Raw genomic sequence first — 55,690 nt, 5'->3', positions numbered from 1 at the left:
CGCGGCACCGCCTGCAGGGCTGACAGGAAGATGAGCATGTTGTAGCCCGTGTAGGTCCACGTGGTCATGTTCGCCATCGAGAAGAGGATCGTCCCGGGCGCCATGAGATCCGTGCCCTCCGGAAGGTAGGGGAGGAAGGGGGAGACGGCCGGTGTGTAGAGGTAGAGCCACATCATCGCCGCGATGATCCCCGGCACCGCGAACGGGAGGAAGAAGGAGAGCCGGAAGGCGGCCGGTCGGCGCACGATGAAGGAGTCCAGCAGCAGCGCCAGACCGAGAGCGACGAGGATCATCACCGGGATCTGCAGTGCGGCGTAGAGGACGACCCGTCCCATCCCGGTCCAGAACGCGCCGTCGGTCGCTGCGGTGACGAAGTTCTCGATGCCGACGAACGTGTCGACGAGCTCGCCGCCGCCGTAGAGTCCGTCGCCCGCCGGCACCTGCGCGAAGAAGGACGATCGGATCGACACGATGATCGGCACCAGGAAGACGAGCACGAACAGCACGGCGAACGGCGTCATGAACAGCCATCCCGTGAGGCCTTCGCGCCGGGTCCCGAACCGGCGTCGGCGGGCGGGATCCGCGGGGATGCGCGGTGTCGGCGTCGGCACCGCATCTCGCGTTTCGGTCACTGTGACCATGGTGTCGCCTCTCGATGTCAAGACGACGGCGGAGTGCACGATTGCGCGTGCACTCCGCCGTCGATCATCCGATGATGCCTTCTCGTGCGATCACTTCGCGACCGGAAGGCCGAGGTCCTCCAGCGAGGCGACGGCCGTCTCCTGGGCCGTGGTGAAGATGTCGGCGACCGATGCCGTGCCGGCGACGGCCGCCGCGGCGGTCTCGTTCATCTTCGACAGCGTCGAGAAGCCCGGTGCGTACGGGAAGTCCGGGTTCAGGTTCTCGGTCGCCGTGCCGAGCTCGGCGAGCACATCCTGACCGCCGAACTGGCGCAGCATCTTCTCGGGGGTCTCCACGTCGCCCTTGGCGGCGACGACGAGGCCCTGCGACGCGAGGTCGTCGACCTGAGTGTTGAACCAGTCGTTGAACTCCATGGCCTCGGCGGGGTGCTCGCAGCCCTTCATCACCGAGACTCCGGAGCCGCCGTCGGGACCGCTCAGGGCACCGGCGCCGAAGTCCGGGAGCTGGGCGACGCGCCACTGGCCCTCGGCCGGTGTGCCGTCGAGCGAGTCGAGGAGGAATCCGGCCTCCCACGCCGCTCCGACGTGGCCGATGAGGCTGCCGTCGTTGAGCGCAGCGGTGAAGCCTTCGCCCCAGCGCTCGGTGGCGAGAGTCTGCTTGCCGTCGAGCAGCCCCTGCCAGAACGCGGCCACGCGCTCGGAGCCGGCGCCCTCGGCGTCGACCTTCCACTCGTCGCCGGCGGTGCCGAACCAGGTGTCGCCGGCCGCTGCCGACTGGGCGGAGAGCCAGTTCTGCGCCTCATCGGGCGTGAAGGCGGTGACGTACTTGCCGGCGGCCGCTGCCGTGGCGGAGTCGGTCGTGAGGTCGTCGAGCGTCTTCGGCGCGTCGAGGCCCAGTGCCGTGAACTCGGTCTCGTTGTAGAAGTACACGAGGGGTCCGGTGTCCTGCGGGAGGCCGACGATGGCGTCGCCGACCTTCATGCCACTGAAGGCTCCGGCGGAGAAGTCGTCCTCGTACTTCTTGGCCTCGTCCGCGACGTCCTGCAGCAGTCCCTTGACGAACAGCTGCGGCACCTCCGAGTAGCCGGTCTGGGCGAGGCAGGGTCCGTTGCCGGCCTTCACGTCGGTCTCGAGCTTGAGGATCATGTCGCTGGACTTGCCGTCGAACTTCGTGGCCTTCACCTGGATGTCGGGGTGGTCGGCGTTCCATCGGTCGACGATCTCGGACGTGGGGGTCATGCCCTCGCCGTCGGGGAGACGGTGCAGGTACTCGATCGTGACGGGCTCGCCGCCGGCGCCGCTGTCGCCGGAATCGCCGGTCGAGCAGGCTGCGAGGCCGAAGGCCGACACCGCGCCGACCGCGACGATCGCGGCTGTGCGGGTGAAGCGAGGGGTGATTGCCATGCTGTTCTCCTCTTTGAGGTCATGTTCTGCGGATCGCCCTGGGCGGGGGCCTGACGCCGAGGCGTCATCGATCACATGCACATCAAATCAGAAAATGTTTGCGCTCACAAGCCTGGTCTGATCATGACTGAGCCGAAATGGAGTCGGTCTAAGGGAGCGCTGACATTCCTGTATGCGGATGTCCACGAGGGTCAGTGCGCGTGGACCTCGTCGTCGATGCGGATCACGCCGCCACCCTGCCCGACGCCGTCGTCCGAACGCTCCCACCCGGGCAGCAGGAGTCGTCCGAGGGTCGGTTCCTGTTGCGCGAGTGCTCCCGTGAGCGTGGTGAGCACCTTGGCGTCGCGCACGCCGGTGTCGGGGTTCGCGTGGGTCGCGAGACAGCGCACGATGGGGCCGGCCGTCTGGAAGCGCAGGTCTCCGATGCGCACCTCTCCGCTCCAGTCGAGTTCGCTCCAGGCGCCGACGTCGTCGATCACGACGTTGGAGCGGAATCGCCGGTCATCGATGCGCATCCCGAGGGCGTCGCCCAGTGCATGGACGCTGCTCCGGCCGTGCACCGACACGTAGCCGCGGGGGCGATCCTGGAACCGCGAGGTATCGCCGTCCCCGACGAGCACGAGCGGAAGGCGGCCCGGTCGTCGGAGGCGTCGACCTTCGGGGGTGCCGAGGACGAAGTCCGTGACGGCTTCCGCCAGCTCGCTGCGGCCGTCATCATCGAGCGCCGCCTCCACCAGAACGCCGTCGCCGTGCTCGATGCGGATTCGCCGCGTCTCGTCGTCGTAGCTCGTGCGCAACGCGGCGAGTGCGGGGAAGTCCTGCAGTGAGAGTCCCTGGGACTTGGGCCAGTAGTCGAGGCCGTCTCGATCCTCGGGCTCCGTGGCGTCCGCGAAGCGGAACGCCAGGACGCGGTCGCCGGCGACCCTGCCGTCCGGCTGCACGGTCAACGCATCGCGACGCTCGGGAGTGAGCCCTTTGATCGGGTAGCGGTACAGTGCGACGACGCGGGCCATGAGGAGATCCTCTCAGCTGCCGACGCCCGCTCATGACGGACGAGGATCCGGCGTCTCTACGGGGATCCTCATCCAGACACGACGAAACACCCGCACGTGGTGCGGGTGTTTCGGAGTAGATCGGGCGGTCAGGCCTTCTCTAGCTCGTCCTCGTCTTCGTCTTCATACTCATCGGCCCACTTGTCGACGTAGGCGTCTTCGTCGGTCGGGTGAGCCAGCTCGCGCTCGAGCGCGGAGTAGTTCACCGACGGACTGTACGCCTTGAGTTCGCGGGCGATCTTGGTGTGTTTCGCCTTCTGACGGCCACGGCCCATGCGCGAGACCCCCTCACGAGTTAAGCTGCGGGCGGTGAGGCCCGAGGCATTCACGACACCGGCGAGAAGCCGGTAAGAGTAGCATTCAGAATAGCACGCGGGAAAGACGCTCTGGCCGAGGCCAGACTGGTGAAGGGAACGATCTTCATGACCGACAACACCTCCACTCCGTCCGATGAGGCCGCACAGAACGCGGCGCTGCAGAAAGCCGTCATCGTCGGCATGCAGCTGGACCAGGATCCGCATGTGATCCGCGAAGCGGTTCGGTATGCGCGACTGTTCGGTGTGCCGCTGGTCGTGGCGCACGTGGACGTCACTCGATTCGTCACCTATGAGGACCCGGACGGCTACGTGCACTCGGCGCCGATCGACATCAACTTCGACGCGGGCGCCGCGGAGTTCGAAGCGGTCGAGGCCGCTGCCGCGAAGCTGCTGGCGGGGACGGATGTCACGTGGACGGCGCGTCAGCTCGTCGGTGACCCGGCGTTGGCGATCAAGCAGCTCGCCAACAAGCTCGATGCGCAGCTCATCGTCGTCGGCACCCGCAAGCGCGGTATCGGCGAGTCGATCCGCGAGTTCTTCACGGGGTCGGTCGCGGCGCGGCTCGCGCACCGGCAGCACCGCTCCATCCTGGTCGTCCCGCTCGGCGAGTCGGTGCCGGACGAGCAGAAGGAGATCTGGCCGGAGTCCTAGAGGACGCGGCACAGCAGAGGGCCCCGTCGGCTGTTCGCCGACGGGGCCCTCTGCATGTTCAGGATCCGGAGCTGCTCAGCGAGACCGTGACTCCGCGGGCCGCGTTGTCGAGGGCATCCTCCAGTTCGGTGACGACCGACGGAGACAGCGTGCCACCCTTCGCGAGGTGCGTGCGCAGGTCGGTGCGGACCCGTGCACGGAAGGCATTGATGACGGCATCCGCCCGGTGCATCTCTTCTCGGCTGACGAGCCGGGAGTCGTCGGTCGCCGTGCGGGGGCGGCTCTTGGCCGCCGTGCGCTCGCCCTTCTCGGCGGCGGCGAGATCGGCGCGGAGGCTCTTCATCGCGTCCTGGACGCTCTGGCGCACCTCGCTCGCGATCAGCCGCACCGAATCGGTGAGTCCTGCCTCGATGCCGGCGAGGTCGCCCTCGCGCGACGCGAGTTCGGCCCGCCCGGCCTCGGTGATCGCGTAGATCGTGGTGCGGCCGTCGACGGTCTTCGTGACCAGTCCCTCCTCCTCGAGCTTCGCGAGGCGGGGATAGATGGTGCCCGCGCTGGGCGTGTACGTGCCGCCGGTGCGGTCGGTCAGCGACTGGATGATGCCGTAGCCGTGCTGTGGCGCCTCGGCGAGGAGCGACAGCAGATACAGGCGCAGGTCGCCGTGGGAGAAGACGGCGGGGCTCATGCTTCCCACTCCTCGTCTTCCGTGATCGAGGCCGGCGTGCGGCGGAGGACGGTGACGCCGCCGGAGACGGAGTTCGCGCGCAGGTCGACGAATCGTCCCGAGAGCTCGCCCTTCGTGCCCGTGTAGTTGCTGGGGCCGGTCGAGCTGCGCTCGACGCCGTCGATCAGCAGCCGTCCGCTCAGTGTGCGGACGACGTAGTTCGCGGCCAGCGACTCGTCGAGGCGCACGGTGGTGCCGCCCGAGACGGAGTTGATGTTGATGGTGTTCACGTCTCCCGCGGCATCCACGAGCGTCGAACCCGAGACGATGTCGACGGTCGCCTTGCGGATCGCACCCGTGACGGCCACGTCGCCCGAGACGCTGTTCGCGCTGATCGAGCCGGTGAGGCCGCGCACCTGCACGTCGCCCGAGACCGAGTTGACGGTGAGGTCGCCGATCAGGGTGTCGACGATGATGTCGCCGGAGACGGTGTTGAGGCGGGCGTCGTTGCGGAGGCCCGAGACGAGGGCGCCGGCGCTGACGACGCCGAGGTTCAGGGCGATCGCGCGGGGGACCGCGACGCTCACCTCGGCACGGGGGCCGCCGGAGCCGAAGTTGCGGAACACCTCGAGGAAGTTGTCCCAGCCCAGCTGCGGGTGGTCGATCTCGACCTCGCCGTCGTGGGACTCGATGCGGAGGTCCTTGGTGGTGACGCCGTGCACCTCGATGCGGATGCCCGGTTCGTCGTGGGCGATGATGTCCACCTGTCCGCCGACGAGGCCCACCTTGAGGCGGGTGACGGACTCGATGTCGATGACGCGTTCCTCGCCCGGGGCGATGAGCCACTTCTCGGTCATGTGTGCTTCTCCTGTGTGTAGGGTCACGATATATCGTGTGCGGCCAGCGTAACACGATATATCTCGATTGTGTCAACCTCTCCGTGCGAAGTTCGGATGCAACCTCATGCGGGAGGGGGTCGGTCGCCGCGGCGGCCGCGCGTCCGTGCAGGCGCCGTGGAGTCGACCGGTAGTCTTCGACGGAAGGACTTCGAGGGGAGAAGATGTGGCCGGGCGATCGACGAAGCAGCCCATCGCCGACCGAATGTACGAGGTGCTGCTGCATCAGTTCATGTCGGGAGAGCGGGCGGCGGGGCAGAGCCTGAACATCGGCGCCCTGTCGCGCGAACTGGACGTCAGCCAGACCCCCCTGCGTGAGGCGCTCGCGCGCCTGGAGCACACCGGGCTCGTCCAGCGCGAGGCGTTGCGCGGCTACCAGGTGGCCCCGGTCATGACGCGCGAAGAGGTCGAGCAGTTGGGGGAGGCCCGCGTTCTGCTGGAGCCCCGTCTCGCGTACGAGGCCGCTCTGCGCACGACGCCCGAGTTCCTGGAGGGGCTGCGTGAGGCGGTCGAGGACTTCCGCCGCTCGGCCGAGGTCGCGGACACCGAGACCGAGGGCTTCGACCTCTACTGGCGCAGCGACGCCCGCTTCCACATGATGATCGCGGCACAGTCCGGCAACGCCTTCCTCGAGCTGTCGTACGCCGCACTCGGTGGACAGATCCAGCGGTTCCGACTGTTCTCGAAGTTCGGACGTACGGGGGCCGTCAGTGCGGCGCCGGAACACGATGCGGTCTACGAGGCGATCAAGGCCGGCGACGCGGACGGCGCGGCCGAGGCGATGCGCCACCACATCGTGGGAGCGACCGAGAGGCTTCTCGAGGGCTGATCGGCCTGTCAGTTCCCCCTTTCCTGCGCTATACTATTTTTTGTGATGGCGCAGAACGAGGGACCCATGTCGATGCCGACGACCGGATCAGCGGGATCGTCGGGCTACGTCGCGCGTCCACTCGTGGAGGGCTTCCCCGGGAAATCGAGCTCGCACGGGGCCTTCGGCTGGAGCAGTCTGTGGCTCCTCGACGACGGCGTGCGCCGGGTGCTCATCGACGCCGGCCAGCCCGCGTACATCCCCCTCATCCACGCGGGCCTCGAGCGCCTCGGATTGACGACGGACGATGTGACCGACGTGCTGCTGACCCACATGCACTGGGATCACGTCTCGAACTTCCCCATGTTCGCCCACGCGACCACCTGGGTCGGTGAGAAGGAGCTGCGCTGGGCGGCGGAACAGCCCGCCGGTACGCCGTTCATCCCCGACCTGCACGTGCAGGAGCTCCTCCGTCGCGCCGACCGTGTCGAGCGCATGGCCGCAGGGCAGGAGGTGCTTCCGGGCATCCACGCGATCGACAGCGCCGGGCACACCCCGCACCACCTCGCGTTCTACCTCGACCGTGCGGAGGAGAAGCGCGTGTTCGCGGGCGACGCGGTGAAGAACGTGTACGAGCTCGCCTCGGGGCGGGTCGATTCCACGCTGGACGCCGAGGCCAGTGCCGCGACGATCGACGCGATGCGCTCGCTGCTGACCGACACTGGGGCCGCGCTCGTTCCCGGACACGATGTGGAGCTGCACTGGGACGGACGCACCGCCCGTCGTCGGCGCCCGCAGCGGGCGGAGATCGGGTTCTTCTCCGACGCCTCGACGGGCGAAGAGGACCGCAGCATCGGCTGAGCGCCGGTGTCGAAGGAGAGGATGACGATGACGACAGTGCTGTACACCGGCGGGACCGGACGGATGGGCCGGGTGATCCGCGAAGGACTCGCCTCCCGCTACGACCGCGTCGTGCTGTTCGCGCGCTCCGACGCCGACGAGCCGCTGTTCCCCGGGGAGCAGGTCGTGATCGGCGACCTCGGCGACCTCGATGCCCTCACCGCGGCTGCGGAAGGCGTCGACGTCATCGTGCACCTCGGCGGCATCGCCGATGAGGCCCCGTATGACAGCATCCGCACGGTCAACATCGACGGGACCTACCACGTCTACGAAGCCGCGCGGCGAGCAGGTGTGCGTCGCGTCGTCTACGCCAGCTCGAACCACGTCGTCGGCTTCCACCCCGCGAGCGAGGTCCTGGACGAGAGCGCGCCGCTGCGCCCGGACACCTTCTACGGGGTGTCGAAGGCGTTCGGCGAAGCCCTCGCCAGCCTGTACCACGACAAGTGGGGCGTCGAGTCGGTGCTCGTGCGCATCGGCACCTTCCGCCCGGCGCCCGAGGACAGGCGCCAGCTCGGCCTCTGGCTCAGCTGGCGCGACGGCATCGAACTCTTCCGCTGCGCGATCGAGAGCGCTCCCGTGGGCTGCCAGGTCGTCTACGGCTGCTCGGCCAACACCGAACGCTGGTGGAACGGCGACGCGGGCTGGGCGGCCATCGGCTACGTGCCCCGCGACGACGCGGCCGACCACACCGACGCGGTGGACTTCAGCGCCCCCGCACCCACCTTGCATGGCGGCGCATTCGCCGCCCCCGACTACGAAGGAGGGATCTGGTGACGAAGACCGATTCCCACGACGTGCTGATCACCACCGCATTCCTCGAGCCCGGCGACGAGGTCGATCGGATGCTGCGCGAGGCCGGCCTCACGACGCGGCACGAACCCGAACTGGCCCTGCTGGATGCCGACGACCGGGCCGGCGCGCTTGCCGGAGCCCGCGCCATCATCGCCGGCACGCGGCCGCTGGGTGAGGAGGAGTTCGCGCTCGCCCCCGCACTGCAGATCGTCGTACGCACCGGCGTCGGGTACGACAGCGTCGACGTGAACGCCGCGACCGCACGTCAGGTGCCCGTCTGCGTCACGCCCGGCGCCAACCGGCAGGCCGTGGCCGAGCACGTCTTCGCGCTGGCGCTGGCCTGCGCTCGCCGCATCCCCGAGAACGTGAGCAACCTGGCCGCGGGCACGTGGCAGCAGCTCACCGGACGAGAGCTGCAGGGGTCGACCCTCGGGATCCTCGGGCTGGGCTCGATCGGCAAGGCTGTCGCGACGATCGCCGCGGGCTTCGGAATGCACATCGTCGCGTACGACCCCTACTTCGACGAGGATTTCGCCGCGGCCCACGGCATCCGTCGTCTCGATCTGGACGACCTGCTGCGCGAGGCCGACTTCGTGACGCTGCACCTCTTCCTCGACGAATCCACGCGGAACCTCATCGACGCCTCCCGGTTGGCGCTGATGAAGGGCGATGCGGTGCTCATCAACACCGCCCGCGGGGGGATCGTCGATGAGGACGCGCTGGTGGACGCCGTGCGAGGGGGGCGCCTCGGCGCCGCCGCGCTCGACGTCTTCGCGGACGAGCCCCTGAGCGCATCGAGCCCGCTCCTGCACACCCCCGGTATCCTCGCCACGACGCACGTCGCCGGCGCGACCCGCGAGGCACGCGGCGAATCCGGCCGGATGGCGGCCCGCAACGTGATCGCCGCGCTCCGCGGCGCTGCTCCGGAATTCGTGGTCAACCCCGACTACGACGCGGTGTCCGCATGATCGTCGAGACCACGTCGGGGCCGGTGCGCCTCGCGGCCAACCTGAAGTGGATGTTCACCGAGGTGCCGTTCGTCGAGCGGTTCGACGCGGCGGCCGAGGCCGGGTTCACGGCGGTGGAGTTCGCGTCGCCGTACGACCTCGCGCCGGCCGAGGTGCGGCGTCTGCTGGACGATGCGGGCCTGACGCAGATCCTCATCAACACCCCCGCCGGTGCAGCGGGCTCGCCCACCGCCTCGGGCGCGGCGTACGTGCCCGGAGCGGAGCAGGAGTTCCGCGAAGGCGTGCTGCGTGCGCTGGAGTACGCGGACGTCCTGGGCGCCGGCGTCGTGCACGCGATGGCCGGCATCAAGCCGGCGGATGCCGACGCGGACGCCGCGTTCGCGACGTACGTGTCGAACATCTCCTGGGCCGCCGAGCAGGCGCGCGGGACGGGTGTGCGCCTGGCGCTGGAGGCGATCAACAAGCGCGATCAGCCCGGCTACGGCCTGGCCTCGATGGAGACCGCGGCGGCGGTCGCGCAGGAGGTCGACCCCGAGGTCGTCGGCGTCCTGTTCGACGTCTATCACGCGCAGGTCGACCGCGGGAACCTCATCGAACGGTTCGAGCAGCTGCGTCCCGTGGTCGCGCACGTGCAGATCGCCGACAACCCCGGTCGCGGCGAACCCGGCACGGGCGAGATCGCCTACGAGCGCGTGCTCGCCCGGATCGCGCAGAGCGGCTACCCCGGGTGGATCGGCTGCGAGTACGCCCCCGTCGCGGGCACCCGTGACGGGCTCTCCTGGATCGAGAGGACCATCCGATGACCGACCCGAAGATCGCGCTCATCAGCGCCACCCCGCTGGCGATCGCCCCGGCCGCGACGGCCATCGCCGCTGCCCTTCCCACGGCGACCGTGTGGAACCTGCTCGACGACCGTCTGCTCGCCGACGCGCATGTCGAGGGCGGCATCACCGCGCCGCTGGCCGCGCGCATGGACAGCCTCATCGAGCTCGCTCTGGCGGGCGGAGCGGATGGCGTGCTGCTCACCTGCTCGCAGTTCGGGATCCGCGCCGACCGGCGTGATCGCGAGGCCGACGGCGTCACCGTGCTGTCGGCAGACGGCCCGCTGTTCGCCGAGGCCGTCGCGGCCGCCCCTGCGCGGGTGCTGCTGGTCGCGTCGCTCGCGTCGTCCGCGAGCGACAGCACGGCGCGGCTGACGGACGCCTTCGTCGCGAGCGGATCGTCGGCGCAGGTGCGCCCGCTCGTGGTCCCCGCGGCGGCTGTGCCGCTGGCTGCGCCGGACCTGATCGACGCTCTCGCCACCGCGATCGCCGATGTCGACGAGCCCTACGACCTGATCGTGCTCGCCCAGTACTCGCTCGCCGCCGCCGCTGTGTCTCTCGCGGACCGCTTCGGCGTCACGGTGCTGGACGGCCCCGCCGCTGCTGCTCGACGGCTGACCGCGGCACTCCAGGAGGGTCCTCGATGATCGGCGTGATCGCCGACGACGTGACCGGGGCCACGGATGTCGCCGCGGCGCTGCGGCGCGCGGGTCTGCGCACCCTTCTCGCGCTCGGCACGGACATCGACGACACCGCGGTCTCGGCCGACGCCATCGTCATCGGCCTGAAGACGCGCTCCCTTCCCGCCGCAGAGGCCGTCGCGCAGAGCCTCGCCGCGCTCGCGGTGCTGCGACAGCGCGGAGCCGACCGCATCTACGTCAAGTACTGCTCGACCTTCGACTCCACCGCCGAGGGGAACATCGGGCCGGTCACCGAGGCGGTCGCCCGCGAGCTCGGTGTCGACCTGGTCGTGACGACTCCTGCCGCGCCGCTGCACGGGCGCACCGTGTACCGCGGGCACCTCTTCGTCGGCGACACGCTGCTCGCAGAGACCCACATGCGCGATCACCCCGTGACGCCCATGCGCGACTCGTCGGTGCTGCGGCTGCTCGCGGCGCAGAGCGCGGAACCGGTCGCGGCGCTGTCTCTGGATGTGGTGCAGCAGGGCGCCGAGGCGGTGCGCGAGGCACTGCGCCGGACCCGCGCGGAGGGCGCCCTCCAGGTGGTGGCGGATGCCGTCACCGATGCCGACCTCGCGGCGCTCGCGGAGGCCGTCGATGGCGACGCGCTCGTCGCCGGATCCGCCGGACTCGTCGGAGCGATCGCGCTGCGCGAGACGGCGAGCGGCACCGCAGCCCCGGTGCCGCCTCCGGGGCGCACCGCGATCATCGCGGGCAGCTGCTCGCGGCGCACCCTCGAGCAGATCGACCGCTTCGTCTCCTCCGGAAGCCCCGCCTTCCGCATCACGGCCGAACCCGGCGACACCGCCGAGCAGCTCGCCGCACGCGCCGTGGAGTGGTGGGACCGCCAGCCCGACGATGCCGCCGCTCTCCTCTACTCCTCCAGTCCCGCCTCGGAGCGTCGCGACGACGTGCCGGGTGCCGGCGAACTGTATGAGCGGACGGCGGGTCTCATCGCCGCCCAGCTGTCGGATCGCGGGGTGAAGCGCATGCTCATCGCCGGTGGCGAGACCTCGGGCGAGGTCACCCGCGCGCTCGGTACCACCGTCGCCGTCGTGGGGGAGGAGGTCGCGCCCGGTGCGCCGTGGATCCACGACGAGCGGCGCGACGTGCACCTGATCCTCAAGTCCGGGAACTTCGGTGACGAGGAGCTGTTCGTGGATGTCGCTCGGCAGGGGGTCGCCGCATGAGCACCGCCGCCCGCCGCGCGATCGAACGCGTCGCGCACTCCATCCATCGCCGCGGTCTCACCCACGGCCGCACCGGCAACCTCGCGGTGCGGGACGGCGATCGCGTCCTGCTCACCCCGACGGGTGTCAGCCTCGCCGAGATCGAGGCGGACCAGCTGTCGGTGGTCGCTCTCGACGGCACGCACCTCGAGGGTCCGAAGCCGACGAAGGAGGCGTTCCTGCACGTCGCGATGCTGCGGGTGCGTCCCGACCTGAACGCGGTCGTGCATACCCACTCGGTCTACGCGGCCGCCGTGTCGTGCCTGGCCGACATCGACGCGGATGCTCCGATCCCGCCCCTCACCGCGTACTACGGCATGCGCGTGGGAGCGCTGCGGATGCTTCCCTACTTCGCCCCGGGCGACCCTGCCGCGACCAGCGCCGTGGAAGAGGCGGCGCGTGTCACTCACGCTCTGCTGCTGCGCAACCACGGACCCGTCGTCGCCGGCGCCGACCTGGATTCGGCGGTCGACGCCCTGGAAGAGCTCGAGCACACCGCGCAGCTGTTCTTCGTCACCCGCGGCCTGGCCACAGCCCCGCTCACCCCTGCGCAGCTGCACGCGTTCGCGGCGCCCTCCGAAAGGTCTCCCTCATGATCACCCTGTACAGCGGCCTCGTCGTGAAGAAGCCCCTTGTCGAGCAGATCATCCCGGCGTTCGAGAGCGCCACGGGTGCTCGAGTCGACGCGACGTTCGAGCCCACGACCGTGCTCCTCGAGCGGATCGCCGCGGGGGAGCGCCCCGACCTGGTGCTCGGGGTCTCGTCGTCGGTGACCGACCTCGCCGAACAGGGGCTGGTGGACCCGGCCCAGGTCGCCGAGATCGCGGTCTCGTCCGTGGGCTTCGCGCGGCTCGAGGGTGCGCCCGTGCCGGCCGATGACTCGGCGGCGGCCTTCCTCGACTATCTGCTCGCCGCCCGTGCGGTCGCGTACACGCTGAGCGGGGCGAGCGGAGTGCACTTCATGAAGGTGCTCCGGGAGCGCGGTCTTCTCGAGCGCATCGACGAGCGTGCCGTTCGCTGCGAGTCGGGTCTCACCGTGGAAGCGCTGCTCGACGGGCGGGCGGATGTCGCGGTCCAGCAGGTCAGCGAGCTGCGTTCCGTCGTCGGCCCGCAGATCGTCGAACCGATCCCGCACGAACTGCAGTCCTATGGACGGTTCGCGATCGGCGCGCGCCCCGGCGCCGGGGATGCCGCGGCGCGCTTCGTCACCGTCCTGACCGAGAAGTCGACGCAGGACGCGTTCGCCGCGTTCGGGCTGTCGCGTCCCTGACCCCCTACCTGGAGAGCACTCATGAGAAAAGTCATCGTCGACACCGACACCGGCGTGGATGACGCGCTGGCGCTGATGCTGCTGGCCGCCGATCCCGAGGTCGAGATCCTGGCGGTGGTCAGCGTCTTCGGCAACACCACCGGCGAGCGCGCGGCCGACAACGCCCGCTACGTGTTGGATACCTGCGGACGCACGGATGTGCCCGTGTACCGCGGCGCGGACGTGCCGCTCATCCAGGAGCTGCGGATGAACCCCGGCATCCACGGCGAGGACGGCTTCGGCAACACCGGGCTTCGTCCGGAGCAGTCCGTGGATCCCGAGCCGGTCGGCGTCGACATCGTGCTCGACCTGGTCGATCGGCATGAGGGCGAGATCGACTACCTCGCGCTCGGCCCGCAGACGAACCTCGCCGCCGCTCTCGAGACGCGGCCCGACCTGCTGCAGCGACTCCACTCGACCACCATCGTGGGGACGCTCGGGCCGGCGCTGTACCACGACACCGCGCCGTGGGAGGATCGCCGGTTCCGGGTCTCGCGCGACCCCAACGTCTCGTTCGACATCGACGCGGCGCGCATCGTGGCAGCCCACGAGGGCGACGTCACCTGGTGCGGGCCGTACGTCACCCGTCAGGCCCTCGTGCCCGAGGACTTCTTCCTCGACATCGCCTCGTCGACCGGCTTCGCCCCCGCACAGCTGATCACCGCGATCAGTCGGGACTACGCCGGCTTCTACTCGCGCTCGTACCCGCAGCCGGAAGGGCGCCGGGTCATGGGCATCAACGACAGCATGGCGGTCGCGAGCCTGCTGTTCCCCGACTTGGTGACCGGTGCGGTCATGCGTCCGCTCGAGACCTTCCTCGACCAGGAGACCGGCGACCGCTACCTCGCCGGGGTGCACCCGGTGAAGGACGAGACGCGGCCGATCCATCGTGTCGTCTTCGACATGGACTTCGACGGCGTGCTCGAGCGGATCGGCGAGGTGCTGCGGCGCCCGCTTCCGTGGCGCTGAGCCCCGCGGCGACTCAGTCGTAGGAGCGCGCGCGCACCCACGGCATCGGCAGCAGATCGGCGGCGGTCACCCACACCGGGTGGCCGCCGTCGTCGGCGAGTGTGCGGATGCCCGGGGCGATGGCGGGCACGAGCTCACGGCACACGCCGCAGGGGTTGAGGATGACCGTGGTTCCGTCTTCCCGCAGCCCCACCGCGACCATGGCCTCGATGTCCTGCTCGCCGCCGATCCTGGCGTTCGCGAGGGCCGTGCTCTCGGCGCAGACGCTCACTCGCGGGGAGCGGAGGCTGAGGCCGAGATAGATCTGTCCTGACGCTCCGCGGGCGGCAGCCGCGACGCGGTGCAGGTCGGCGTCGTGCGTGCGGACGAGGAGTTCGGAGGCGGCGTCGACGAGGCGGCGGTCGGTGTCGTTCAGCGGTGAAGTCACGATGCACTCTTTCTGTCGCGAAGGGCGATCCTGCTATGCTATAGTCGTCAACGGGTCGATCACCTCCCCCTCGAGGGCAGAGCAAAGGAGCTCCATGAGCACTGAAGAAGTAGTGGCAGCCACGGCGCCGCAGCAGCTGACGAGCAAGGCCAGCAAGACAGAGCGCCGCAACCTCCGGGCGCTGAGCTGGGGCCACGCGCTCGAGTGGTACGACTGGGCGATCTTCGGGCTCCTGTCGGTCTACCTCGGTGCGGCGTTCTTCCCCTCCGACAGCCCGCTCGCCTCGACCCTGAACGCGCTCGCGGTCTTCGCGGTCGGCTTCGTCGCCCGCCCCCTCGGTGGCGTCGTCTTCGGTTTCGTCGCCGACCGGTACGGGCGCCGGAAGATCATGATCTTCGCCGTCGGAGCCGTCGCCCTGGGCAGCTTCATCATCGGCATCCTCCCCGACTTCCAGACCATCGGCGTTCTCGCGCCGATCATCGTCGTCGCCGCACGCCTCCTCCAGGGCCTCTCCGCCGGTGTCGAGGCGCCGCTCGGAACGGCATACGCCCTCGAGCTGGTGCCCAACCGTCCCGGTTATGTCGCCGGGTTCTTCGCCTTCTTCAACAACCTGGGCAACCTGCTCGCACCGCTGTCGATCTTCTTCATCAGCCTGCTGCTGGGACCGGAAGCCCTGGCGGCCTACGGCTGGCGCATCCCGTTCCTCGTGGGCGGAGCGTTCGGTCTCATCGTCCTGTGGCTGCGCCGCACGCTGCCGGAGACGCTCGACACCGCAGCCATCCGCACTGTCGGCGCGATCCCCACGAAGAACAACTCCGTGTGGCGCGATGTGCGCAAGTACTGGCTGAGCGTGCTCGCCACGGTGTTCATCGTGGGCGCCATCCAGGCGTACAACTACACCTGGATCGCCGGTCTGCCGAACCTCGCGAACGGCACGTTCGGAGAGGACCCCACCGCGGTGTTCGCCATCACGACCGGCATGGGCATCTTCCTGACGCTCGGCGCCTACGGTCTGAGCCGCATCCTCGACCGGTTCCCGATGTCTCGGTGGTTCGTCGTCGCCCGCCTGCTGGCGATCCCGACCATTTTCCTGGCGCTGCTGTACTCGCAGCCCGGCGTCGGAACGCTCGCCGGCGTGATGTTCGGCGGCGCGATCGTGCTGCTGCTCAACATGACGATCTTCGTCGTCGTGTCCAACTCGCTCCTGCCGCAGCACATCCGCGGCACCGGCCTCGGGCTCGGATACGGTCTCGGCGTGGCCATCTTCGGCGGCACCGCCTCGTACCTGCTGCTGTGGCTGCAGAGCCAGGGGATGATGTGGGTCTTCCCGATCTACATCGCCACCCTGTGTGCGATCAGCGTCGTGCTCTACCTCCTCGCCAAGAGCCGCAACGGCCTCTTCGTGGGCAAGTGACCGCCTGATGGATACCTGGCGTGAGATCGTCGGCTGGGCCGGCAGTGCTCTCCTGATCATCTCGATCCTCCAGCCGACGATCTCGCGCCTCCGGTGGCTGAACCTCGGAGCATCGGCGATGCTCATGGCCTACAACCTGATGCTCGGCAGCGCGCCCATGGTCGCGCTCAACATCACCCTGATCGCGATCAACTGCTGGTACCTGTTCGTCTACATGCGCTCCGCCCGTGTCGCACGGGCGGAGCCGGTGGTCGCGGAGGGGCTCAGTGAAGCGTCCGAACGGCCTGTGAGCCGCTAGGACATGACAGAAAGCATGGATATGGAACGACTGATCATTGACACCGACCCCGGGATCGACGACGCCGGAGCGCTGTTCTGGGCGCTCGCCTCGGACGCCTTCCACATCGAGGCGCTGACCACGGTATTCGGCAACGTCGATGTCGACACCGCCACGGCGAACGCCCGCAAGATCGCGGCGCTCGCCGGTCGTCCCGATCTGCCCATCTGGAAGGGTGCGAGTCGGCCGTTGGTCGGTGAGCCGAACTTCGCGGAGCACATCCACCGTCCCGGCGGTGTGGGCTACTGGGAGTACCCGGACCCGGATCCCGATGCCGACGTCGAATCCGATGCCGTGCGTCGGATGATCGAGACGGTCATGGCGGCGCCGGGCGAGGTGACCATCATGGCGCTCGCTCCGCTGACGAACGTCGCGCTGGCGATCAAGCTGGAGCCGGAGTTCGCGCGCTCGGTGCGCCGCATCATCTACATGGGTGGGGCGGCCCTCACCTGGGGCAACGTGACCCCGGTCGCGAGCGCGAACATCTACAACGACCCCGAGGCCGCCGAGATCGTCATCCAGTCCGGTGCTCCGCTCACGCAGGTCGGTCTGGATGTGTCCCGCAGCTTCTCGCTCTCGCCCGATCACATCCGCACCCTCTGGGAGTCGCGCTCGCCGATGGGTGTGGCGCTCTGCGAGATGATCGGCTACCCCGATCGCCAGGACGACCGCGACGACATGCCGGAGTGGAAGACCGAGGGCATGCACCTCAACGACGTTCCCTGTGTCGCCTATGCGCTCAACCCCGAGTGGTTCACCGTGCGGCGGCTGCGCGTGGACGTGGAGCTGAACGGCACGCACACCCGCGGTCAGACGGTCGTGCAGATGATCGACCGGTGGCAGGGCGTGCCGAACGTCGACGTGCTCTTCGACATCGACGCGCAGGCGGTCGCCGACGCGCTGACGGCCTCGGTGACCGCATTCGGATCCGCTGTCGACTGACCGGCGTCCCTCGAACCCTCGGAATCGGGGGTGGGGCCGTTTTCGCGTGTGTGGGGGGGCGATGCTGACGGTGACGCATCGTCAGCTCTAGAGTCGAGTGATCGCCACCCCTGCCACCCGAATTCGAGGACAATCGACGATGAGCACGATCTTGGGAGTGAGATACCGCGTGCGATGGGTGCGTTGCCTCGTGGCTCTCGGGGTTTCGAATGCGACCGTCGGCGCTCTGCTGGGATTGATGTACTGGCTGTATTCGTTTGGATTCGACTGGGGAAGTATCGCGGACTCCGGCAACGGCGAGGCTGTGTGGAGTTCCGTCCTGGCGAGCGCCGTCTTCGGACTTCTCGTGCCCACGGGGTTGAGTCTCTTGTCGCTGGTTCCGCAGCCGAGATCACCTCGTTCGTGGCCGATGCGAGTAGCCGTGGGCCCCGCGGCCTGTTCCCTTCTCAGTTTTATCTTCGTCTGGTACTTTCCCGCTGTGCTCGCATTCGTGGCGCTGGCAGCGGTCGGTGGCGGTGCGCTCAGCATCCTGGCTGTTCGGCTGGTCAACGGCGTGCGCACCGAAGCCGATTGTGAACCTTACTGATGAGCGGCGTGCGTTGATGAACCCGCTTATGCCCGCGGTCGGAACACTCGTCGTCTGCTTCGGCATCGCCGTGATCGTGTTCCGTAAGCGTGTGGTGAAGGGTATCGAGCGCAAGGCGAAGAAGATCGGCAGTCCGATGATCTCGAAGTCGGCGAAGTCGGACGGAACTGGGCGCTTGTCCCTGATTTTAAGAAACCTGAGCCGACGTACTCGATTGGGGCGCAGGTCTGTGCTGTCGTGTGTGTCGGAGCGGAAAAACCGGTTTAGGGACCGGGTCTCACTGTAAGTTTGCAGATTGGACCCAAGGCGGGTATATCTTTCTACTCCGCGCAGTCGACGGAAGCGGGTGGAGGCCCGATGATCGTAGGGCGGCTGTTCCGCTTCTGCGGGACCGGTCGGAGCTGGATTTAGCGGTGCCATCGGTGTAATCCCCATGAGCGCCAACGACGGTGCTTATCAGATGCCGTACAGCGTTGAGGCGAGCGTTCAGCGCGGCGGAGGCGCTGGATGTAGCGGAGGGATTGCGTGGACGTTCTAGTCGGAGGAGGTACAGAATGTTCGTCATTGGAATACTGATCGTCGGCTTCGGCATCGTCTTAATCGTCATGCGAAAAAGTGCGCGAAAGAGCATACTTCGAAAGGCGGAGAAAATTGGCAGCCCGATGATCTCGAAATCAGTAAACTCGGACGGGGCCAGGCGCATTGTAGAAGTCGGCGTTGTCTTTATAGCTATCGGCGTGTGGGTGATTCTGGAGGCACTCGGTGTTCTCTAGTTGACTGATTCCGCTGTGAATCAGCTCACATGGCACGCACACGGGTTTCCTCTTCCAATCGAATGATGGTGTTCTCGAGATGCAGTTCTTTCCACCCGGTGAACTGGACACGTCTTTCGAACCTCTCTGGGTGCTTCGACGGGAGTAACCGAGTGAGCATTCGCAGAGATGGGTGATGGTCAGATGCACGTCCATGGAACGCTGGCCTCGGTCCCTCGAGCTTTAGGCCTTGACTGGTCGACGGAATCCCTCGATCAGGGGTCTCGTGTTTCGAGACGAGTGCTGTCAAGACTCGACCGCGAAGCACTCCATGCGTATGCAATCGTGCCAGAAGGTCGCGTGAGTCTTGAGGCTTCCCCCTTTTCGCAGTCTGCGCGGCTTGGCGACGCCGATAGCGTGCTCCCCCGGATCTTCCGGGGATTACCCGCGGTCTCGGACGGAATTCTCATTGTTGATGACGACTTATCGCGTCGTGGCGACCCGGGGCTCGATGGTGTCTCCTTCGTCGACGACAGGGTTATTCGTTGGGAGGGCCTTCAATCACCTTCCCAAGATCTGACCCGCCTGATTCGGAGAGGAGCCTCGGGGTACCCGTTGAATGCGTTCATATCGGGCAACAGGCAAGGTCAGACGCTTCGTCCTTCCGTCGGTTCGCTCTCCGACTCGGATGTTCTGCTGCTCGCAAGCGAGGTGCAGGTCGTCATCCACTCCATCTACGATGCAGAGTCTTTCCTGCTCTTGGTTCTCGACGAAGAGGTCAACGCGTTCCTGGGTTCACTCATATGACCTCGACCGCCGAGTGTCCGGCTGGAATCTGGTCGTACTCGTATCGTTTTGATCACCCCATCGGAACGACCAAGCATGACGCCGACTTCTTCACTTTCGCGTCTCTCAGCCGGTTCGAAGCGGCGAAGCCGACCTGGCGACAGCAGGCTTCTAACCTTTCGGCGCTTATGGAGGAGTCGCGATGACGTCGAGAAGGACAAGAGCGTTCCCCCTCATGCTCCTGCTGCTTGGTGCCGTGTTGGTGACGGCTGCGATCGTTGCGTTGTTCCGCTACGGATCGGTCGGCGGTTGGGAGGTATCTCCCGTAGAGCCAGACCATGTCACGCCCCTGCTCGGCACCTTCACGATCTTCGCGGCCGGGGGAGTGCCGGTCGCGCTGATGTGCTGGTCTCTCGAGCGACCGGTGAGTGGCGGATCATCGCGAGTCAGCCGCAACAGTATCCGCCATGTCCTCATCCCCAACGCCTTGGCGGCTGTCGTGGTATCTTCCCGATTTATCTGCTCGTGTGGGATTGGTATCAGGCCTTCGCGGTCGTCGGCGGACTCGCCGTTCTCGGAAGCGTCATGTGCTTCGTCGCCCTGTCTGTCGGAGACAAGGTGCGGCCGAGGACGGCCGACCCCGACGATGCGATCGAGCACCGGTGACCGCCTCCCCGGGACCACACTCGCCGGGGTTCCAGGAAAGATCGCTCCACTGTAAGAAGGCAGGACGGTCTATTTGACCGCCGCGCTTGACGCGATCTTCGTCCGTCAGCGTCCGCGATCTGTTGGTACGCCCAGGACTCCACTCTCGCGCTGATGAAGGCCCGCTACGCCCGCTCAGTGCTGACGCTCCACCGTCGCTGCTCCGAGTGCACGGGAAGCTGTCGAATGCACGGCCTGACCGCGTCGACAGCCCGTGCAGTCGTCGGTAACCCGTGCACTCGAGAAGGAGTGGCGGACTACTTGACCTTGACGCAACGTCAACTTCTAGAGTCGAGATATCGAACAGGAAGAAGGCGACATGGAACGGGACGACTGGTCCATCCAGGAGATCGCGCGGCTGGCGGGAACCACGAGTCGCACGCTGCGGCACTACGACGACATCGGACTGCTGCCGCCTTCGCGCATCGCGAGCAACGGCTACCGGCACTACGACGGACAGGCGCTCGTACGGCTGCAGCGCATCCTCCTGCTGCGGGAGCTCGGACTCGGGCTGCCGCAGATCGCGGAGGTGCTCGAACGCGAGCGCGGCGAAGCACCCGCCCTCGAGACCCATCTCGCGCTGCTGCGCGAGGAGCAAGCCCGGCTGGCGCGGCAGATCGCGTCGGTCGAATCGACCATCACAGCATTGAGAGGAGGTGAGAACCTCATGGCAGAGAACATGTTCGACGGCTTCGACCACACCCAGTACAAGGAGGAGGTCGAGGATCGTTGGGGCAAGAAGGCCTACGCCGACAGCGACCGCTGGTGGCGGGGGATGGCGGATGCCGAGCGCGCCGACTGGCAGCAGCGCGTGTCCGACCTCGGACGCGACTGGATCGCCGCGGCGGAAAGCGGCATCGACCCGGCATCCGCCGAGGCTCAGGACGTCGCGCGACGCCACGTGGAGTGGCTCACGGGCATCCCGGGTACGCCCGCGGCCGTCCCCGGCGGCGACGTCAAGGCGTACGTGATCGGGCTCGGCGAGATGTACGTCGCGGATCCGCGCTTCGGCGCGAATTACGCGACGTCGTCCGGCGGCACCCACGGCGCGGAGTTCGTCCGCGACGCGCTCCGCATCTATGCGGAGGCGAACCTCTAGCGAGTGGGGGCGTTTCGTCTCGTCGCTGCGCTCCTCGCTCAACGACCGGGTGGGGGGCGTTCGCGCTCCTCGCTCAACGGCCGCGACGACTGCGGTCGTTGAGCGAGCGGAGCGAGACGAAACGCCCCTCCCGGCGTATCCGGGCCTAGCGAACGGCGGGTCGGGGTGCAAGGGGGAGTCCCCGGTGCGGGGGCGGGCGTAGGGTCGTGCCATGAGTCGGCGGCACAGGGACAGGGATGCATCGCCGCTGTTCCTCGTCGCGACAGCGGCCTACACCGCGAACTGTGCACTCGGCGCCTCGGTCGCCGCCCGGCTCATCGACACCAGCCGGTTCCGCTGGCTGCATCACGCGCTCTACATCGTGACCTGCACCACCGTCGCCGCGGCCACCGTGGTCGGCTGGTCCCGCGGCCCCCGCACCTCCGGTCGCCGCGCCGCCCTCGCACTGCTCCCCGCGGCGGGCCCCCTCGCCGCGATCCCATACCTCGGCAGCCACGGCCGCCGGCATCCACTCGTCGCGCTCGCCGCGGCCCCCTTCATCGTCGCGGGACTCGTCGTCTCGCTCCGCCCCGCCGACCGGAAGTGACCGCATGGAACTGCTCGACGCCATCCGCCGCCGCAAGACCACGAACGGGCCCTTCCTGCCCGACCCGGTGTCGGAGGAGCATCAGCGCATCCTCCTCGAAGCCGCGGGCCGCGCGCCCTCGCAGCTGAACAGCCAGCCGTGGCGGTTCGTCGTGATCGAGAGCCGCGACACCATCGAGCAGATCGCCCGCATCTCGGGCGAGAGCATGACCGAGGCGATGTCGAACGGCACGTTCTTCGAGCGCTACAAGCCGTACTTCCGCTTCAGCCAGGCCGAGATGGAAGAGAAGCGCAGTGGGATGCTGTTCGACAAGCTGCCCGCCGCCCTCCGCCCGTTCACGAGCCAGGTGTTCACCAAGCGCGGGCAGACGCTCATGAACACGTTCGGGGTGCCCAAGACCCTCGGCTCCGAGAACCGCAAGCTCGTCGCGGGGTCGCCGCTGCTGATCGGCGTCATGCTCGACCGCAGCGAGTACCGGCCGGGGCAGCTGTCGTCGTTCTACTCGGTGTTCAGCATGGGGGCGGCCATGGAGAACATCTGGCTCACGACGGTCGAGCTCGGCATGGGCATCCAGTTCATCTCCTTCCCGATGGAGGTGCCGGGGCGCTGGGACGAGATCGTCGAGCTGCTGCGGGTGCCCGACGACCTCGAGCTCATGGCCGTCTACCGGCTGGGCTACCTGCCGCCCGAGCAGCGCCGCCCCGCGATCGACTGGTCGAGCAGCCAGCGCAAGCTCGTGTCGCAGTACGTGTTCCGCGAGAACGGAGACACGCCTCAGGAGGGGTGGGACGACGGCCCGACGACCGGCCCGGTCACTCCCGGCCCGAGCGCGGCAGGCGACTGAGGTCCTTCACCGCCGGACCCTCGATGCGGGTGCCGTCGGCCGCGAACCGTGAGGCGTGCAGCGGGCAGTCCCACGTGCACTCGGCATCGTTCCACTCGAGCACGCCGCCCATGTGCGTGCACACCGCGCCGACCGCGCGCGTCACGCCGTGGACCGTCGAGACGCCGACCGGACGACCGCCCCGGTTCGCCACCACGCCCTCGCCCTCGGCAGGCTTCGCGACGGGGACCGAGCGGCTCTCGGCATCCGCCCATCCGCCGGCGAGCGCGGCCGCGACCTTCCCGCCCTCGACCGCTCCGCGTCCGAGGTCGGCGGGCATGGTCATACGCGTGCCGATGGTCGTCATCCAGGTCGGCCGGTCGCGCCACGGCGTGCCGAGGATCTCGGCGGTGAGACGCTGTGCGGCGGCCGGCGCGTTCGATAGGCCCCATTTGGCGTAGCCCGTCGCGAACCGGATGCGGCCGAGACCGCGGGGCATCGCACCGACGAACGGGATCAGGTTGTGCGACTCGTAGTCCTGCGCCGACCATCGATGCGTCTCCTCGGCGCCGGGGAAGTGCAGCTGTGTCCAGGCGACGAGGTCTTCGACCGCGGCCTTCTCGCTGTCGGACCTGCCGACCGGGTGGCCGTTGCCTCCGACGACGAGCTGGGCCTCGCCCCCGGGCCCGTCGGCCGCGCTCACCGGACGGACCGAGCGAGTCGGGCCGTCGACCGAGAGGAACATCCCCGCGGGCACATCGCCCGGCACCCGGAACGACACGCAGTACGACCGCAGCCCGTGCGTCTTGGCGAAGTACAGCCCGCGGTCGGTGATCGGGGTGCCGGTCGCGAGCACGATGTGGTCAGCGAAGATGGGCCCCGCCGTGGTGTCGACGCGACCGGGCAGCGCGCGGGTACCGGTGGCGCGGACGCCGATGTGCAGCGTGCCGCCCGCACTCAGCAGCTCGTGGGCGAGCGCGACGGTCACGGCGACCGGGTCGATCGCGATCTGATCGTCGAGGGCCACGGCGGCGGCCACCGGGAACGGCGTCGACGGCACCGTGGTGGCGGCCAGCATCCGTGTCGGCAGCCCGGCCTCGCGGGCAGCGTCGTGCTGGTCGCGCACGTCTCCTGCGCCGTCGGGACCCTGCGCGTAGGAGTGGTCGGTGTGGCGGGTGAACGGCACATCCGCGCTCTCGGCGAAGGCGGTCAGCCACTCCATCCCCGACCTGTTGGCGTCGACGTACGCGCGCACGAGCGACGCCGGGTGGTGGCGCCGGATCGCCGCGAGCCGTGACCCCTGCAGGAGCGACAGCTTGCCGGTGTTCGCACCGGTCGCGAGCTCGGCGATGCCACCCGCGTCGATCACGGCCACGTCGAGCCCGGCCCGGGTGAGCATGACGGCCGTCGTGAGGCCGGTGATGCCGGCGCCGACGACCACGACGTCGTGTCGCGCACCCTCCTCGAAGGGCGATCCGGTCGGCAGCGACTTCTCGAGCTTCCACAGAGGGGTCATGTGCACAGTCAACGGCGTGCGGTGCCCGGCATCCACGCCCTTGACATCGCCGCGGCGCACTGTCACGCGCGACTACAGTGGCGAGGTGACCCTCCGCCGCATCCTCCTCGTCGCCGCGGGCGGCACGGTGGGCACGGCGGCACGACTCGGCCTGGGGCTCGCTCTCCCGGACGCCGGCGGTCTGCCCGTCGCGGTGCTCGTCGCGAACGTGCTCGGTGCCCTGCTGATCGGTGTGCTGGCCGCCCGGATCCCCGCTTCCACGGATCTGCGACTGCTGCTCGGCACCGGGGTGCTCGGCGGCTTCACGACGTACAGCGCCTTCATGACGGGGAGCGTGGAGCTGTGGGCGGATGCTCCGGTGCTCGCGTTCGCCTATGCCGCGGGCAGCCTCGTGCTCGGGCTCGGCGCGGCAGCTCTCGGGCTGCGCATCGCCCGCCCGCGCGCCGGAGCGACATCGTGAGCCCGCTGCTGTTCGTCGGCGCCGCGCTCGCCGGGGGTGTCGGTGCGGTGCTGCGATACGTCGTCGACCTCGGCGTCGCCCGGCTGGCCGGTCGCCGGTTTCCGTGGGGGATCCTGCTGGTGAACCTCTCCGGATCCTTCGCGCTCGGCATCGTCACGACCGCACTGCCGGATGCCGCGTTCCTGCTCGGCGCCGGGCTGCTCGGCGGGTACACGACCTTCAGCACCGCGATGCTCGACACGGTCGCCCTGTGGCGCGACGGCGAGCGCCCGGCATCCGTCTTCAATGCCGTCGGGATGCTGCTGCTCGGCCTGCTCGCCGCGGGTCTCGGGCTGGCTGTCGGCTCGTTGTTCTGACCGCTCCCAGCGTCCTCACAATCCGGAAATGTACAAACGTACATGTACGGATGTCCAGGGGGTTCGGATGGGTGATGGGTCGCGTCGTCGACGTGACCCTGAAGCGCGCCGTCGCGAGATCGTGACCGCGGCCGCCGAGCTCATCGTCGAAGTGGGCGCCGAGGCCGTCACCCACCGCAAGGTCGCCGCCCGCGCGGGCGTTCCCCTCGGTGCGACCACCCAGTACTTCGACACCCTCGATGACCTCCGCTCGGCCGCCTTCCGCGCGCTCGCCGACGAGGTCGATGCGCGCCTCGACGGCGTCCGGCAGACCATCGCCGACCGCGGGGACAGCCCCGCCGTGATCGCCGCGCTCGTGTTCGAGAGCCTCGACGACCACCATGCCGTGCAGGCCGACCGCGCCGTGGTCACCGCGGCCGTGCACGACCCCCGGCTGCGCGAGCTCGCACGTCATCTCTCCGACCGGCTCGTAGAACTTCTCGAGCCGACCTATGGCGAAGACCGCGCCCGAGCGGCGATGATCTTCATCGACGGCGTCATGTGGAGCATGCAGATCCGCGACGCCCATCTCGAACAGTCCTTCATCGAGACCGCACTGGCGCGGATCCTCGGAGATTCCGTCTCCACTCCCTCCGCAGCGACAGCCACACCCTGACACCGAGGAAACCGCCTTGTCGAAACTCGCCATCCTGAGCCTCAAGAACCGCGCGCTCATCGCCCTGATCACCATCGTCGCGGCGGTGTTCGGCGGGCTCGCGCTCACCAACCTCAAGCAGGAGCTGATCCCTTCGCTCGAGCTGCCGGCGCTCGTCGTGATGACGACGTACCCCGGTGCCTCGCCGGAGGTCGTCGAGAACGACGTGTCGACGCCGATCGAGTCGGCTATCCAGGGAGTGCCGGGGTTGGAGTCGACCACGGCCACCAGCACCACGAACGCCTCGATCGTGCAGGCGATGTTCGCCTACGGCACCAACCTCGCCACCGCCGAGCAGAAGATCCAGCAGGCGATCAACCGCGTCTCCTCGCAGCTGCCGGAAGACGTGGCCCCGCAGGTGCTGTCGGTCTCCATCGACGACTTCCCGGTGATCCAGGTGGCCGTCACCGGATTCGAGGATGCCGACAACGCGCAGGCCGAGCTCGAATCCGTCGCGATCCCCGAGCTGGAAGACGTCGATGGCGTGAACGCCGCCGAGATCGTCGGCGGTGTCGGGCAGCGCATCAGCATCACGCCCGACCCCGCCAAGCTCGCCGCCGAAGGCCAGAGCACGCAGGCGATCAGCAATGCGCTGCAGCAGAACGGCACGCTCTTCCCCGGCGGGGACATCACCGAGAACGGTCAGACGCTCACGGTGCAGACCGGAGCGAAGATCACCTCGGTCGAAGAGATCGCGGCACTCCCGCTCGTCGGCACCACCTCGACCATCGGTGATGTCGCCACGGTCGTGCAGGAGTCCGACCCGGTCACCTCGATCTCGCGCGTCGACGGCAAGGACGCGCTCTCGATCTCGATCACCAAGCTCCCCGCCGCGAACACCGTGGAGGTGTCGAACGGCGTGATCGCCGCGCTCGACACGATCAGCGACGCCTTCCCCGACGCCGAGTTCACGATCATCTTCGACCAGGCGCCGTTCATCGTGCAGTCGATCGAGACGCTGGCGACCGAGGGCCTGCTCGGCCTGGTGTTCGCGGTGATCGTGATCCTCGTGTTCCTGATGTCGATCCGCTCCACGCTCGTCACCGCCATCTCGATCCCGACGAGCGTGCTCATCACCTTCATCGGGCTGCAGGCGTTCGGCTACTCGCTCAACGTGCTGACCCTCGGTGCGCTCACGATCGCGATCGGCCGCGTGGTCGACGACTCCATCGTGGTGATCGAGAACATCAAACGTCACTACGTCGGCGATGCCGACAAGGGTGATGCGATCCGCCTCGCCGTGCGCGAGGTCGCCATGGCGATCACGGCATCCACGATCACGACCGTCGCGGTGTTCCTGCCGATCGTCTTCGTCGGCGACATGGTCGGCGAGCTGTTCCGACCGTTCGCCATGACCGTGACCATTGCGATGGTCGCCTCGCTCCTGGTCGCTCTCACCATCGTCCCGGTGCTCGCATACTGGTTCCTCAAGCCGGGCAAGGAGCTCGTCGACGAGCACGGCAACGTCATCGACCCCGAGCACCCGGATGCTCCGCCCACGCAGCTGCAGCGCGTCTACCGGCCGATCCTCGGCTGGACTCTGAAGCACTCCGGTGTCACGGTGATCCTCGCCGTCGTGGTGCTCGGCGCCACGCTCGCCGCCGCACCGCTCATGAAGATCAACTTCCTGAGCGACTCCGGCCAGAACACCATGACCGTCACGCAGGACCTCGGCCCGACCGCGAGCCTGCAGGCGAAGTCGGATGCCGCGGTCGAGGTCGAGGACGCACTCCTCGGCATCGACGGCATCGAGCACGTGCAGGCCTCGATCGGCACCAGCGGCTCGGCCCTCAGCGACGCGTTCTCGGGCGGAGCGGGTGTCACCTACTCGGTGCTCACCGACGGCGACGCCGACCAGGAGAAGCTGCGCGCCGACGTGCAGGACGCGATCGACGGACTCGGCGACGACGTGGGCGAGGTGTCGGTCGCGGCATCCGCCGGCTTCGGCTCGAGCGACATCGAGATCACGGTCACGGCATCCAACGCCGACGACCTGCAGACCGCGACCACCTCGGTCGTCGAGGAGCTCGACGGACGCGACGGCGTCGGCCAGGTGACCGACAACCTCGCCGCCTCGCTGCCGTACATCGCCGTGGTCGTCGACCGGGAGGCAGCCGCCCAGCGCGGTCTCTCCGAGGTCGCGGTCGGCTCGATCGTCTCGAACACCATGCGTCCGCAGCAGGCCGGATCGGTCGAGATCGACGACACCGCGCTGACCATCTACATCGTCACGCCGGAGCCGCCGACCACGGTCCAGGCGCTCAAGGAGCTCGCGATCCCGACCCCGCTCGGCGTCGTGCAGCTGCAGGACATCGCGACCGTCGAGCAGCGCAACGGGCCCACCTCGATCACGACCGAGCAGGGTCGCCGGACATCGACGGTCACCGTGCCGCCGGCATCCGACAACCTCGCCACCGCCACGCAGTCGGTGACCGAGGCGCTCGCCGCGGCCGACCTGCCCGACGGAGCCTCCGCCGAGGTCGGCGGTGTCGCCTCGCAGCAGGCCGACTCGTTCTCGCAGCTCGGACTCGCGATGCTCGCGGCGATCCTGATCGTCTACGTGGTGATGGTCGCGGTCTTCAAGTCGCTGCGCCAGCCGCTGCTGCTGCTCGTCTCGGTGCCGTTCGCGGCGACCGGCGCGATCCTGCTGCAGATCGTCACGGGCGTGCCGCTCGGTGTCGCCTCGCTGATCGGTGTGCTGATGCTCATCGGCATCGTGGTGACGAACGCGATCGTGCTCGTCGACCTCGTGAACCAGTATCGGGAGAAGGGTCTGTCGACCATCGAGGCGGTGAAGGCCGGTGGCGAGAAGCGTCTGCGGCCGATCCTCATGACCGCGCTCGCGACCATCCTCGCGCTGACGCCGATGGCTCTCGGCATCACCGGCCACGGCGGGTTCATCTCGCAGCCGCTGGCGATCGTCGTGATCGGCGGACTGCTCTCCTCGACCGTGCTGACACTGATCGTGCTGCCCACGCTCTACAACCTCGTCGAGGGTGCCAAGGAGCGGCGGGCCGCACGCAAGGCCGGAGGATCGGATGCCGGCGGAGCGCCGAAGCCGGATGCTCCCGTCGACCCCGACACGTCGGGTGCCGCGGTGGCTCCGGCCGGATCGGTGCTGATCGACGCGTCCGGCCTGCCGCACGCGCCGCAGCTCACGCGGCGCGAGCTGCGCGACCGCGGGGAGTAGTTCCCGTCCGGCGGGCGTGCGGTCTCGCCCGCCGGCTGTTCACAACTCCGCAGAAAGGCCCCGGATCCGCACCCACATGCGCGATCCGGGGCCTTTCGGCTCGGTTATTGAGGAGTTGTGAACGGCCCGACCCTGCGACGAGTCGGAACAGGTCAGCCGAGGGCGATGCCCCAGTGCAGGGTCCAGGTCTCGTCGGGGGCGAGACGACGGATGCCGAGGCCGCTGTTCAGCGCATCGGCGGGCGCGGTCATCGGCTCGATCGCGACCGCGAGGCTCTGCCCCGGGTAGGCGGGCGTCGTGTACACCTGCACGTAGTCGAAGCCCTCGCCCTGCCACAGGGTCACGCGGCGGCCGTCGGGTGCCGTGAGCGAGTGCCGCACTCGGCCGTCGGCGTCGCGGGCGAGGCCGGTGAAGCCGGTGTCGAGGGTGACGTCGCCCAGCCGGACCCCGTCGCGCAGGGCGGCCTCGGCGGGACGGGTGTCGGTGGGGAGCATCCGCTCGTCGGTCGTGAACGCCGTCTCGGCGGGAACACGCAGCACCAGGTCATGCGGGTCGACGTCGCCGATCGTCACGAAGGGGTGCGTGCCGAGAGCGACCGGCGCGGGCGTCGCCGAGCGGTTGGTGAGTGTGTGCGTGACCTCGATGCCGTCGGGCGTGAGCGTGTAGGTCACGGCGGTCTCGATCAGGTACGGGTAGCCGGTCTGGGGCACGATCGTCGCCCGCAGCACGGCTTCGGCGTCGGTGTGCGACACCTCGTACGCCGTGAAGCGCAGCAGGCCGTGACTCGCATTGTTCAGCTTCGGCTCGGTGATCGCGAGCAGGCGCGGGGTTCCGTCGTCATCCCACCGACCGTCGCGCACGCGGTTCGGCCACGGGGCGAGGACCACGCCGGAACAGGCGGGCGTCGGCTGATCGAGCGGGTATGGAGGGACGAGGTCGACGCCGCCGAGGCGCAGCGACCGCAGAGACGCGCCGACCTGCGCGATCTGGGCGGTCGCATCGCCGAGTCGGAGGGTGATCTGGGCGCCGGTGGGGGATGCGGAAGTCACTTCGACATCGTACGGCCACCCCCGCGTCGGCACTCTCTCAGGCGCGTCGGCTACACTTGTGCGGTCGGCTTCGGACACCCGCGCGTTGGCGCGGACGTTTTATGTGTGTGAAGTGTGAGTCCAGGGGCCGATGGTGAGCGTCGCTCGACGCTAATCAACCATCACATGAATGGCCCCGGCCGCTGACAGTCCGGAACCCCGCTGGTCGCATCCGACCACGCGCAGGGTGCTCGCGCGTGTGCGCGGCGCTGTTCTCGTGCGAGAACACAGAAAGACAACGCAATGCCCAAGAACAAGAAGCCCCGCGGCGGACGTCCCGCCGCCAACTTCGAGCCGCGCTACGGCGCCAAGAAGACCTCCTTCCACGACCGCCACAACGGCGGCCCCGCCCGTGACGGTGCGCGCGACGAGCGTGGTGCCCGCGCGGATGCCGGCGACCGCCGCTCCGCCCCCGCCGCCGGCGGCTACGACCGTCGTCCCGGCAGCCGCAGCGCCGGTCACCGTGGATACCGCCCGGCCGAGCCCGAGTCGGGTGCGCCCAAGCAGCGCTGGAACGCCTCCGAGCGTGCCGGCCGCGACGAGGCCCGGGGCATCCGCAACCGCGCCGAGTCCGGACGCCGCGAGGCACCGCACCACCGCAACGACGACCGCTCCGAGCGTCCTCGCTACAACGACCGGCCCAGCGCCGGCGGCCGCTTCGACGACCGTCCGCGTCGGGACGACCGTGGCGGACAGCGTCCGAGCGGACAGCGCCCGACCGGTCCCGGAACCTACCGCGACGAGCGCGGCGGCGACCGCTCCCGCTTCGACCGCGACGACCGCTCGCGTCGTGACGACCGTGGCGCCGGCACCCAGCGTCAGGGCTTCCGTGACAACGACCACCGCGATGGCGGGCGTCCGGTCCGCGACGACCGCCGTGGCGGCGGCGAGCGTCCCCGGTTCAACAGCGACCGTGGCGCCGAGCGTCCCCGGTTCAACAACGACCGTGGCGCCGAGCGCCCCCGGTTCGACCGCGACGAGCGTCCGCGTCGTGACGACCGCGGCGGCGACCGTGCCCGGAGCAACGACCGTGGCGCCGACCGCGGCGGCGAGCGTTCGTACGACGCCGACCGCGCCCGTCGGGCCTTCGACCGCGACCGCACGCAGCGTTCGTACGAGGGCGGCCGTGACGAGCGTTCGCGTCCGTCGACCGGTGGCGCGTACCGCACCGAGCGTCCGCGCCCGCTGACCTCCGACACCCGCGGGCGTCCGGCGCGCAACGAGCGTCCGAGCCGCAACGACTGGAACGCCACCAGCCGGCCCGAGTCCACCGGGGCCAAGTTCACCCCGGGCGACGACGTCGTGCACGAGCGCCTCGAGGCGAAGTCCGTCGCGGCCGTCGAGGTCGACGGTGTGACCTTCGGCGACCTCGGTCTCGGCTCGAATATCGTCGAGACCCTGGTCGGAATGGGCGCGGCCACGCCGTTCCCGATCCAGGCCGCGAGCATCCCGGCCGTCCTCGCCGGGCGCGACGTGCTCGCCCGTGGTCGCACCGGCTCCGGCAAGACCATCGCCTTCGGTGCACCGCTCGTCGAGCGCGTGCTGCAGTCGCAGGCAGGCAAGCGCCGTGAGTTCGGGCGGTCGCCGCGTGCGATCATCCTCGCTCCGACGCGCGAGCTCGCGCTGCAGATCGATCGCACGATTCAGCCGATCGCCCGCAGCGTCGGCCTGTTCACCACGCAGATCTACGGTGGTGTCCCGCAGGGCCGCCAGGTGGGTGCGCTGAAGAAGGGCGTCGACATCGTGATCGGCACCCCCGGTCGTGTCGAAGACCTCATCAACCAGGGCAAGCTCGACCTCTCGGACTGCCGCATCGCGGTGCTCGACGAGGCCGACCACATGTGCGAGCTCGGGTTCGTCGAGCCCGTGCAGCGCATCCTGCGTCACACCGCCGACGGCAGCCAGAAGCTGCTGTTCTCGGCCACGCTCGACCGTGAGGTCGCGGCTCTCGTCGACGAGTTCCTCGTCGACCCGGCCGTGTACGAGGTCGCCGGTGAGGACCAGGATTCCAGCACGATCGAGCACCGCGTGCTCGTGATCGAGCACCGTGACAAGGCCGACATCCTCACCTCTCTCGTCGACCGTGCCGGCAAGACGCTGGTCTTCGCTCGCACCCGTGCCTACGCCGACATGCTCGCCGAGCAGTTCGACGACGCCGGCATCCCGGCCGTCTCGCTGCACGGCGACCTGAACCAGGCCAAGCGCACGCGCAACCTCGAGCGTCTGACCTCGGGCCGCGTGAACGTGCTCGTCGCCACGGATGTCGCCGCCCGCGGCATCCACGTCGACGACATCGACCTGGTCGTCCAGGCCGACGCTCCCGACGAGTACAAGACGTACCTGCACCGCTCGGGCCGTACCGGCCGCGCGGGTCGTTCGGGTCGTGTCGTCACGCTGATCACGCGTCAGCGTCAGCGTCGCATGACCGAGCTGCTCGACCGCGCCGAGATCGACGCGCCGTTCGAGAACGCGCGCCTCGACGACGACGTGATCGAGGAGATCGCCGGTCGCGTGCCGACCGCGGCCGACCTCACCGCCTGAGTCTCGCTCACCAGAGGTCCCGTCCCGCTTCCGCGGTCCGGGGCCTCTGTCGTGTCCGCGCCCCGCGCTCCCCGCCCCCTACCCGCCCCCTGCTGCCGAGTGCACGGGATGCTGCCGAGTGCACGGCTTACCTGCGTGAAGACGCCGTGCGTTCGACGCGAAGCCGTGCGCTCGGCGGTGGGGGGAGCGGGCTGCGTCGCGCCTGTCAGGCCAGCTCGTGCACGTGCACGGTCGAGGTCAGGCTCGTGCCGTTGAGGTCGAGGTAGATCACTCCCTCGGCCCGCGTGAGGGTCATCGTGTTGCGGCGTTCGATCAGGGCCGCGGCCGACTCGATGAACCCGGGGTCGAAGCTGTACACGCGGATGTCCTCGCGGCGGTGGATGCGCTTGTCCGCCCACTGCGCCATGACCTTCGCGGGATCGCGGTGCGTGTAGACGACAGTGCGTTCGGCCAGTCGGCTGCCGTGGTGCAGTCGCTCGGCATCGGGCGCCCCGATCTCGACCCAGACGGTGATGAGCCCGGTCATGTCGCGCACGAGCACGGCCGGTTCCTCGGTCGACGAGATGCTGCCGCCGAACGTGATGCCCTCGGCGAACTCGAGCCCGTAGGCGAGCACGCGGGTGAGCATGTACGCGTCGGTCTCGGACGGATGCCGCGCCACGCGCAGCGAGTAGTCCTCGTAGATTCCGCGGTCGGTGTCAGCGAGCTGCACCTCGAATGTGTGGACTGTCGAACCGATCGCCATGATCCCCGAGCCTACGCGGCCACGGGCGGGGCGACCGACCGGGTGAGAGGGGCGATCCGGATCAGAACAGCATCGGCTGCGCAGCCGCGGCCTGAGCAGTGGGCGTGAAGCGCACCGCTGCCGCGGTCGCCGCTCCCGACTGTACGTGTCCCTGCCCTGGTCGGAACCCGCGGCGGGAGTAGTCGTCTTCATGGCGGCCGTCGAGTCCGTGCATCCGGATGAGGGGGCGAGCGCGTTTCGCGAGCCACTGCCGGTATCCCTTGGGAGCCTCGGCCGAGGCGCCGGGATAGAGCCCGCGATACGACGACACCAGGTCGGGCCGGTTGGCGCCGAGCCACTCGAAGAACCACGGCTTGACGCCCGGTCGCAGATGCAGTGCTCCGTAGATGACGGTGCGCGCTCCCGCCTCTTTGATGCGCACGAGGGCGCTGTCGATCGCCTCGAGAGAGTCGGTCATGTGCGGCATGATCGGCATGAGGAACACGGTCACGGGAAACCCGGCGTCGGCCAGGGCGCGAACGGTGTCGAGGCGGGCCTGGGTGGTCGGCGCTCCGGGCTCGATGGCCTTCTGCAGCTCGTCGTCGTACATCGCGATCGACATCTGCATGTCGACGGGCACGCGCTGCGCGGCCTTCACGAGCAGGGGGATGTCGCGGCGGATCAGCGTCCCCTTGGTGAGGATCGACATCGGGGTGCCGGATGCGGCGAGGGTCTCGATGATGCCGGGCATGAGCTTGTAGCGCCCCTCGGCCCGCTGATACGGGTCGGTGTTCGTGCCCAGGGCGACTGTCTCGTGCTGCCAGCTGCCGCGCCGCAGCTCCTTCTCGAGCACCTCGACCACGTTCACCTTGACCACGATCTGCGAATCGAAGTCCGACCCGCCGTCGAGGTCGAGGTACTCGTGCGTGCCGCGGGCGAAACAGTTATGACTGATGACGCCGTTTGCGATGAAGTCGCCCGTGCCCGTCGTGATGTCGAGCAGATCCCGAATCCCCGGCAGAGGGGTGATGTCCACGACCCGAAGATCCGCTGCTGTCTTCACCGCCGTACCGATGACATCGAGTTTTCGTGTAATGGCCGGATTCACCGTCGCGAAGAACTTATGACGACTCGGCAGGCCTCCGATCACTCGAACGCTGCGTACGCCGCCAGGGCGCGGGGGCTCCACGATGTGGGGAATGCCGAGCGCATTCATACCTTCTTTGATCAGTCGGATGATGTCCGTGTCTTTGTTCGATATGCGCAGGACCCCGCGCGAGCAGCTGCCCTCTGCATCGAACACTCCACCGAGGAAGCCTGCGAACCAGGTCTCGTCAGGCGATCCCGGCGTGATGATGAGGTGTTCGATCTTCGCTACGCCGGCGCGCGCTGCTGTGTGGATCGCGTCTGCGGCGCTGCGGGTCGCGCTCTTGGCAGTGAAAGCCCGCAGTCGAGTCGGCACACCCTCGGCATCGAGGTATCCGCGGGTGCGCTCCAACGCCTCAGAATCGATCAGGGCCAGGCGGAACATGTTGATCTCGCGAGTTCGCGTCGCACTCGGATAGGTGCCATGGAAGATCATTCCGTCGCCGCGGAGCATGCCTGCGAGGTAACCACGCCGGTAGGAGTCACTGGTGTAGTCGATCTGATCGACGGACGGCCCGATGCCGAAGCCCATCAGACGATTGTTCGTCGTGAGATGCGGTCTCTGTCCGGACTCGGCGTCCGAGACATGCTTCCATCCTCGCTCCGTGAGGAAGCGGTGGTCGCCACTGGCGACCACCGCTGTGCCATCGGCGAGAGTCAGTCGAAATGCGGGCTTCTGGGTCGACCACTTGGCGCGAATCTCCGTACGCACATAGCGTCGATAGCTTCCGATCCGCTCTGTCCCCACAATCTCATCGCCGATCTCAAGGTCGCGCAATGGTCGCTGCCGACCGTCCGCGCACAGGATCAGAGTGTCGGGGGAGACGCAGTAAACGCATGCATGCGAACATCCGCGGTACGGGTTGATCGTCCAGGCGAACGGCATGCGCGAAGCGCCGGGCACATGGTTCAGAGCCGACTTCGACAGCACCTCGTGGAACGTCATCCCGGCGAACTCAGGGGTGGTCACCGACCGCAGCACGCTCGACCGATCTTCGAGCCCGGGCAGCGCCGCTGCATCCGTCTCGCCGAGCTTCTGTCCGTGCCACCGCATCTGAACATTCGAACAAAACATCGACTCGATGTCAACCCGGAATGGTAACTATCTTCGACGGAGCAACCCTCAGGGGAAGGTCGCGTCCAGCGCGGCGCTCAGGTCCGCCAGCAGGTCGTCCGCGTCTTCGAGGCCGACCGAGAGCCGCAGGTGTCCGAACTTCCGGAACGGCTCGGGGTAGGTGGCGACGCGGCCGCCCTCGGTTCCGGTGTGCACGATCAGCGAGTCGTCGTGGCCGAGCGAGAAGCCCGAGGTGATCAGCCGCAGGTTCGCCACGAACGCGTTCTGCACGTCGGGGGAGCCCTTCACGGCAAACGCCATCATGCCGCCGAAGCCGCGTCCATCGAACTGGCGGACGGCGAGCGCGTGGTCGGGGTGGGAGTCGAGACCGGGGTAGGCGATGTACTCCACCCGGTCGTCGGCGGCGAGCATCTCGGCGATGCGGGCGGCCGAGTCGAAGTGCTGCCGCAGCCGCAGGGGGAGCGTGACGGTGCCGCGCTGGATCTGCCAGGCGTTGAAGGGCGAGATGATGCCCCCGACGTCGACCATCGCGTCGGCCTTGATGGGCTGGATGAGCTCGTGGCTGCCTGCGACCGATCCCCCCATCGCGTCGCCGTGTCCGTTGAGGTACTTCGTGAGCGAGTGCACGACCAGATCGGCGCCGTCCTGGATGGGGCGGTAGAACGGCGGCGGCGAGAACGTCGAATCGACCATCAGGATCGCGCCGGCGGAGTGCGCGATCTCGGCGATCGCCGCCACGTCGGCGACCTTGGTGGTGGGGTTCGCGATCGCCTCGATGCACACCAGGCGTGTTTCCGGGCGCATGGCCGCACGGACGGCATCGAGATCGCCGATGTCGACGAAGGTGGCCTCGAGCCCGTAGCGCTGGGGCAGCAGTTCGGTCCACAGGCGCCAGGTCGCCTCGTACACCACGTCGCTCACGATCACGTGGTCGCCGACGCGCATGTGGGTGAAGAAGACGGCGTGCAGTGCCGCGACGCCCGAGGCGAGGGCGACGGCCTCCTCGGCGCCGTCGAGCGCGGCGAGCTTCTGCTCCAGTGCCGACTGGTTCACGCCGGTGTTGCGCGTGTACAGCCCGGGCGCGGTGGCCGACCAGCTGATCTCGCTCGGATCGTCGGGGAGCTGATACGAGTTGGCCATCACGAGCGGGGTGCGAAGCGCCATCGTCGAGTCGAGCTGGTTGCCCGCATGCACGGCCAGGCTGAGGTCCGACAGGGTGAGGGGATCCTTGCGGTCGGGGCGAGTGCCCATGGTGACTCCTTCGTTCCTGCACCGCTCGTGGTGCGATTCCACTCTAAGGTGCATAATAGACACACGCAATTGTGAATGATGCACGTTGCAGCGTACCCCCAGGAGGTCTCGATGGAGCGGCTCCACCTCGATCAGATCGATCGCAGCATCCTCGCCGCGCTCACCGAAGACGCCCGCGTGCCGCTGGTCGCACTCGCATCCCAGGTACATCTCTCGCGCAACGCCGTGAAGCAGCGGATGGAGCGCATGGAGCGGCAGGGCGTGATCGGCGGGTACACCGTCACGCCGGGGCACGCCGGCGGCTCCCCGGTCTCGGCGATCGTGCTCGTCTACCGCACCGACCGGATGCGCGGCGGCGCGGTCATCGCCGAGATCTCGCAGATCCCCGAGGTGCGGCGGTGCGACGTGCTGTCCGGCGACTTCGACCTGCTCGTCATGCTGGAGGCCGACTCGATGGACCGCATCGGCGAGATCTGGGAGATGCTCGCCGCCGTGCCCGGAGTCGCGAACACGGTGACGGCCGTGTCGCTGACCCGCGTGATCGACCGCGCCTGAACCTCGGGGAGGGGCGGGGTATCCCCCTGGACCCCCGCCCTCCCCGAGGAGTTCTCAGGTGGTGATGCAGGTCACCTTGGGCTGGGTCATCTCCTCGTACGCGAAGCGCACGCCCTCGCGCCCCATGCTCCCGTACTTGGATCCGCCGAACGGCATGCTGTCGATGCGGTAGTCGGAGGAGTCGTTGATCATCACGCCTCCGGCATCCAGTGCTTCGGCGACCCGCAGTGCGCGGCCGATGTCCGTCGTGAAGACCGCGGCGTGCAGCGCGTAGTCGACACTGTTGGCCTCGGCGACGGCCTCATCCTCGGAGTCGAACGGTGCCAGCGCCACGACCGGGGCGAACGCCTCCTCGTTCCAGAGCTCGCACGAGAGCGCCACGTTCTCGACCGCGGTCGGCCAGTACACCGAGCCCTCCCTGCGGTGTCCGGCGAGCACCCGCGCGCCCGCGCTCACCGCATCGTCGACCATCCGCTCGGCGCGCACGGCCGCTGCCTCCGAGATCATCGGCCCGACGTCGGTGGCCGGGTCCGAGGGGTCGCCGGCGCGCAGCGTCGAGGTGCGCGCCGCGAACCGGTCGCGGAACTCGGCGTATACGGAGCGCTCGATGAGGATGCGCTGAGACCCCACGCAGTTCTGCCCCGCGGCCCAGAAGGCGCCGGACACGCAGGCCTCGACGGCCTCCGCGATGTCGGCATCCGCGAAGACCACGACGGGGGCGTTCCCGCCGAGTTCCATGGCGAGCTTCTTGAGCCCCGCGGTGCGAGCGATCGCCTCACCCGTCGAGAACCCGCCCGTGAACGAGACCATGCGGATGTCGCGCACCGCGACCAGCGCCTGTGCGACCTGGCGATCTCCGTGCACGACCGTGATGATCTCGTCGGGGAGCCCGGCTTCGAGCAGCACGTCGACGAGGAAGCGTGCGGTCAACGGGGTGAGCTGGGAGGGCTTGAGGACGACGGCGTTCCCTCCCGCGATCGCGGGGCCGAGCTTGTGGGCGACGAGGTTGAGCGCGTCGTTGTACGGCGTGATCGCGAGGATCACACCGAGCGGCTCGCGCGTGTACCAGCCACGGCGGTTGCCCCCGCCCTCGTACGCATCGAAGGGGATGACCTCGCCGTCGAACGCCCGAGCGGTCTCCGCCGAAAGGGAGATCGTGGTGACCGCTCGACGCACCTCCTTGCGGGCCTGAGTGATGGTCTTGCCCGCCTCGCGCACGATGAGGGCGGCGGCCTCGTCGGCACGTTCCTCGAGGATGCGCGCCGCGCGGTCGAGGATCGTGTGTCGAGCGAAGCGGGTCAGCTCCCGCGAAAGGGACGCGCCGAGCCTCGCGCGCTCCATGATCGGCTCGATGTCTTCCACCGTGTGCTGCGCCAGCTCGGCGATGGTCTCGCCGCTGTACGGGTCGAGCACCCGGAGCACGGCGGTGCCGGTCGTCGGAGCGTCCATGATCGCCACGCTCACCGGACCGCTCCGGCGTACGACTTCTGGTGGGCATCGATCGCGATGATGTCGGAGAGGAGCGCGTATGCCGTCTCGATGCGCCCCGCGCCGGGACCGGACACCGTGACCGTGCCGAGCAGGTCGGTCGTGAAGGCCACGGCGTTGGTGGCACCCGAGACGGCGGCGAGCGGGTGATCGGCGCCGAGTGCGAGCGGCTGGACGGATGCCGAGATGACCCCCGACTCGTCGCGGGAGACCGTGCCGATGAGCTTCCAGTGTTCGCCGGCCGCCGCTGCGGCGATCACGTCGCCCGCGGTGATGCCGCTGATCCCGGTGCGCGGCACGTCGGCGGTCGTGAGCTGGGCGCCGAGCACCTCGTTCGCGAGGATCACGACCTTCAGCTGCACGTCGGACCCCTCGATGTCGGCGGTCGGGTCGGCCTCGGCGTATCCGAGGGCCTGAGCCTCGGCGACGGCGTCTGCGAGCGACTTCCCCTCTTCCATGCGCCCCAGCACGAAGTTGCTCGTGCCGTTGAGGATGCCCTGGATGCGGGTGATGCGCAGTCCCTTGAGGGTCTCGCCGGCGAGTCGGAGCACCGGAGTCCCGCTCATCACCGAGCCCTCGTACTCGAAGCGGGCTCCGTTCTCGGCGGCGAGGCGGTTGAGCGCAGCGCCCGCGAGCGCGACCGGGCCCTTGTTCGTGGTGGTCACGCTCTTGCCGCTCTCGAGGGCGGCGCGCACGTGTGAGATCGCCGGCTCTCCGTCGACCGGGTTGGTGAACGTCGCCTCGGCGATGACATCGGCCGTGGTGTTGCGGATCACGTAGTCGTTGCGGGGCTCGGCGTGGCCGCCGGGCATCCCGGCGAACGTATCGGCACCGGTCATCGCGAGCGCGGCGTCGAGGTCGATGCCGTCGCTCTGCATGAGCGAGCCGAGGCGGAGGTCGGTGATCGCGACGACGCGCAGGCCGAAGCCGAGGTCGTCGACGAGCGCCGCACCGCGGTCGCGGATGATTTCGGCCAGGGCGCGGTTGACGCCTCCGAAGCCGATGAGGGCGAGGTCGTGGTGAGTCACCGTTGTCTCCTTCTTTCCATGAGCTGTCGCCGGCGACGCCGTGCGGACACGGATCCATCGTCGGCGAGGTGGGTGTCCGTGCGCGCCTGTCGGATCGGCCGCCGATACTGCCGGAATGGCAGCTCCTCCGCCGGATGGTCGGCAGTGGCGGCGGGTGCGAAGAATTCCGCGGCGGGGTCTTGTGGGCCGGATCGCGGAGCGGATAGTGTCCCCGCATCCGACCAACAAAATGCGTCATTGGCACATAGATGTGAATATGATGCACATACCAAACCCGATTGAGAGTTCCGATGACGCCTCTTCCCGGGGAGAAGTCCCTCCCCAACGTCCTGCCGAACACGACGGCGACGCAGGTGCCGCTCCGCCGCCTCCAACGGACCATGGACGCCCGGCATCTGATCATGATCGCGCTGGGCGGCGTGATCGGATCGGGCCTGTTCCTCAGCTCCGGCTACACGATCTCGCAGGCGGGGCCCCTCGGCGCGATCATCGCGTACCTGATCGGCGCGTTCGTGGTCTACCTGGTCATGGCCTGCCTCGGTGAACTCGCCATCGCGTATCCCGTCTCCGGCGCCTTCCACATCTACGCCTCACGATCGATCGGGCCGGCGACCGGATTCACGACGGCGTGGCTGTACTGGCTCTGCTGGGTGGTGGCACTGGGGTCGGAGTTCACGGCGTCCGGCATCCTCATGCAGCGCTGGTTCCCCGGGGTGCCGGTGTGGCTGTGGTGCCTGATCTTCGCCGCCGTGCTGTTCCTGCTCAACGCGATCTCGGCCCGGGTGTTCGGCGAGGCGGAGTTCTGGTTCTCGCTGGTCAAGGTCGTCGCGATCGTCGCGCTGATCGTGCTCGGCGGTGCGGCGATCTTCGGGTTCACGCCGCTGTCGGCCGAGCACCCGCCGGCGATCCTGTTCAGCAACTTCGAGACCCCCGGAGGACTCTTCCCGAACGGCTTCAGCGGCGTGATCGTCACCGCGCTCGCCGTGTTCTACGCGTTCAGCGGCTCCGAGCTCATCGGCGTCGCGGCGGGCGAGACCAAGGACCCGGCCAAGAACATCCCGCGGGCACTGCGTTCCACGGTGCTGCGACTGGTGGTGTTGTTCGTCGGCGCGATCGCCGTGATCGCCGCGATCCTGCCCTACGAAGACGCCAGCGTCACCAGCAGCCCGTTCGTCGACGTCTTCCAGTACGTGGGGGTGCCGTATGCGCCCGACATCATGAACTTCGTCATCATCACGGCGCTCCTCTCCGCGGGCAACAGCGGGCTCTTCTCCTGTGCCCGCATGCTGTTCTCGCTCGCCGAGGAGGGCCACGCGCCGAAGGCGTTCACGCGACTCACGAAGCGCGGCGTCCCCCTCATCGCGCTCAGCGTCAGCATCCTGATCGGCCTCGTGTCGCTGCTCACGAGCGTGATCGCCGCCGGCACCGTCTACCTGGTGCTCGTGTCGATCGCCGGATTCGCGGTCGTCGCGGTGTGGATGTCGATCGTCGCCTCGCAGTTCTTCCACCGCCGCAAGTTCGTGCGTGCGGGCGGAGACGTGTCCGCTCTCGCCTACCGGACGCCGCTGTACCCGGCGTTGCCGATCGTGGCGTTCTCGCTGCTGCTCCTGTCGATCATCGCGATCGCGTTCGACCCGAACCAGGTGGCAGCGCTGTACTTCGGCATCCCGTTCGTCGCCGCGTGCTACCTGTTCTTCTGGTGGCGGCACGGTCGCAAGGGGAAGCGCGACGTCGTGCAGGATCACGAGGCGGAGCCCGTCGACGCGTGACAGCCTCCACACCGGCGGGCGGATGGGTCGAGATCGACCGCGACGCGATCAGCCACAACGTCCGCACGATCCGCGCAGAACTCGGCCCCGAGGTCGGGTTCTGCGCGGTCGTGAAGGCCGACGCCTACGGTCACGGCATCGACATCGTGGCGCCGGTGCTCGACGAACAGCGGATCGGCCTCATCGGGCTGGCGTCGAACGAGGAAGCGGCGGCCGTGCGCGCGAGCGGCTTCACCGGTCGTCTCCTCCGCGTGCGGCCCGCGGGGCGGGACGAGGTCGACGACGGCATCCGCTTCGGCATCGAGGAGTGGATCGGCGGGGCGGAGCATGCCGGGGTCGTGGCCGGGGTCGCCGCCGCTCGGGGTGTGCGCATCCGCGCGCACGTCTCGCTCAACTCCACCGAGCTCGGGCGGGACGGGCTGGAGGTCGGTGAGCCTCGGGGAGTGCATGCGGCTCGGGGCGTCCTGGCGGATCCGCGTCTGGATGTCGTCGGCGTCTGCTCCCACTTCCCCTGCGAAGACGAGGCCGACGTGATGGCGGGCGCCGCACGCTTCGACGAGCAGTCCCGCGCGGTCGCCGACGTCTCCGACGGCGCGGTCGCCCGGCACTGCGCGACCACCTTCGCGGCGCTGCGCCTGCCGCAGTCCCGGTTCGACCTCGTCCGTATCGGCGCCGGGCTCTACGGAGACACCGACGCGCTGGGAGGATCGCTCCGACCGGCGATGCGGGTGGTGTCGCGGATCGCGGCGATCAACTCGTATCCGCGGGGGAGCACGGTCGGCTACGACCGCTGGCACCGGCTCGAGGCGGATGCGCGTCTCGCGCTGATCCCGCTGGGGTACGCCGACGGCGTGCATCGCAGTCTGAGCGGTACCGGCGAGGTGCTCATCCGCGGTCGCCGTGCGCGCATCGTCGACCGGATCGCGATGAACAGCTTCCTCGTCGATGTCTCCCATCTCGATGCGACGACGCCGGGCGACGAGGTCGTGCTGTTCGGCGCGCAGGGCGACCAGGCGATCACCGCGGCCGACGTCGAGCGGGCCCACGGCAACATCGCCGCAGACCTCTACGTCGCCTGGGGGAGGCTCCTCCCGCGTCGCGCGGTGGGGGCCTCCGGATAGGATGGCCGAGGTCTGGGCCGACAGGAGAGGAGGGGTCGTCGTGGCTTCCTCCTCACTCGTGCAGGGCCTGAGTCTGCTCGATGCGGCCGTCGAGCAGGAGCGCCGTGCGCGACCGGGTCTCAACGCCTCGCGGCTCGCCGACGCCACCGACATCGAGCGGAGCCGTGTCTCGCGACTCACGCGCGAGCTGCAGTCACGACAGTTCCTCCGCCGGGACGACGATTCGCTGTTCTGGGCGGGGACCGAGTATTTCCGCACGGCCGCCGTGCTGAACGCGGCCTGGCTCCGCGAATCCAGGGTCGCCCTGCGCACGCTCGCCGCGCAGCTCGGAGTCAACGCGCTGATCACCGTGGCCGACGGTGCGCGCGGCGTGCTGCTCCGATACGAGCGATCTGCCGACGGGGGCGACCGCTCCATCCGTGCCGGGCTGGTCACGCCGATCTGGTGCACGGGAGCGGGCCGCGCGCTGCTGTGGGATCACACGCCCGAGCAGCTGGCAGTGGTGCTCGACGGGGTGCAGTTCATCGGCGTGGGCGGTCCGACGGCGCCGCGCTCGGTGGACGAGGTGGGCGTCATGCAGGAGCGCGACCGTGCCGAAGGGCTCATCTCGGCCGCGGAGGAGTACGACGAGGGGATCGACGAGTTCGCCCTCCCGATCCGCCGGGGTGGCGAGGTCATCGCCTCGCTCGCGGTTCGCGGGCGCCATCGTGCGCAGGGCGCCACCCGCGAGACCCGTGCCCTGCTCGCCCGGTTCGCGGGCGAGCTCACCGCAGCGGCCGACGCCTCGGTCTGACGCCCCGCGGGTCAGCGCTCGACGGATGCGGGTGCGCCGAGCCGGCGGGAGAGATCGGCGGCCGCACGCGCGCATGCCGCACCGCACTCCGCGACCCGCTCGTGCATCGCGTCGCGGGTGCCCACGACCTGAACCGCGGCGATGACCTCTCCGCGGAAGTCCCACACGGGTGCCGCGACCGAGTAGAGGCCCGGTTCCGCCTCCTGGTCGACGATGGTGAAGCCGCGCTCGCGATCCGCGCCGAGCCGCGCGAGCACGTCCTCGACCGACACCGGGCTGTTCGGCCCCTGCGCGGTGAAGTCGGTCGAGCCGAAGACCGCGCGCACCTCGTCGTCCGAGGCATCCCACAGCGTGGCGCGCCCGGCATCGCTGCAGTACGCCGGGTAGGAGCGTCCGATCCAGGAGCCGATCATGCGGGAGTCCGCGGGCAGGCTCTCGAGCGTCGTGAGGGTCGCATCGCCCTGCAGCTCACTGAGGAAGGTGGCCTCGCCGAGCTGCGCCGCGAGGGAGTCCAGCACCGCCAGCGCGTGCGTGTGCATCCGGTGCGCGGTGAGTTCCTGCGCGGCAGAGTACCAGGACCAGGTGAGCGCGTACGAACGGTCGGGCCGACGCTCGACCAGACCGGAACGGGCGAGGGTGGCGAGGGTGCGGGACACCTGGGAGCGCTCGCGGTCGAGGGCGTGGGCGATCTCGCCGACGGTGGTGCCGCTGCCCTTCTCGATGAGCGCACTCAGAGCCGTGAGCACGTCGAGTCCTCGGCCCATGCTGCTCGATGGTGCGGGGGCGAGCGGGGCGGACGGCATGGGTCGAGGGTACCGTTGTGGCCGTCGCGGTGGTGCCATCCACGCAGCGCGGGAGAGAATGGACCAATGCCCTTCTCGCCGCACGCTCAGCATGCGGCTCCGCGGTCCCCGATCCGCGGACCCGCACTGCCGATCGGCGTCGCCGTGACCGCGCTCGGGATGCTGCTCTCGATCGCCTCCGTGCCGGCGGCGTCGCCGGAAGCTGCCGCGATGCCGGAACCGGTCGCCGTGATGCAGGTGCCGACCGTGCAGGTCGGAGCGACGACGGCCGCCGACCCGTGCTCTGACCCCGCCGTACAGCAGGCCGTCCAGGCCGGTGACGACGCGGCCACGGTCGCGGGCTTCGGTGGTGGAGCGGCTTTCCGCGAGGCCGTGGTGGCGGGTAACGCCCCCTGCATCTCGCTCCGCGATCCGGCGCGGGTCTGGGTCGTCGTGAACAAGAGCCTTCCGCTGAAGCCCGCGGACTACGAGCCCGGGGCGCTCGACTCCGTGCCGCTGCAGATGACGACGCCCTCGGGCCGGGTGCGGACCGACGTCGCGGTCGCCGTCGGGCAGATGGCCGACGCGGCGGATGCAGCCGGTGTGGGGCGCATCGGCGCGAACAACGGCTACCGGTCGTACGGGCTGCAGGTCACGACGTACGACTCCCACGTGCAGTCGCAGGGTCAGGGGCAGGCGGATGCCGGGTCGGCGCGCCCCGGCCACAGCGAGCACCAGACCGGACTCGCCCTCGACGTCGTCGCGTGCGGCAGCGGCTGCGGCGGTCTCGACGGTTTCGGCGGCACCGCGCAGAGCGACTGGGTCGCGGCCCACGCGTGGGAGTACGGGTTCATCGTGCGGTACGAGCAGGTGGGCACGCCGGTGACCGGCTACGCGCCCGAGCCGTGGCACCTCCGCTACGTCGGGGTCGACCTCGCCGCGGCCTATCACGACGGCGGATTCCACACGCTGGAGGAGTTCTTCGGGCTCCCGGCGGCCCCTGACTACGCGCACTGAGGCATCGGAGAAGGCCCCGGTTGCGGCATCCGACAACCGCGGTACCCAGTGTCACGATGTTTGGGATGCATTCTCACAACGTCCTGTCCGCGGCAGTGCCCGACACGTAGAATCGCCGGAGCAACGATGCACGATACGTTCAGGAGGACGGCATGGAACGCGACATCTACGACGAGGATCACGAGGCATTCCGGGACCTGGTCAAGGACTTCGTCAAGCGCCACGTGACAGGCGAGGCGATCGAGAAGTGGGACGCCGCGGGTGAGATCGACCGGGCGACCATGCTGGCTGCCGGCGAGTCAGGACTGATCGGACTGTCGGTTCCCGAGGAGTTCGGCGGTGCCGGGATGCTGCAGGATTACCGCTTCCGCACGGTCGTCATGGAGGAGGTCATCGCCGCGGGTGCCGGCTCGCTCGCAGGCGCCTTCGGCATCCAGGACGACCTGGCCGTGCCGTACCTCGTGCACATGGGAACGCAGGAGCAGAAGGAGAAGTGGCTGCCCCGGATGGCCACGGGTGAAGTGCTCGGCGCACTCGCCATGACCGACCCGGGAGCGGGGTCGGACCTCCGCGGCATCAAGACCAACGCGAAGAAGGTCGACGGCGGCTACATCCTCAACGGCGCGAAGACCTTTATCTCCTCGGGCACGACAGCCGACGTCGTCGTGACCTTCGTCAAGACCGGTGAGGGCAACCGTCCTGACGCCTTCAGCCTGCTGCTCGTCGAGAAGGGCATGGAGGGCTTCGACCAGGGCAAGAAGCTCAGCAAGATGGGCTTCCATGGCTGGGATACGGCCGAGCTCAGCTTCACCGACGTGTTCGTCCCCGACGAGAACCTCATCAGCGGCAAGGAGGGGCAGGGCTTCATCCAGCTGATGCTGAACCTGCCACTCGAGCGTCTTTCGATCGGCGTTGCCGCGGCCGCAGCTGCGCAGGCCGCTCTGGACTGGACTGTCGCCTACACGAAGGACCGGGAGGCGTTCGGCGAGCGCATCGCCGACTTCCAGAACACGCGCTTCCGGCTCGCCGACATGGCGGCGACCACCGATGCGATGTGGGCGTACATCGACCGCGCTCTGCTCGCCTACAAGAACAGCACGCTCACCGCCGAGGATGCCGCGAAGGTCAAGTTCTGGGCTACCGAGCGCGAGTGGGAGGTGCTCGACACGGGCGTGCAGCTGCACGGTGGCTACGGCTACATCATGGAGTACCCGATCGCCCGCGCCTTCACCGACGCTCGTGTGCACCGCATCTACGGCGGCACGAACGAGATCATGCGCGATCTCGTCGGCCGTCAGATTGTCGGCAAGCGCTGACGCACGGCTCTGGAGAGGCCTCGGATGCTCTGGCATCCGGGGCCTCTTCGCGTGCAGCCGAGGACGCTGCGGTGCTCGGATGCTCGAAGGAAGTGGGTGGTACCGGCGGTGCTACCGAAGTAGTATTACTGCATGTCCACCGCAAAGGTCAGCCTCAGTCTGAGTGAGAGCGATTTGGCGTTCCTCGACGCCCAGGCCCTCGAAGGCGGGTACCCCTCGCGCTCGGCCGTGGTGCACGCGGCGGTTCGCCTTCTTCGTGAGAGTCGTCTTGCCGACGCGTACGCCGAGGCATACGCCGAGGGATACGACGACGAGTGGGATTCCGCGGCCGACGATGGCCTGGCCACCGCGTGAGCGAGAGTGCGGTCTCCCTGCTTCGTCGTGGTCAGATCATCCTCGTCTCGTTCGACCCCACGGTCGGGTCCGAGGCGCGGAAGACGCGACCGGCCGTGCTCGTGAGCAACAACACGGCGAACGCGGTCGCTGCGCGACGCCCGCAGGCCACGGTCACCGTCGTGCCGGTGACGTCGAACGTCACGCGGGTGCTGCCGTTCCAGGTGCTGCTTCCCGCCGCCGCCAACGGGCTGGATCGTGATTCGAAGGCGCACGCGGAGCAGGTGCGGACCATCTCGACCGCGCGCATCGTCCGTCCGCTCGGCTGGGTGCCGGCCGAGTTGATGGGGGAGATCGACGAGGCGCTGCGCGTGCATCTGTCGCTCTGAAGCCCCGCGGGGGTTCCACTTGTACCGGCCGCCGCGGCGCTCCCCGCGTTGCTCCGGGGTCGGATCGACCTCCGGGGTCACTTGCTGTTCCGGGAAATGCCTGACCAGCTGAGATAAATCCGAGTTGAGAGCAGGTGTCGGAGAATTTCCTGACTTGTCTCTTCAGGGGATACAAGTATCGGTCCATGATCGATACATGTCCGGACAGGAGAGTCCGGCTCGGGAACGCAGATGTTCCCGCACCCGCTCACCGAAGAGGCCGGAATGTCCACTCTCAGCCTGCCGCTGCTCGACCGCACGTCGACGGCTCCGATCTGGTTCCAGATCATGCGCGCCATCGAAGCCGAGATCGCCCAGGGCACCTGGGGACCGGGTGATCGCCTGCCCAGCGAGAACGAGCTGCGGGAGCACTTCTCGGCCTCGCGCACCTCGATCCGCGACGCGCTGTCCCGGCTGGAGAGCGCCGGCATCATCTCCCGACAGCAGGGCAAGGGCGCCTTCGTGGAACGAGCCCAGGGGCCGTCGGCCTGGACGCTCCCCTCGGCCCCGAGCCTTCTCGGCGAGTACAGCGAGGACGGCCGCAGCGCCCTGAGCTCGGAGATCCTCCGTGCCGGCATCGAGCCGCTTCCCTCGTGGGCCGCAGCGGTCGTCGGACGCGACTCTCCCGACGGCACGGGCTTCGTGCTGGAGCGCGTGCGCGCCGTGGGCTCGCGCACCGCCGTGCACGTGATCAACTATCTGCCGTCGCGCTTCGCCGGGGTGCTGCCTGACCTCCGCGACCCCCGCGCGAGTCTCTACGCCGCGATCAGGAACGTCGCCGGCGTCCGCATCGCCCGCATGCACAGGACGATCGAGGCCGTCGCCGCCGATCGGGCGCTCGCGGGCCTGCTCGAGGTCGAGCCGGGGCATCCGATCGTCGTCGTCGAGGCCGTCGCCTACGACCAGAGCGGCCAGCCCATCGACTTCTCCCGCGCCTCCGTGCGCACCGATCGCCTCCGCGTCAGCGTCGACACCGGTTTCGATGCGGGAGGCATCTCGACCGAGACCGCCTCCGGTCGTTACCCCGCCGCTCTGCGCTGACCCACCCACTCACGAACCCCGGGAGCCCTGCACATGACCGACCACCGCATCCTCGTCATCGGCGACAGCTACATGACCGCCGAGATCTTCACCCGCGCCTTCGCGCAGCGGGGCCTCGCCGTCGACGCGACGACGATGACGATCACGACGCCGACGTGGGACACCTCCTCCATCCGGGAGTACGAGGGGGACCCGGCGGAGGTCGCGAGACTCGGCCGCGGCTACGACGTCATCGCCTTCCACGCGGCGCCCGTGACCGCCGACGTCTTGGCCGCGCTCCCCGACCTGCGCCTCGTCGGATGCGCACGCGGCGGACCCGTCAACGTCGATCTCGACGCGGCGCGCGAGCGCGGGGTGCGCGTGACCACGACCCCGGGGAAGAACGCGGATGCCGTCGCCGACCTCACGATCGGGTTCCTGATCTCCCTCGTGCGCAACGTGCCGGCGTCGCTGCGCGACGTGGACGAGCGGGTCGCCGACGGCCGTCCGCTCGCCGAATCGACTTTCGAGGGGGCCCGCTGGTTCGGCCGCGAGGTGAAGGGACTGCGACTCGGTCTCATCGGCTACGGCAACGTCGCCCGTCTCGTCGCGGCCCGGGCGCGGGCTCTCGGGGCGACCATCACCGCGTACGACCCCTTCGTCGACCCGGCATCTGTGGCGGACGCCACGATCGTCCCCGACCTCGATTCCCTGCTCTCCGCCAGCGACGTCGTCAGCGTGCATGCGCGCGCCACCGACGAGAACCGCCACATGATCGGCGCCGCGCAGATCGCCCGCATGCCGGAGGGGTCGTTCCTCATCAACACCGCCCGGGAATCGCTCGTCGACGAGCACGCGCTCCTCGAGGCGCTGCGCAGCGGCCACCTCGCCGGCGTCGCCCTCGACGTGAACGAACCCGATGGACCGTGGCGGGAGCTCGTCGCGGAACCGAACCTCATCCTCACGCCCCATCTGGCCGGCGCGACGAACGAGACGCTCGTCCGCGGTGCGGACATGCTCGCCGCCGAGGTCGAGAGCTTTCTCACGGATGGGAGCCTGCGATGGGAACGATGACCGACGTCTTCCTCGCCATCGATGCCGGTACCGGATCGGCGCGAGCGCTCGCCTTCGACATCGAGGGCCGACTGGTCACCCGAGCAGCGCGCGAGTGGACGCACACCGCGGTACCGGGGCACCCCGGCGGCACGGTCTTCGACACCGAGAGCGGATGGAGGGCCATCGCCGCCGCCGTCTCGGAGGTCGTGGCGCACCTCGGCGGGCGGCGCGTCGCGGCCGTGGCAGCGTCGAGCATGCGGGAGGGATTCGTCCTGTACGACGCTGAGGGCAGCGAGCTCTGGGCCTGCCCGAACACCGACGGTCGGGCACGCGCGGAGGCCGACGAACTGGTCGCCGAAGGTGTGGCCGACGAGGTGTACCGCACGGCGGGGGACTGGGTGTCGATCACGGCCCCGGCCCGCCTGCGGTGGATCGCCCGCCACGAGCCCGACCTCTTCGCGCAGGCGCGCCACTTCGGGATGCTGAGCGACTGGGTCACGACGCGCCTGACGGGGGAGTTCGTGACCGAGCCGACCAGCGGCTCGAGTTCGGCGCTGTTCGACCTGCGGTCGAGGAACTGGTCGGACGATCTCGCGGGACTCGTGGGCGTGGACCGCAGCATCCTCCCTCCCGTGATCGAATGCGGCGAGGTCGTGGGTGCTGTCACGCCCGCCGCGGCTGCCGCCACCGGACTCCCTGTGGGCACACCCGTCGTGACCGGCGGTGCCGACACCCAGCTCGCGCTCCATGGCATCGCGGCCCGCGAAGGGGTGCCGACGATCGTCGCCGGCACGTTCTGGCAGACCACGGCCGTCACATCGGAACCGCTGATCGACCCGGAGCGGCGACTGCGCACGCTCTGCCACGTCGATCCGGGTACCTGGATGGTCGAGGGGATCGGCTTCCTCTCGGGACTCGCGATGCGCTGGTTCCGAGATGCGATGTGCCCGGATGCCGCCGAGCTCGGACGCGCAGCCGGAACGTCCGCGTTCACCGTCATGGAGGAATGGGCCGCGGCGGTTCCGGCGGGCGCCAACGGTGTCGTCGCGACCATGGCGAATGTGATGCAGGCGGACGCCTGGCATCACGCGGCCCCCGCGTTCGTGGGCTTCGACATCAACGACGCGGCCCGGTCGTCGCGGGGAGCATTCGTCCGCGCGATCGAGGAATCAGCCGCGATCGTGGCCGGCGCGCACCTCGAAATCCTCGCCTCCCTCACCGGCGGCCGAGCGGTCGCCGAAGGATCGGTCACCTTCACCGGCGGCTCGAGTGCGGGCGCTCTCTGGCCGCGGGTGATCGCCGGAGTGACCGGACTCGACACCCGCGTGACCCCTGCGCCGGAAGCCACCTCGTACGGCGCCGCCCGCCTGGCTGCGCGTGGCGTGGGCGCCGCCCTGCCGCCGATGGGCGACCCCGACCGCGTCGAACGCGTCGACCCCGGCGAGCACGAGCAGTACCGCGCGGTGACCGAGCGCTGGCACCGCGTGTATCGCGACATGCTCTCGATCTCGGGCCCCGACCTGCTCCCGCTCTTCACCCCACCGGGTGCCGCCCGCGGCCCCCACGACCTTTCCCCCACCCGACTCTCGCCCGTCGGCCACGCCGGCTGACGATCACCAGAAGGAGACACTATGGCAGACCTCGAAGGCAACGCCGCAGCGAAGAAGTTCCACTCCGAGACACCGGCCGTGCGCTTCTCGCAGAACATCCGCGGGGCCGCGAACCTCGACTGGGGCATGCAGAACCGCCTCTCCCGCATCCTCGACCCCGACACCGGCCGCACGGTGATGCTGGCGTTCGACCACGGATACTTCCAGGGACCGACGTCCGGCCTCGAGCGCATCGACCTGAACATCGCCCCGCTCGCCGAGTACGCGGACGCCGTGATGTGCACCCGCGGTGCGCTGCGCACCTCCGTGCCGCCGGCCACGCGCGCCGGGCTCGTGCTCCGCGCCTCGGGCGGGCCGTCGATCCTCAAGGACCTCTCCGACGAATACACCGCGATGGCGATGGCGGATGCCGTGCGCATCAACGCCGACGCCGTGGCCGTGCAGGTCTTCGTCGGCGGTGAGCACGAGAGCCGCAGCATCCGCAACCTCACGACGCTCGTCGACGAGGGCTACGCCGCCGGGATCCCGGTGCTCGGGGTGACGGCGGTCGGCAAGGAGCTCGTCCGTGACGCCCGCTACCTGGGCCTCGCCACCCGCATCATCGCCGAGCTCGGCGCCCAGCTCGTCAAGACCTACTACTGCGACGAGGGCTTCGAAGACGTGGTGGCGGGCTGCCCGGTGCCGGTGATCATGGCCGGGGGGAAGAAGCTCCCCGAGCTGGAAGCCCTCACGATGGCGTCGAACGCGGTCCGCGCGGGCGCTGCCGGCGTCGACATGGGGCGCAACATCTTCCAGAGCGCCGATCCCGCGGCGATGATGCGCGCAGTCCGCGCGGTCGTCCACGACGACGCCGCTCCCGCCGACGCGTACGAGCTGTTCCGCGAGGCCACCGAGACGCGGGTGCTCGCATGAGTGCCGACGTGCTCCGCGCCGCCGATGCCTCTCTCCGGTTCGGCGACTGGGGGCCCGGCTACCTCGCCCAGAGCGACGACGCCGCGTTCGGCGTGGTCGTGCTGCGGCCGGGCGACGAGTTCGGCAATCACCTGCACGAGCACCACACGGAGTCCTTCGTGGTGCTGGAAGGGCGCGCCGAGATCTGGCTCGATCGCGACACCTGCAAGGTCGTCTCGGTCGGTGACGTGCTCCGCGCCGAACCGCACGAGGAGCATTTCGTGCGCAACCCGTTCGACGAGACGTTCCGCGCCGTCTTCGTGAAGACCCCCTGGGTCGATGGCGACAAGGTCGATCGCCCCTGGACGCCGGACCCCGAATCCGCATCCTGACCGCTTCACCCCCTCACCCGAAGAAGAAACATCGAAAGGACAGCACCATGAGTGTGCAACGACGCTCCTCATCCCTCGCGCGCTATGCGCGTCGCTCCCTGCCCGTCATCGCCCTGGCTTCCGTCGCGGGCCTCGTGCTCGCGGGCTGCTCCGGCGACGCCGGCGGATCCTCCGGCGACGGCGGTGACAAGACCCTCAAGGTCCTCATCGCCGCCCCGCAGGAGGGGGCCGGAAAGATCCTCGAGGCCGACTTCGAAGCCGAGACCGGTGTCGAGGTTGAAGTCGAGGTCGTGCCCTACGACCAGATCCAGACCAAGGCGGTCCTCGACGCACAGTCCGGAACCAACAACTACGACGTCATCCAGTACTGGTACACGTCGGTCGGCGCGCTCGCCGACGCCGGTGCGCTCGCCGACATCACCGACTGGGTCGAATCCGACGAAGACATCGACTCGTCCGACTTCATCGAGGCGATCTTCGGCCCGTACTCGCAGTACGAGGGAGGCACCTACGGCCTGCCGATCGACGGCGACACACACGTGCTCTTCTACAACAAGGCGATCTTCGAGCGGAACGGCGTCGAGGTGCCGACCACGTGGGACGAGTACATCGAGGTCTCGAAGAAGATCACCGATGCCGAGAAGGCGGACGGCGTGTACGGCAACGCCCTGCTCGGCTCGAAGAGCGCGTTCAACATCGGCTCGACCTTCTTCAACCGTCTCGCCACGATGTCGCCCGATCCGATCGACCCGCAGATGCCGCAGCTCGACACCGAATACGCGGTCGCGGCCGCGCAGTCGATGCTCGACGCCGCCCCCTCGGCCCTGCCCAGTCCGCTGGAGATCGGGTTCGAGCAGGCGCTGCCGCAGTTCCTCTCGGGGTCCGTCGGCATGATCGAGTTCTGGACCGACCTCGGTGTCTTCGCGCAGGATCCCGAGCAGTCGAAGATCGTCGACGGCTGGGGTGTGGCACCGCTGCCCATCGGGCCGGAAGGCAAGATCTCCGGAGCGCTGAACGCCGGATGGGCGATGGGAATCAGCCCCAACGCGAGCGATGAGGAGCTCGCCAAGGACTTCGTGGCCTTCGCCTCCTCGAAAGAGACCAACGAGAAGCTGATCACGACGACCGGCTCCGGAGTGGATCCCACCCGGACCTCGACGCTGGAGAGCCCGGAATACGTCGAGTTCGCCCCCGAGGTGTCGGCGGTCGCCGCGCAGGTCCTGCCGAACGCGCAGTCCTGGCCCACGTCGCCGCAGGCACCGGAGATGATCCAGTCGCTGAGCGACAACCTCGCGCTCATGCTCCAGGGGAGCCTGACCGCCGAACAGGCGATGCAGCAGACCTGGGACTCCTGGCAGTCCCTGGCCGGCTGACCCGGCTCGTCGAACCCGAAAGGACCGCTCATGTCGCAGCCCGTCACCCACCGACGCGTCTTCCGACGTGCGTCGTGGACGGGGCGCGCCCTGCTCGCCCCCGCCGTCATCGCGATCGTCATCATCGCGATCTACCCGCTCGGCTACATCATCGCCGCCTCCTTCTCGGAGTCGTCGCTGGGACGTCCGTTCTCGGAATGGGTCGGGTTCGACAACTTCGCAGCGCTGCTGGGGGACGGGATCACCCTCCCGTCCCTCGGCAGGTCGCTCCTCTTCGCCATCCCGTCGGCGCTCATCGCGCTGATCGCAGGGTTGGCGGTCGCGCTCTCGCTCGATGCGGCCGTCAAGGGCGGGCGCATCATCCGCGTGCTCCTCCTGCTCCCGCTGATGACGCCGCCGGTCATGGCCGGCGTCATCTGGAAGCTCATGCTCGCCCCCACGGGCGGGCTGCTCAACAACATCGGGCAGTCGCTCGATCCGGGCTCCGAGCCGTTCCTGTTCCTCGGATCGAGCCCCGCCGCGATGATCTCGGTGATCACGGTCGACGCCTGGCAGTGGACGCCGTTCTGCGTCCTGCTGGTGTTCGCCGCGCTGCAGACATTGCCCACCGAGGTGTACGAGGCCTCGCAGGTCGACGGCGCCGGAGTGTGGCAGACCTTCTGGCGCATCACCCTCCCGCTGGTGCTGCCGAGCCTGATCACGGTCCTCCTGCTGAAGCTCGTCGTCTCGTTCAAGGTCTTCGACCTCGTGTTCATCATGACCAGCGGCGGGCCGGGCTTCGACACCACCGTCAGCAGCTACGAGATCTATCGCACCGGTCTGCAGACCTTCGATGTGGGGGCGGCGGCCGCGCAGACCATCGCCTTCCTCGTCCTGGTCACCATCGTCATCCTGCCGCTCAACGCCGTGCGGCAGCGCCTGCACAAGGAGAGTTGACCATGTCGCTCATGCTCCGCGCATCCGATCGCCTCGAGGAGAGCGCGACCGAGACGCTCATCGTCCCCTCCGCCCGTCGCCGAGGGCGCTCCAAGGTGCGCACGTCGAGCACGTCGCGCCCCGGGCGTCCGTCCGCACTGGTCACGGCGGTGAAGTGGGCCGTGATCGTCGTCGCGATCACGCTCGCGCTCCTGCCCGTGCTGTACATGGTCGGCATGTCGTTCAAGAGCCCGGACGACATCCTGTCGACACGGATCCTCCCCTCGCGCCTCGCTTTCGAGAACTGGACCGCGGCCTTCGAGAACTGGCCGATCCTCACCTACCTGCGCAACTCGTTCGGCGCGGCGATCATCGCCGTGCTGGTGTCGCTCCTCGTGTCGATCCCCGCGAACTACGCGATGGCCCGGCTGCGCGCCGGCGGGAAGCAGACGCTCGGGCTGATCGTCTCGGCCTACGTCGCCCCGCCGGTCGTCGCGATCATCCCGCTCTTCGTCCTGGTGCGCTCGGCAGGGCTGATGGACTCGGTGCTCGGGCTCGGCGTCGTCGAGGGTCTGCTGCTCACCCCGGTCGCCGTCTGGCTCCTCGACGGCTTCTTCCGCGCCATCCCCTTCGAGATCGACGAGGCGGCGCAGATCGACGGATGCGGACCGCTCCGGACGCTCTGGTCGGTGATCCTGCCGCTCACCGCGCCGGGGATCGTCGCGGTCTCGATCATCGTGTTCATCCTCGCGTACAACGACTTCCTGATCCCGCTGCTGCTTACGCAGAGCGTCGATTCGCAGACGCTCCCGGTCGGCATCGCCCTGATGCAGGGTGGCCGCGAGGTGATGTTCGGGCAGATGGCGGCCGCAAGCCTGTCCGGGTTGATCCCCATCTATCTGCTGGCGCTCTTCCTGCAGAAGTGGCTCGTCGGTGGGTTGACGCAGGGGAGCGTGAAGTAGCGGGGTTGTCGGCGGGGCTTCTGCGTGATCCGTTACGCCTGTTGCGCCTTTTACATTATTCGTGGATAGCTTCGAGGATGGCGGGATCTGTGGAGGAGGGGTCGCGGGCGTGGTGTCGCGGTTTTGTGCGGAATTCTGGGATGTGATGCGGAGATAGCTTCGAAGGTAGCGTGTTACCGGGTTAGGGTGGAGCATGTCCACTTTGACCGGGTTGCACGAGGCGATGAGTCGCCTCGATGCGG

Annotated in this window: 57 protein-coding genes (1 of these 57 cut by a window edge); 42 read left to right on the top strand and 15 right to left on the bottom strand. The window is 68.9% G+C overall.

Going from position 1 to position 55,690, the window contains the following annotated elements; translation table 11 throughout:
• The 4 genes from OC372_RS16110 to OC372_RS16095 all read right to left on the bottom strand — a co-directional run.
• Positions 1 to 641, bottom strand: the 5' portion of a protein-coding gene (locus OC372_RS16110) for a carbohydrate ABC transporter permease (protein ID WP_258134152.1). 337 nt of this gene lie to the left of the window's left edge; only the first 641 of its 978 coding nucleotides appear in the window; its start codon is at positions 639 to 641; its stop codon lies beyond the left edge, outside the window.
• Positions 642 to 731: 90 nt separating this feature from the next.
• Positions 732 to 2,045 carry an ABC transporter substrate-binding protein gene (locus tag OC372_RS16105; RefSeq protein WP_105710755.1) on the bottom strand — a complete coding sequence of 438 codons (1,314 nt, stop codon included), beginning with the start codon at positions 2,043 to 2,045 and terminating at the stop codon, positions 732 to 734.
• Between the two features lie 191 nt (positions 2,046 to 2,236).
• Positions 2,237 to 3,058: an MOSC domain-containing protein gene (locus tag OC372_RS16100; protein ID WP_262002784.1), complete on the bottom strand. Its 822-nt coding sequence runs from the start codon at positions 3,056 to 3,058 to the stop codon at positions 2,237 to 2,239.
• Between the two features lie 128 nt (positions 3,059 to 3,186).
• Entirely contained in the window at positions 3,187 to 3,372 is a 186-nt protein-coding gene (locus tag OC372_RS16095) for a DUF3073 domain-containing protein (protein WP_029263716.1), read from the bottom strand.
• A gap of 147 nt (positions 3,373 to 3,519) precedes the next feature.
• Between OC372_RS16095 and OC372_RS16090 the strand changes: the two genes are divergently transcribed.
• Positions 3,520 to 4,065, top strand: a complete 546-nt coding sequence (locus OC372_RS16090; protein ID WP_029263715.1) for a universal stress protein — start codon at positions 3,520 to 3,522, stop codon at positions 4,063 to 4,065.
• A gap of 58 nt (positions 4,066 to 4,123) precedes the next feature.
• On the opposite strand, the gene OC372_RS16085 is transcribed toward OC372_RS16090, so the two are convergent.
• Positions 4,124 to 4,750 carry a PadR family transcriptional regulator gene (locus OC372_RS16085; protein ID WP_029263714.1) on the bottom strand — a complete coding sequence of 209 codons (627 nt, stop codon included), beginning with the start codon at positions 4,748 to 4,750 and terminating at the stop codon, positions 4,124 to 4,126.
• Entirely contained in the window at positions 4,747 to 5,586 is an 840-nt protein-coding gene (locus OC372_RS16080; protein ID WP_029263713.1) for a DUF4097 family beta strand repeat-containing protein, read from the bottom strand. Before OC372_RS16080 ends, OC372_RS16085 begins: the two co-directional genes overlap by 4 nt.
• A gap of 205 nt (positions 5,587 to 5,791) precedes the next feature.
• Here OC372_RS16080 and OC372_RS16075 point away from each other — a divergent pair, with 205 nt between their 5' ends.
• From OC372_RS16075 to OC372_RS16030, 10 genes are read left to right on the top strand one after another with little or no spacing between them, the layout of a single operon-like run.
• On the top strand, positions 5,792 to 6,454 hold the full coding sequence (locus OC372_RS16075; RefSeq protein ID WP_029273917.1) for a GntR family transcriptional regulator: 663 nt from the start codon (positions 5,792 to 5,794) through the stop codon (positions 6,452 to 6,454).
• A 45-nt stretch (positions 6,455 to 6,499) separates the two neighbouring features.
• Positions 6,500 to 7,294 (top strand): MBL fold metallo-hydrolase, encoded by a 795-nt coding sequence (locus OC372_RS16070; RefSeq protein WP_262002779.1) that lies wholly within the window; start codon positions 6,500 to 6,502, stop codon positions 7,292 to 7,294.
• Between the two features lie 27 nt (positions 7,295 to 7,321).
• Positions 7,322 to 8,107 (top strand): NAD-dependent epimerase/dehydratase family protein, encoded by a 786-nt coding sequence (locus OC372_RS16065; protein WP_029263710.1) that lies wholly within the window; start codon positions 7,322 to 7,324, stop codon positions 8,105 to 8,107.
• A complete protein-coding gene (locus OC372_RS16060) occupies positions 8,104 to 9,093 on the top strand; it encodes a phosphoglycerate dehydrogenase (RefSeq protein WP_262002777.1) in 990 nt (329 codons plus the stop codon). The genes OC372_RS16065 and OC372_RS16060 overlap by 4 nt, the downstream gene beginning before the upstream one ends.
• Complete coding sequence (locus OC372_RS16055) at positions 9,090 to 9,896, top strand: hydroxypyruvate isomerase family protein (RefSeq protein WP_262002775.1); 807 nt, start codon at positions 9,090 to 9,092, stop codon at positions 9,894 to 9,896. The genes OC372_RS16060 and OC372_RS16055 overlap by 4 nt, the downstream gene beginning before the upstream one ends.
• On the top strand, positions 9,893 to 10,561 hold the full coding sequence (locus tag OC372_RS16050; RefSeq protein WP_262002773.1) for a hypothetical protein: 669 nt from the start codon (positions 9,893 to 9,895) through the stop codon (positions 10,559 to 10,561). Before OC372_RS16055 ends, OC372_RS16050 begins: the two co-directional genes overlap by 4 nt.
• Complete coding sequence (gene otnK / locus OC372_RS16045; protein WP_262002771.1) at positions 10,558 to 11,784, top strand: 3-oxo-tetronate kinase; 1,227 nt, start codon at positions 10,558 to 10,560, stop codon at positions 11,782 to 11,784. Before OC372_RS16050 ends, otnK begins: the two co-directional genes overlap by 4 nt.
• Positions 11,781 to 12,419 carry a class II aldolase/adducin family protein gene (locus tag OC372_RS16040; RefSeq protein WP_262002769.1) on the top strand — a complete coding sequence of 213 codons (639 nt, stop codon included), beginning with the start codon at positions 11,781 to 11,783 and terminating at the stop codon, positions 12,417 to 12,419. Before otnK ends, OC372_RS16040 begins: the two co-directional genes overlap by 4 nt.
• Positions 12,416 to 13,093, top strand: a complete 678-nt coding sequence (locus OC372_RS16035; protein WP_262002767.1) for a substrate-binding domain-containing protein — start codon at positions 12,416 to 12,418, stop codon at positions 13,091 to 13,093. The genes OC372_RS16040 and OC372_RS16035 overlap by 4 nt, the downstream gene beginning before the upstream one ends.
• 21 nt (positions 13,094 to 13,114) lie before the next feature.
• Positions 13,115 to 14,101, top strand: coding sequence for a nucleoside hydrolase (locus tag OC372_RS16030; protein WP_262002765.1), 987 nt, complete (start codon positions 13,115 to 13,117; stop codon positions 14,099 to 14,101).
• Positions 14,102 to 14,114: 13 nt separating this feature from the next.
• Here the strand turns inward: OC372_RS16030 and OC372_RS16025 are convergent, their stop codons facing one another.
• The gene (locus OC372_RS16025) at positions 14,115 to 14,528 is read right to left on the bottom strand and encodes a hypothetical protein (RefSeq protein WP_167632875.1); all 414 of its coding nucleotides are present in this window, start codon (positions 14,526 to 14,528) and stop codon (positions 14,115 to 14,117) included.
• Positions 14,529 to 14,622: 94 nt separating this feature from the next.
• Here OC372_RS16025 and OC372_RS16020 point away from each other — a divergent pair, with 94 nt between their 5' ends.
• The 10 genes from OC372_RS16020 (at position 14,623) to OC372_RS15975 (ending at position 22,579) form a co-directional block, all read left to right on the top strand.
• On the top strand, positions 14,623 to 15,942 hold the full coding sequence (locus tag OC372_RS16020) for an MFS transporter (protein ID WP_105710766.1): 1,320 nt from the start codon (positions 14,623 to 14,625) through the stop codon (positions 15,940 to 15,942).
• Positions 15,943 to 15,949: 7 nt separating this feature from the next.
• Entirely contained in the window at positions 15,950 to 16,240 is a 291-nt protein-coding gene (locus OC372_RS16015) for a hypothetical protein (protein WP_262002761.1), read from the top strand.
• A gap of 21 nt (positions 16,241 to 16,261) precedes the next feature.
• Positions 16,262 to 17,221: a nucleoside hydrolase gene (locus OC372_RS16010; RefSeq protein ID WP_262002759.1), complete on the top strand. Its 960-nt coding sequence runs from the start codon at positions 16,262 to 16,264 to the stop codon at positions 17,219 to 17,221.
• Between the two features lie 139 nt (positions 17,222 to 17,360).
• Positions 17,361 to 17,807 (top strand): hypothetical protein, encoded by a 447-nt coding sequence (locus OC372_RS16005; protein ID WP_262002757.1) that lies wholly within the window; start codon positions 17,361 to 17,363, stop codon positions 17,805 to 17,807.
• 554 nt (positions 17,808 to 18,361) lie between these two features.
• On the top strand, positions 18,362 to 18,580 hold the full coding sequence (locus tag OC372_RS16000; protein ID WP_262002755.1) for a hypothetical protein: 219 nt from the start codon (positions 18,362 to 18,364) through the stop codon (positions 18,578 to 18,580).
• 339 nt (positions 18,581 to 18,919) lie between these two features.
• Positions 18,920 to 19,366, top strand: a complete 447-nt coding sequence (locus tag OC372_RS15995; RefSeq protein WP_262002753.1) for a hypothetical protein — start codon at positions 18,920 to 18,922, stop codon at positions 19,364 to 19,366.
• A 504-nt stretch (positions 19,367 to 19,870) separates the two neighbouring features.
• Positions 19,871 to 20,011 (top strand): hypothetical protein, encoded by a 141-nt coding sequence (locus OC372_RS15990; RefSeq protein WP_262002751.1) that lies wholly within the window; start codon positions 19,871 to 19,873, stop codon positions 20,009 to 20,011.
• A gap of 358 nt (positions 20,012 to 20,369) precedes the next feature.
• A complete protein-coding gene (locus OC372_RS15985) occupies positions 20,370 to 21,149 on the top strand; it encodes a MerR family transcriptional regulator (RefSeq protein ID WP_262002749.1) in 780 nt (259 codons plus the stop codon).
• A 211-nt stretch (positions 21,150 to 21,360) separates the two neighbouring features.
• Positions 21,361 to 21,735 carry a hypothetical protein gene (locus OC372_RS15980; protein ID WP_262002747.1) on the top strand — a complete coding sequence of 125 codons (375 nt, stop codon included), beginning with the start codon at positions 21,361 to 21,363 and terminating at the stop codon, positions 21,733 to 21,735.
• A gap of 4 nt (positions 21,736 to 21,739) precedes the next feature.
• Positions 21,740 to 22,579: a nitroreductase family protein gene (locus OC372_RS15975; protein WP_091032496.1), complete on the top strand. Its 840-nt coding sequence runs from the start codon at positions 21,740 to 21,742 to the stop codon at positions 22,577 to 22,579.
• Here OC372_RS15975 and OC372_RS15970 read toward each other — a convergent pair.
• Positions 22,548 to 24,074, bottom strand: coding sequence for an FAD-dependent oxidoreductase (locus OC372_RS15970; RefSeq protein ID WP_262002744.1), 1,527 nt, complete (start codon positions 24,072 to 24,074; stop codon positions 22,548 to 22,550). The two genes, OC372_RS15975 and OC372_RS15970, sit on opposite strands and share 32 nt — an antisense overlap.
• Before the next feature lie 85 nt (positions 24,075 to 24,159).
• Here OC372_RS15970 and OC372_RS15965 point away from each other — a divergent pair, with 85 nt between their 5' ends.
• The 4 genes from OC372_RS15965 (at position 24,160) to OC372_RS15950 (ending at position 28,774) form a co-directional block, all read left to right on the top strand.
• A complete protein-coding gene (locus OC372_RS15965; RefSeq protein ID WP_262002742.1) occupies positions 24,160 to 24,534 on the top strand; it encodes a fluoride efflux transporter FluC in 375 nt (124 codons plus the stop codon).
• A complete protein-coding gene (locus OC372_RS15960) occupies positions 24,531 to 24,890 on the top strand; it encodes a fluoride efflux transporter FluC (protein WP_167632892.1) in 360 nt (119 codons plus the stop codon). Before OC372_RS15965 ends, OC372_RS15960 begins: the two co-directional genes overlap by 4 nt.
• A 67-nt stretch (positions 24,891 to 24,957) precedes the next feature.
• Positions 24,958 to 25,545 carry a TetR/AcrR family transcriptional regulator gene (locus OC372_RS15955; RefSeq protein WP_105710779.1) on the top strand — a complete coding sequence of 196 codons (588 nt, stop codon included), beginning with the start codon at positions 24,958 to 24,960 and terminating at the stop codon, positions 25,543 to 25,545.
• A 16-nt stretch (positions 25,546 to 25,561) separates the two neighbouring features.
• Complete coding sequence (locus OC372_RS15950) at positions 25,562 to 28,774, top strand: efflux RND transporter permease subunit (protein WP_262002738.1); 3,213 nt, start codon at positions 25,562 to 25,564, stop codon at positions 28,772 to 28,774.
• 152 nt (positions 28,775 to 28,926) lie between these two features.
• On the opposite strand, the gene OC372_RS15945 is transcribed toward OC372_RS15950, so the two are convergent.
• On the bottom strand, positions 28,927 to 29,823 hold the full coding sequence (locus tag OC372_RS15945; RefSeq protein ID WP_262002736.1) for an aldose 1-epimerase family protein: 897 nt from the start codon (positions 29,821 to 29,823) through the stop codon (positions 28,927 to 28,929).
• A 282-nt stretch (positions 29,824 to 30,105) separates the two neighbouring features.
• Between OC372_RS15945 and OC372_RS15940 the strand changes: the two genes are divergently transcribed.
• Positions 30,106 to 32,403 (top strand): DEAD/DEAH box helicase, encoded by a 2,298-nt coding sequence (locus OC372_RS15940; protein WP_262002733.1) that lies wholly within the window; start codon positions 30,106 to 30,108, stop codon positions 32,401 to 32,403.
• A 205-nt stretch (positions 32,404 to 32,608) separates the two neighbouring features.
• On the opposite strand, the gene OC372_RS15935 is transcribed toward OC372_RS15940, so the two are convergent.
• The 3 genes from OC372_RS15935 to OC372_RS15925 form a co-directional block, all read right to left on the bottom strand.
• Positions 32,609 to 33,148: a YaeQ family protein gene (locus tag OC372_RS15935; RefSeq protein ID WP_262002731.1), complete on the bottom strand. Its 540-nt coding sequence runs from the start codon at positions 33,146 to 33,148 to the stop codon at positions 32,609 to 32,611.
• A 61-nt stretch (positions 33,149 to 33,209) separates the two neighbouring features.
• Positions 33,210 to 35,327 carry an intein-containing Rv2578c family radical SAM protein gene (locus tag OC372_RS15930; RefSeq protein ID WP_262002729.1) on the bottom strand — a complete coding sequence of 706 codons (2,118 nt, stop codon included), beginning with the start codon at positions 35,325 to 35,327 and terminating at the stop codon, positions 33,210 to 33,212.
• Positions 35,328 to 35,396: 69 nt separating this feature from the next.
• A complete protein-coding gene (locus OC372_RS15925) occupies positions 35,397 to 36,599 on the bottom strand; it encodes a trans-sulfuration enzyme family protein (RefSeq protein WP_262002727.1) in 1,203 nt (400 codons plus the stop codon).
• Positions 36,600 to 36,710: 111 nt separating this feature from the next.
• Here OC372_RS15925 and OC372_RS15920 point away from each other — a divergent pair, with 111 nt between their 5' ends.
• Complete coding sequence (locus OC372_RS15920; RefSeq protein WP_105710827.1) at positions 36,711 to 37,154, top strand: Lrp/AsnC family transcriptional regulator; 444 nt, start codon at positions 36,711 to 36,713, stop codon at positions 37,152 to 37,154.
• A 54-nt stretch (positions 37,155 to 37,208) separates the two neighbouring features.
• On the opposite strand, the gene OC372_RS15915 is transcribed toward OC372_RS15920, so the two are convergent.
• Together OC372_RS15915 and OC372_RS15910 are read right to left on the bottom strand one after the other, a co-directional pair.
• Positions 37,209 to 38,603 carry an aldehyde dehydrogenase family protein gene (locus OC372_RS15915; RefSeq protein ID WP_262002724.1) on the bottom strand — a complete coding sequence of 465 codons (1,395 nt, stop codon included), beginning with the start codon at positions 38,601 to 38,603 and terminating at the stop codon, positions 37,209 to 37,211.
• Between the two features lie 11 nt (positions 38,604 to 38,614).
• Complete coding sequence (locus OC372_RS15910; protein WP_262002722.1) at positions 38,615 to 39,670, bottom strand: homoserine dehydrogenase; 1,056 nt, start codon at positions 39,668 to 39,670, stop codon at positions 38,615 to 38,617.
• A gap of 290 nt (positions 39,671 to 39,960) precedes the next feature.
• Here OC372_RS15910 and OC372_RS15905 point away from each other — a divergent pair, with 290 nt between their 5' ends.
• The 3 genes from OC372_RS15905 to OC372_RS15895 are packed head-to-tail and all read left to right on the top strand — an operon-like array spanning position 39,961 to position 43,353.
• On the top strand, positions 39,961 to 41,439 hold the full coding sequence (locus OC372_RS15905) for an amino acid permease (RefSeq protein WP_410054873.1): 1,479 nt from the start codon (positions 39,961 to 39,963) through the stop codon (positions 41,437 to 41,439).
• The gene (gene alr, locus OC372_RS15900; protein WP_262002720.1) at positions 41,436 to 42,560 is read left to right on the top strand and encodes an alanine racemase; all 1,125 of its coding nucleotides are present in this window, start codon (positions 41,436 to 41,438) and stop codon (positions 42,558 to 42,560) included. Before OC372_RS15905 ends, alr begins: the two co-directional genes overlap by 4 nt.
• A gap of 40 nt (positions 42,561 to 42,600) precedes the next feature.
• A complete protein-coding gene (locus OC372_RS15895) occupies positions 42,601 to 43,353 on the top strand; it encodes a helix-turn-helix domain-containing protein (protein WP_262002718.1) in 753 nt (250 codons plus the stop codon).
• Between the two features lie 11 nt (positions 43,354 to 43,364).
• Here the strand turns inward: OC372_RS15895 and OC372_RS15890 are convergent, their stop codons facing one another.
• The gene (locus tag OC372_RS15890; RefSeq protein ID WP_262002716.1) at positions 43,365 to 44,156 is read right to left on the bottom strand and encodes an IclR family transcriptional regulator; all 792 of its coding nucleotides are present in this window, start codon (positions 44,154 to 44,156) and stop codon (positions 43,365 to 43,367) included.
• Positions 44,157 to 44,222: 66 nt separating this feature from the next.
• On the opposite strand from OC372_RS15890, the gene OC372_RS15885 reads away from it, so the two are divergent.
• The 12 genes from OC372_RS15885 (at position 44,223) to OC372_RS15830 (ending at position 55,448) form a co-directional block, all read left to right on the top strand.
• A complete protein-coding gene (locus tag OC372_RS15885) occupies positions 44,223 to 45,152 on the top strand; it encodes a D-alanyl-D-alanine carboxypeptidase family protein (protein ID WP_262002714.1) in 930 nt (309 codons plus the stop codon).
• A 152-nt stretch (positions 45,153 to 45,304) separates the two neighbouring features.
• Positions 45,305 to 46,468, top strand: coding sequence for an acyl-CoA dehydrogenase family protein (locus tag OC372_RS15880; RefSeq protein ID WP_262002712.1), 1,164 nt, complete (start codon positions 45,305 to 45,307; stop codon positions 46,466 to 46,468).
• A gap of 132 nt (positions 46,469 to 46,600) precedes the next feature.
• Positions 46,601 to 46,822 (top strand): ribbon-helix-helix domain-containing protein, encoded by a 222-nt coding sequence (locus OC372_RS15875; RefSeq protein ID WP_262002710.1) that lies wholly within the window; start codon positions 46,601 to 46,603, stop codon positions 46,820 to 46,822.
• Positions 46,819 to 47,190 (top strand): type II toxin-antitoxin system PemK/MazF family toxin, encoded by a 372-nt coding sequence (locus tag OC372_RS15870; protein WP_262002708.1) that lies wholly within the window; start codon positions 46,819 to 46,821, stop codon positions 47,188 to 47,190. Before OC372_RS15875 ends, OC372_RS15870 begins: the two co-directional genes overlap by 4 nt.
• 264 nt (positions 47,191 to 47,454) lie before the next feature.
• Positions 47,455 to 48,270: a GntR family transcriptional regulator gene (locus OC372_RS15865; RefSeq protein ID WP_168380816.1), complete on the top strand. Its 816-nt coding sequence runs from the start codon at positions 47,455 to 47,457 to the stop codon at positions 48,268 to 48,270.
• A 33-nt stretch (positions 48,271 to 48,303) separates the two neighbouring features.
• Complete coding sequence (locus tag OC372_RS15860; protein WP_262002705.1) at positions 48,304 to 49,323, top strand: NAD(P)-dependent oxidoreductase; 1,020 nt, start codon at positions 48,304 to 48,306, stop codon at positions 49,321 to 49,323.
• The gene (locus OC372_RS15855) at positions 49,311 to 50,915 is read left to right on the top strand and encodes an FGGY family carbohydrate kinase (RefSeq protein WP_262002702.1); all 1,605 of its coding nucleotides are present in this window, start codon (positions 49,311 to 49,313) and stop codon (positions 50,913 to 50,915) included. The genes OC372_RS15860 and OC372_RS15855 overlap by 13 nt, the downstream gene beginning before the upstream one ends.
• A 21-nt stretch (positions 50,916 to 50,936) precedes the next feature.
• A complete protein-coding gene (gene lsrF, locus OC372_RS15850) occupies positions 50,937 to 51,827 on the top strand; it encodes a 3-hydroxy-5-phosphonooxypentane-2,4-dione thiolase (RefSeq protein WP_262002700.1) in 891 nt (296 codons plus the stop codon).
• Positions 51,824 to 52,198: a cupin domain-containing protein gene (locus tag OC372_RS15845; RefSeq protein ID WP_262002698.1), complete on the top strand. Its 375-nt coding sequence runs from the start codon at positions 51,824 to 51,826 to the stop codon at positions 52,196 to 52,198. The genes lsrF and OC372_RS15845 overlap by 4 nt, the downstream gene beginning before the upstream one ends.
• A gap of 47 nt (positions 52,199 to 52,245) precedes the next feature.
• Positions 52,246 to 53,571, top strand: coding sequence for an extracellular solute-binding protein (locus OC372_RS15840; RefSeq protein ID WP_029261286.1), 1,326 nt, complete (start codon positions 52,246 to 52,248; stop codon positions 53,569 to 53,571).
• Between the two features lie 30 nt (positions 53,572 to 53,601).
• Positions 53,602 to 54,507 (top strand): carbohydrate ABC transporter permease, encoded by a 906-nt coding sequence (locus OC372_RS15835; protein WP_262002693.1) that lies wholly within the window; start codon positions 53,602 to 53,604, stop codon positions 54,505 to 54,507.
• 2 nt (positions 54,508 to 54,509) lie between these two features.
• A complete protein-coding gene (locus OC372_RS15830) occupies positions 54,510 to 55,448 on the top strand; it encodes a carbohydrate ABC transporter permease (protein ID WP_262002690.1) in 939 nt (312 codons plus the stop codon).
• Positions 55,449 to 55,690: the final 242 nt, after the last annotated feature.

Source organism: Microbacterium sp. Mcb102, from assembly GCF_024519805.1.
GTDB lineage: Bacteria > Actinomycetota > Actinomycetes > Actinomycetales > Microbacteriaceae > Microbacterium.
The sequence above is the reverse complement of the archived record's forward strand: the minus strand, read 5'-3'. Positions and strand labels throughout refer to the sequence as shown.

What these genes read in the sequence shown, in the direction of transcription:
- OC372_RS16105 (WP_105710755.1), bottom strand. Translation starts at nt 2,045, where the DNA reads ATGGCAATCACCCCTCGCTTCACCCGCACAGCCGCGATCGTCGCGGTC.
- OC372_RS16100 (WP_262002784.1), bottom strand. Translation starts at nt 3,058, where the DNA reads ATGGCCCGCGTCGTCGCACTGTACCGCTACCCGATCAAAGGGCTCACT.
- OC372_RS16095 (WP_029263716.1), bottom strand. Translation starts at nt 3,372, where the DNA reads ATGGGCCGTGGCCGTCAGAAGGCGAAACACACCAAGATCGCCCGCGAA.
- OC372_RS16090 (WP_029263715.1), top strand. Translation starts at nt 3,520, where the DNA reads ATGACCGACAACACCTCCACTCCGTCCGATGAGGCCGCACAGAACGCG.
- OC372_RS16085 (WP_029263714.1), bottom strand. Translation starts at nt 4,750, where the DNA reads ATGAGCCCCGCCGTCTTCTCCCACGGCGACCTGCGCCTGTATCTGCTG.
- OC372_RS16080 (WP_029263713.1), bottom strand. Translation starts at nt 5,586, where the DNA reads ATGACCGAGAAGTGGCTCATCGCCCCGGGCGAGGAACGCGTCATCGAC.
- OC372_RS16070 (WP_262002779.1), top strand. Translation starts at nt 6,500, where the DNA reads ATGGCGCAGAACGAGGGACCCATGTCGATGCCGACGACCGGATCAGCG.
- OC372_RS16065 (WP_029263710.1), top strand. Translation starts at nt 7,322, where the DNA reads ATGACGACAGTGCTGTACACCGGCGGGACCGGACGGATGGGCCGGGTG.
- OC372_RS16055 (WP_262002775.1), top strand. Translation starts at nt 9,090, where the DNA reads ATGATCGTCGAGACCACGTCGGGGCCGGTGCGCCTCGCGGCCAACCTG.
- OC372_RS16050 (WP_262002773.1), top strand. Translation starts at nt 9,893, where the DNA reads ATGACCGACCCGAAGATCGCGCTCATCAGCGCCACCCCGCTGGCGATC.
- otnK (WP_262002771.1), top strand. Translation starts at nt 10,558, where the DNA reads ATGATCGGCGTGATCGCCGACGACGTGACCGGGGCCACGGATGTCGCC.
- OC372_RS16040 (WP_262002769.1), top strand. Translation starts at nt 11,781, where the DNA reads ATGAGCACCGCCGCCCGCCGCGCGATCGAACGCGTCGCGCACTCCATC.
- OC372_RS16035 (WP_262002767.1), top strand. Translation starts at nt 12,416, where the DNA reads ATGATCACCCTGTACAGCGGCCTCGTCGTGAAGAAGCCCCTTGTCGAG.
- OC372_RS16030 (WP_262002765.1), top strand. Translation starts at nt 13,115, where the DNA reads ATGAGAAAAGTCATCGTCGACACCGACACCGGCGTGGATGACGCGCTG.
- OC372_RS16020 (WP_105710766.1), top strand. Translation starts at nt 14,623, where the DNA reads ATGAGCACTGAAGAAGTAGTGGCAGCCACGGCGCCGCAGCAGCTGACG.
- OC372_RS16015 (WP_262002761.1), top strand. Translation starts at nt 15,950, where the DNA reads ATGGATACCTGGCGTGAGATCGTCGGCTGGGCCGGCAGTGCTCTCCTG.
- OC372_RS16010 (WP_262002759.1), top strand. Translation starts at nt 16,262, where the DNA reads ATGGAACGACTGATCATTGACACCGACCCCGGGATCGACGACGCCGGA.
- OC372_RS16005 (WP_262002757.1), top strand. Translation starts at nt 17,361, where the DNA reads ATGAGCACGATCTTGGGAGTGAGATACCGCGTGCGATGGGTGCGTTGC.
- OC372_RS16000 (WP_262002755.1), top strand. Translation starts at nt 18,362, where the DNA reads ATGTTCGTCATTGGAATACTGATCGTCGGCTTCGGCATCGTCTTAATC.
- OC372_RS15985 (WP_262002749.1), top strand. Translation starts at nt 20,370, where the DNA reads ATGGAACGGGACGACTGGTCCATCCAGGAGATCGCGCGGCTGGCGGGA.
- OC372_RS15980 (WP_262002747.1), top strand. Translation starts at nt 21,361, where the DNA reads ATGAGTCGGCGGCACAGGGACAGGGATGCATCGCCGCTGTTCCTCGTC.
- OC372_RS15975 (WP_091032496.1), top strand. Translation starts at nt 21,740, where the DNA reads ATGGAACTGCTCGACGCCATCCGCCGCCGCAAGACCACGAACGGGCCC.
- OC372_RS15970 (WP_262002744.1), bottom strand. Translation starts at nt 24,074, where the DNA reads ATGACCCCTCTGTGGAAGCTCGAGAAGTCGCTGCCGACCGGATCGCCC.
- OC372_RS15955 (WP_105710779.1), top strand. Translation starts at nt 24,958, where the DNA reads ATGGGTGATGGGTCGCGTCGTCGACGTGACCCTGAAGCGCGCCGTCGC.
- OC372_RS15940 (WP_262002733.1), top strand. Translation starts at nt 30,106, where the DNA reads ATGCCCAAGAACAAGAAGCCCCGCGGCGGACGTCCCGCCGCCAACTTC.
- OC372_RS15935 (WP_262002731.1), bottom strand. Translation starts at nt 33,148, where the DNA reads ATGGCGATCGGTTCGACAGTCCACACATTCGAGGTGCAGCTCGCTGAC.
- OC372_RS15930 (WP_262002729.1), bottom strand. Translation starts at nt 35,327, where the DNA reads ATGCGGTGGCACGGACAGAAGCTCGGCGAGACGGATGCAGCGGCGCTG.
- OC372_RS15925 (WP_262002727.1), bottom strand. Translation starts at nt 36,599, where the DNA reads ATGGGCACTCGCCCCGACCGCAAGGATCCCCTCACCCTGTCGGACCTC.
- OC372_RS15920 (WP_105710827.1), top strand. Translation starts at nt 36,711, where the DNA reads ATGGAGCGGCTCCACCTCGATCAGATCGATCGCAGCATCCTCGCCGCG.
- OC372_RS15915 (WP_262002724.1), bottom strand. Translation starts at nt 38,603, where the DNA reads ATGGACGCTCCGACGACCGGCACCGCCGTGCTCCGGGTGCTCGACCCG.
- OC372_RS15905 (WP_410054873.1), top strand. Translation starts at nt 39,961, where the DNA reads ATGACGCCTCTTCCCGGGGAGAAGTCCCTCCCCAACGTCCTGCCGAAC.
- OC372_RS15890 (WP_262002716.1), bottom strand. Translation starts at nt 44,156, where the DNA reads ATGCCGTCCGCCCCGCTCGCCCCCGCACCATCGAGCAGCATGGGCCGA.
- OC372_RS15885 (WP_262002714.1), top strand. Translation starts at nt 44,223, where the DNA reads ATGCCCTTCTCGCCGCACGCTCAGCATGCGGCTCCGCGGTCCCCGATC.
- OC372_RS15880 (WP_262002712.1), top strand. Translation starts at nt 45,305, where the DNA reads ATGGAACGCGACATCTACGACGAGGATCACGAGGCATTCCGGGACCTG.
- OC372_RS15875 (WP_262002710.1), top strand. Translation starts at nt 46,601, where the DNA reads ATGTCCACCGCAAAGGTCAGCCTCAGTCTGAGTGAGAGCGATTTGGCG.
- OC372_RS15865 (WP_168380816.1), top strand. Translation starts at nt 47,455, where the DNA reads ATGTCCACTCTCAGCCTGCCGCTGCTCGACCGCACGTCGACGGCTCCG.
- OC372_RS15860 (WP_262002705.1), top strand. Translation starts at nt 48,304, where the DNA reads ATGACCGACCACCGCATCCTCGTCATCGGCGACAGCTACATGACCGCC.
- OC372_RS15855 (WP_262002702.1), top strand. Translation starts at nt 49,311, where the DNA reads ATGGGAACGATGACCGACGTCTTCCTCGCCATCGATGCCGGTACCGGA.
- lsrF (WP_262002700.1), top strand. Translation starts at nt 50,937, where the DNA reads ATGGCAGACCTCGAAGGCAACGCCGCAGCGAAGAAGTTCCACTCCGAG.
- OC372_RS15845 (WP_262002698.1), top strand. Translation starts at nt 51,824, where the DNA reads ATGAGTGCCGACGTGCTCCGCGCCGCCGATGCCTCTCTCCGGTTCGGC.
- OC372_RS15840 (WP_029261286.1), top strand. Translation starts at nt 52,246, where the DNA reads ATGAGTGTGCAACGACGCTCCTCATCCCTCGCGCGCTATGCGCGTCGC.
- OC372_RS15835 (WP_262002693.1), top strand. Translation starts at nt 53,602, where the DNA reads ATGTCGCAGCCCGTCACCCACCGACGCGTCTTCCGACGTGCGTCGTGG.
- OC372_RS15830 (WP_262002690.1), top strand. Translation starts at nt 54,510, where the DNA reads ATGTCGCTCATGCTCCGCGCATCCGATCGCCTCGAGGAGAGCGCGACC.